The 57,671-nt window shown below is 43.5% G+C and carries 48 protein-coding genes, 1 pseudogene and 1 riboswitch (1 of these 50 running past the window's edge); of the genes and pseudogenes, 25 read left to right on the forward strand and 24 right to left on the reverse strand.

Annotated features, from left to right (window positions below):
• The first annotated feature begins 1,156 nt into the window (after positions 1 to 1,156).
• The gene (hetF, locus tag ACM0OZ_RS19065) at positions 1,157 to 3,733 is read left to right on the forward strand and encodes a cell division protein HetF (RefSeq protein WP_414584392.1); all 2,577 of its coding nucleotides are present in this window, start codon (positions 1,157 to 1,159) and stop codon (positions 3,731 to 3,733) included.
• A 109-nt stretch (positions 3,734 to 3,842) separates the two neighbouring features.
• Positions 3,843 to 5,033, forward strand: a complete 1,191-nt coding sequence (locus tag ACM0OZ_RS19070) for a protein kinase domain-containing protein (protein WP_414584393.1) — start codon at positions 3,843 to 3,845, stop codon at positions 5,031 to 5,033.
• 610 nt (positions 5,034 to 5,643) lie between these two features.
• Here the strand turns inward: ACM0OZ_RS19070 and gndA are convergent.
• Complete coding sequence (gndA, locus tag ACM0OZ_RS19075) at positions 5,644 to 7,071, reverse strand: NADP-dependent phosphogluconate dehydrogenase (protein WP_414584394.1); 1,428 nt, start codon at positions 7,069 to 7,071, stop codon at positions 5,644 to 5,646.
• Between the two features lie 349 nt (positions 7,072 to 7,420).
• Between gndA and ACM0OZ_RS19080 the strand changes: the two genes are divergently transcribed.
• A complete protein-coding gene (locus ACM0OZ_RS19080) occupies positions 7,421 to 8,239 on the forward strand; it encodes a Ycf66 family protein (RefSeq protein ID WP_414584395.1) in 819 nt (272 codons plus the stop codon).
• Between the two features lie 8 nt (positions 8,240 to 8,247).
• On the opposite strand, the gene ACM0OZ_RS19085 is transcribed toward ACM0OZ_RS19080, so the two are convergent.
• The gene (locus tag ACM0OZ_RS19085) at positions 8,248 to 8,388 is read right to left on the reverse strand and encodes a hypothetical protein (protein ID WP_414584396.1); all 141 of its coding nucleotides are present in this window, start codon (positions 8,386 to 8,388) and stop codon (positions 8,248 to 8,250) included.
• Here ACM0OZ_RS19085 and ACM0OZ_RS19090 point away from each other — a divergent pair.
• Positions 8,387 to 8,626, forward strand: a complete 240-nt coding sequence (locus ACM0OZ_RS19090; protein WP_414584397.1) for a hypothetical protein — start codon at positions 8,387 to 8,389, stop codon at positions 8,624 to 8,626. The genes ACM0OZ_RS19085 and ACM0OZ_RS19090 overlap by 2 nt on opposite strands.
• Positions 8,627 to 8,968: 342 nt before the next feature.
• Positions 8,969 to 11,959, forward strand: a complete 2,991-nt coding sequence (gene ileS, locus ACM0OZ_RS19095) for an isoleucine--tRNA ligase (protein ID WP_414584398.1) — start codon at positions 8,969 to 8,971, stop codon at positions 11,957 to 11,959.
• A 143-nt stretch (positions 11,960 to 12,102) separates the two neighbouring features.
• Here ileS and ACM0OZ_RS19100 read toward each other — a convergent pair whose 3' ends face one another.
• Complete coding sequence (locus tag ACM0OZ_RS19100; RefSeq protein ID WP_414584399.1) at positions 12,103 to 13,041, reverse strand: ParA family protein; 939 nt, start codon at positions 13,039 to 13,041, stop codon at positions 12,103 to 12,105.
• 529 nt (positions 13,042 to 13,570) lie between these two features.
• Positions 13,571 to 13,819, reverse strand: a complete 249-nt coding sequence (locus ACM0OZ_RS19105; protein WP_414584400.1) for a hypothetical protein — start codon at positions 13,817 to 13,819, stop codon at positions 13,571 to 13,573.
• Positions 13,820 to 14,004: 185 nt separating this feature from the next.
• Between ACM0OZ_RS19105 and ACM0OZ_RS19110 the strand changes: the two genes are divergently transcribed.
• The 3 genes from ACM0OZ_RS19110 (at position 14,005) to ACM0OZ_RS19120 (ending at position 16,246) form a co-directional block, all read left to right on the forward strand.
• Positions 14,005 to 14,910, forward strand: coding sequence for a helix-turn-helix domain-containing protein (locus tag ACM0OZ_RS19110; protein WP_414584401.1), 906 nt, complete (start codon positions 14,005 to 14,007; stop codon positions 14,908 to 14,910).
• Between the two features lie 392 nt (positions 14,911 to 15,302).
• Entirely contained in the window at positions 15,303 to 15,716 is a 414-nt protein-coding gene (locus tag ACM0OZ_RS19115) for a hypothetical protein (RefSeq protein ID WP_414584402.1), read from the forward strand.
• 23 nt (positions 15,717 to 15,739) lie between these two features.
• Positions 15,740 to 16,246, forward strand: a complete 507-nt coding sequence (locus tag ACM0OZ_RS19120) for a cupin domain-containing protein (RefSeq protein WP_414584403.1) — start codon at positions 15,740 to 15,742, stop codon at positions 16,244 to 16,246.
• A gap of 588 nt (positions 16,247 to 16,834) precedes the next feature.
• On the opposite strand, the gene petJ is transcribed toward ACM0OZ_RS19120, so the two are convergent.
• The gene (gene petJ / locus ACM0OZ_RS19125; protein WP_414584404.1) at positions 16,835 to 17,170 is read right to left on the reverse strand and encodes a cytochrome c6 PetJ; all 336 of its coding nucleotides are present in this window, start codon (positions 17,168 to 17,170) and stop codon (positions 16,835 to 16,837) included.
• A gap of 393 nt (positions 17,171 to 17,563) precedes the next feature.
• Positions 17,564 to 17,707, forward strand: a riboswitch (cobalamin riboswitch).
• A 22-nt stretch (positions 17,708 to 17,729) separates the two neighbouring features.
• Between petJ and ACM0OZ_RS19130 the strand changes: the two genes are divergently transcribed.
• Both ACM0OZ_RS19130 and ACM0OZ_RS19135 read left to right on the forward strand, forming a co-directional pair.
• A complete protein-coding gene (locus tag ACM0OZ_RS19130) occupies positions 17,730 to 18,131 on the forward strand; it encodes a DUF1636 family protein (RefSeq protein ID WP_414584405.1) in 402 nt (133 codons plus the stop codon).
• 287 nt (positions 18,132 to 18,418) lie between these two features.
• A complete protein-coding gene (locus ACM0OZ_RS19135; RefSeq protein ID WP_069347004.1) occupies positions 18,419 to 18,685 on the forward strand; it encodes a hypothetical protein in 267 nt (88 codons plus the stop codon).
• 95 nt (positions 18,686 to 18,780) lie between these two features.
• Here ACM0OZ_RS19135 and ACM0OZ_RS19140 read toward each other — a convergent pair whose 3' ends face one another.
• Genes ACM0OZ_RS19140 through ACM0OZ_RS19150 form a run of 3 tightly spaced genes read right to left on the reverse strand, consistent with a single transcriptional unit; the run spans position 18,781 to position 20,573 of the window.
• Complete coding sequence (locus ACM0OZ_RS19140) at positions 18,781 to 19,086, reverse strand: hypothetical protein (protein ID WP_414584406.1); 306 nt, start codon at positions 19,084 to 19,086, stop codon at positions 18,781 to 18,783.
• A gap of 39 nt (positions 19,087 to 19,125) precedes the next feature.
• Complete coding sequence (locus ACM0OZ_RS19145; protein ID WP_414584407.1) at positions 19,126 to 19,731, reverse strand: hypothetical protein; 606 nt, start codon at positions 19,729 to 19,731, stop codon at positions 19,126 to 19,128.
• Positions 19,732 to 19,790: 59 nt separating this feature from the next.
• A complete protein-coding gene (locus tag ACM0OZ_RS19150) occupies positions 19,791 to 20,573 on the reverse strand; it encodes a radical SAM protein (protein ID WP_414584408.1) in 783 nt (260 codons plus the stop codon).
• Positions 20,574 to 20,716: 143 nt separating this feature from the next.
• On the opposite strand from ACM0OZ_RS19150, the gene ACM0OZ_RS19155 reads away from it, so the two are divergent.
• Together ACM0OZ_RS19155 and ACM0OZ_RS19160 are read left to right on the forward strand one after the other, a co-directional pair.
• On the forward strand, positions 20,717 to 21,646 hold the full coding sequence (locus tag ACM0OZ_RS19155) for an RNA-guided endonuclease InsQ/TnpB family protein (RefSeq protein WP_414584409.1): 930 nt from the start codon (positions 20,717 to 20,719) through the stop codon (positions 21,644 to 21,646).
• Positions 21,541 to 21,906 (forward strand): RNA-guided endonuclease TnpB family protein, encoded by a 366-nt coding sequence (locus ACM0OZ_RS19160; RefSeq protein WP_414584410.1) that lies wholly within the window; start codon positions 21,541 to 21,543, stop codon positions 21,904 to 21,906. The genes ACM0OZ_RS19155 and ACM0OZ_RS19160 overlap by 106 nt, the downstream gene beginning before the upstream one ends.
• Before the next feature lie 19 nt (positions 21,907 to 21,925).
• On the opposite strand, the gene ACM0OZ_RS19165 is transcribed toward ACM0OZ_RS19160, so the two are convergent.
• The 5 genes and pseudogenes from ACM0OZ_RS19165 to ACM0OZ_RS19185 form a co-directional block, all read right to left on the reverse strand.
• The gene (locus ACM0OZ_RS19165) at positions 21,926 to 23,386 is read right to left on the reverse strand and encodes an NACHT domain-containing protein (protein ID WP_414584412.1); all 1,461 of its coding nucleotides are present in this window, start codon (positions 23,384 to 23,386) and stop codon (positions 21,926 to 21,928) included.
• A gap of 211 nt (positions 23,387 to 23,597) precedes the next feature.
• Positions 23,598 to 23,684: pseudogene (locus tag ACM0OZ_RS19170) on the reverse strand (nitrate transporter); the annotation flags it as partial.
• A gap of 42 nt (positions 23,685 to 23,726) precedes the next feature.
• Complete coding sequence (locus ACM0OZ_RS19175; RefSeq protein ID WP_414584413.1) at positions 23,727 to 24,464, reverse strand: prolipoprotein diacylglyceryl transferase; 738 nt, start codon at positions 24,462 to 24,464, stop codon at positions 23,727 to 23,729.
• A 60-nt stretch (positions 24,465 to 24,524) separates the two neighbouring features.
• Positions 24,525 to 25,097 (reverse strand): TIGR04376 family protein, encoded by a 573-nt coding sequence (locus tag ACM0OZ_RS19180; protein ID WP_414584414.1) that lies wholly within the window; start codon positions 25,095 to 25,097, stop codon positions 24,525 to 24,527.
• Positions 25,098 to 25,180: 83 nt separating this feature from the next.
• Positions 25,181 to 25,354, reverse strand: coding sequence for a hypothetical protein (locus ACM0OZ_RS19185; protein ID WP_414584415.1), 174 nt, complete (start codon positions 25,352 to 25,354; stop codon positions 25,181 to 25,183).
• Between the two features lie 393 nt (positions 25,355 to 25,747).
• On the opposite strand from ACM0OZ_RS19185, the gene ACM0OZ_RS19190 reads away from it, so the two are divergent.
• From ACM0OZ_RS19190 to ACM0OZ_RS19205, 4 genes are read left to right on the forward strand one after another with little or no spacing between them, the layout of a single operon-like run.
• Positions 25,748 to 26,389, forward strand: a complete 642-nt coding sequence (locus tag ACM0OZ_RS19190) for a hypothetical protein (protein WP_414584416.1) — start codon at positions 25,748 to 25,750, stop codon at positions 26,387 to 26,389.
• Positions 26,389 to 26,868 carry a hypothetical protein gene (locus ACM0OZ_RS19195; RefSeq protein WP_414584417.1) on the forward strand — a complete coding sequence of 160 codons (480 nt, stop codon included), beginning with the start codon at positions 26,389 to 26,391 and terminating at the stop codon, positions 26,866 to 26,868. The genes ACM0OZ_RS19190 and ACM0OZ_RS19195 overlap by 1 nt, the downstream gene beginning before the upstream one ends.
• Positions 26,865 to 27,338, forward strand: a complete 474-nt coding sequence (locus ACM0OZ_RS19200) for an HNH endonuclease (RefSeq protein ID WP_414584418.1) — start codon at positions 26,865 to 26,867, stop codon at positions 27,336 to 27,338. The genes ACM0OZ_RS19195 and ACM0OZ_RS19200 overlap by 4 nt, the downstream gene beginning before the upstream one ends.
• A gap of 39 nt (positions 27,339 to 27,377) precedes the next feature.
• Positions 27,378 to 27,530 (forward strand): hypothetical protein, encoded by a 153-nt coding sequence (locus tag ACM0OZ_RS19205; protein WP_414584419.1) that lies wholly within the window; start codon positions 27,378 to 27,380, stop codon positions 27,528 to 27,530.
• 3 nt (positions 27,531 to 27,533) lie between these two features.
• Here ACM0OZ_RS19205 and ACM0OZ_RS19210 read toward each other — a convergent pair whose 3' ends face one another.
• The 3 genes from ACM0OZ_RS19210 to ACM0OZ_RS19220 form a co-directional block, all read right to left on the reverse strand.
• A complete protein-coding gene (locus ACM0OZ_RS19210) occupies positions 27,534 to 27,869 on the reverse strand; it encodes a XisI protein (protein ID WP_096564207.1) in 336 nt (111 codons plus the stop codon).
• A complete protein-coding gene (locus ACM0OZ_RS19215; RefSeq protein WP_414584420.1) occupies positions 27,857 to 28,273 on the reverse strand; it encodes a XisH family protein in 417 nt (138 codons plus the stop codon). The genes ACM0OZ_RS19210 and ACM0OZ_RS19215 overlap by 13 nt, the downstream gene beginning before the upstream one ends.
• 135 nt (positions 28,274 to 28,408) lie before the next feature.
• Complete coding sequence (locus ACM0OZ_RS19220) at positions 28,409 to 28,642, reverse strand: hypothetical protein (protein WP_414584421.1); 234 nt, start codon at positions 28,640 to 28,642, stop codon at positions 28,409 to 28,411.
• A gap of 90 nt (positions 28,643 to 28,732) precedes the next feature.
• Between ACM0OZ_RS19220 and ACM0OZ_RS19225 the strand changes: the two genes are divergently transcribed.
• The gene (locus ACM0OZ_RS19225; RefSeq protein WP_414584422.1) at positions 28,733 to 28,951 is read left to right on the forward strand and encodes a hypothetical protein; all 219 of its coding nucleotides are present in this window, start codon (positions 28,733 to 28,735) and stop codon (positions 28,949 to 28,951) included.
• Between the two features lie 7 nt (positions 28,952 to 28,958).
• Here ACM0OZ_RS19225 and ACM0OZ_RS19230 read toward each other — a convergent pair whose 3' ends face one another.
• Positions 28,959 to 29,834: a D-alanyl-D-alanine carboxypeptidase family protein gene (locus ACM0OZ_RS19230; protein WP_414584424.1), complete on the reverse strand. Its 876-nt coding sequence runs from the start codon at positions 29,832 to 29,834 to the stop codon at positions 28,959 to 28,961.
• A 307-nt stretch (positions 29,835 to 30,141) separates the two neighbouring features.
• Between ACM0OZ_RS19230 and mnmG the strand changes: the two genes are divergently transcribed.
• Together mnmG and ACM0OZ_RS19240 are read left to right on the forward strand one after the other, a co-directional pair.
• Positions 30,142 to 32,064 carry a tRNA uridine-5-carboxymethylaminomethyl(34) synthesis enzyme MnmG gene (mnmG, locus tag ACM0OZ_RS19235; protein ID WP_414584425.1) on the forward strand — a complete coding sequence of 641 codons (1,923 nt, stop codon included), beginning with the start codon at positions 30,142 to 30,144 and terminating at the stop codon, positions 32,062 to 32,064.
• 576 nt (positions 32,065 to 32,640) lie between these two features.
• Positions 32,641 to 33,831, forward strand: coding sequence for a hypothetical protein (locus tag ACM0OZ_RS19240; protein ID WP_414584426.1), 1,191 nt, complete (start codon positions 32,641 to 32,643; stop codon positions 33,829 to 33,831).
• A 307-nt stretch (positions 33,832 to 34,138) separates the two neighbouring features.
• Here ACM0OZ_RS19240 and ACM0OZ_RS19245 read toward each other — a convergent pair whose 3' ends face one another.
• The 3 genes from ACM0OZ_RS19245 to ACM0OZ_RS19255 form a co-directional block, all read right to left on the reverse strand.
• Positions 34,139 to 36,289 (reverse strand): PAS domain S-box protein, encoded by a 2,151-nt coding sequence (locus tag ACM0OZ_RS19245; protein WP_414584471.1) that lies wholly within the window; start codon positions 36,287 to 36,289, stop codon positions 34,139 to 34,141.
• 476 nt (positions 36,290 to 36,765) lie between these two features.
• On the reverse strand, positions 36,766 to 39,603 hold the full coding sequence (locus tag ACM0OZ_RS19250) for a PAS domain S-box protein (protein ID WP_414584472.1): 2,838 nt from the start codon (positions 39,601 to 39,603) through the stop codon (positions 36,766 to 36,768).
• A 796-nt stretch (positions 39,604 to 40,399) separates the two neighbouring features.
• Positions 40,400 to 40,750 (reverse strand): YkgJ family cysteine cluster protein, encoded by a 351-nt coding sequence (locus ACM0OZ_RS19255; RefSeq protein WP_414584427.1) that lies wholly within the window; start codon positions 40,748 to 40,750, stop codon positions 40,400 to 40,402.
• A gap of 146 nt (positions 40,751 to 40,896) precedes the next feature.
• Between ACM0OZ_RS19255 and psb30 the strand changes: the two genes are divergently transcribed.
• Positions 40,897 to 41,028 carry a photosystem II reaction center protein Ycf12/Psb30 gene (gene psb30, locus ACM0OZ_RS19260; RefSeq protein WP_414584428.1) on the forward strand — a complete coding sequence of 44 codons (132 nt, stop codon included), beginning with the start codon at positions 40,897 to 40,899 and terminating at the stop codon, positions 41,026 to 41,028.
• A gap of 67 nt (positions 41,029 to 41,095) precedes the next feature.
• Here the strand turns inward: psb30 and ACM0OZ_RS19265 are convergent, their stop codons facing one another.
• The 4 genes from ACM0OZ_RS19265 to ACM0OZ_RS19280 form a co-directional block, all read right to left on the reverse strand.
• Positions 41,096 to 43,270 carry a single-stranded-DNA-specific exonuclease RecJ gene (locus ACM0OZ_RS19265; protein ID WP_414584429.1) on the reverse strand — a complete coding sequence of 725 codons (2,175 nt, stop codon included), beginning with the start codon at positions 43,268 to 43,270 and terminating at the stop codon, positions 41,096 to 41,098.
• Positions 43,271 to 43,528: 258 nt separating this feature from the next.
• Positions 43,529 to 45,271, reverse strand: coding sequence for an ATP-binding protein (locus ACM0OZ_RS19270; protein WP_414584430.1), 1,743 nt, complete (start codon positions 45,269 to 45,271; stop codon positions 43,529 to 43,531).
• The gene (locus ACM0OZ_RS19275) at positions 45,268 to 45,540 is read right to left on the reverse strand and encodes a hypothetical protein (RefSeq protein WP_414584431.1); all 273 of its coding nucleotides are present in this window, start codon (positions 45,538 to 45,540) and stop codon (positions 45,268 to 45,270) included. The genes ACM0OZ_RS19270 and ACM0OZ_RS19275 overlap by 4 nt, the downstream gene beginning before the upstream one ends.
• Positions 45,541 to 45,658: 118 nt before the next feature.
• Positions 45,659 to 45,844 carry a hypothetical protein gene (locus ACM0OZ_RS19280; RefSeq protein WP_414584432.1) on the reverse strand — a complete coding sequence of 62 codons (186 nt, stop codon included), beginning with the start codon at positions 45,842 to 45,844 and terminating at the stop codon, positions 45,659 to 45,661.
• Between the two features lie 60 nt (positions 45,845 to 45,904).
• Between ACM0OZ_RS19280 and ACM0OZ_RS19285 the strand changes: the two genes are divergently transcribed.
• From ACM0OZ_RS19285 to ACM0OZ_RS19305, 5 genes are all read left to right on the forward strand, one after another.
• Positions 45,905 to 47,344, forward strand: coding sequence for an RNA-guided endonuclease TnpB family protein (locus ACM0OZ_RS19285; protein WP_414584433.1), 1,440 nt, complete (start codon positions 45,905 to 45,907; stop codon positions 47,342 to 47,344).
• A gap of 260 nt (positions 47,345 to 47,604) precedes the next feature.
• Positions 47,605 to 50,076: a hypothetical protein gene (locus tag ACM0OZ_RS19290; RefSeq protein WP_414584434.1), complete on the forward strand. Its 2,472-nt coding sequence runs from the start codon at positions 47,605 to 47,607 to the stop codon at positions 50,074 to 50,076.
• 1,242 nt (positions 50,077 to 51,318) lie between these two features.
• A complete protein-coding gene (locus ACM0OZ_RS19295; protein ID WP_414584435.1) occupies positions 51,319 to 53,508 on the forward strand; it encodes an AMP-binding protein in 2,190 nt (729 codons plus the stop codon).
• Positions 53,509 to 53,523: 15 nt separating this feature from the next.
• The gene (locus tag ACM0OZ_RS19300; RefSeq protein WP_414584436.1) at positions 53,524 to 54,813 is read left to right on the forward strand and encodes a cytochrome P450; all 1,290 of its coding nucleotides are present in this window, start codon (positions 53,524 to 53,526) and stop codon (positions 54,811 to 54,813) included.
• A 45-nt stretch (positions 54,814 to 54,858) separates the two neighbouring features.
• Positions 54,859 to 57,671 carry the 5' portion of a type I polyketide synthase gene (locus ACM0OZ_RS19305; protein WP_414584437.1) on the forward strand. 2,191 nt of this gene lie beyond the right edge of the window, so 2,813 of the gene's 5,004 nt are visible here — the first part of the coding sequence; its start codon is at positions 54,859 to 54,861; the stop codon falls past the right edge of the window.

The following is a 57,671-nucleotide window of genomic DNA, read 5'->3' on the forward strand; positions in this document are numbered from 1 at the left end:
CCGGACAAAAAACGCGGGAATTGTCGTGAGATTGGTGTAAAAAATAAAAAACCCCAAGTAGCTAGTAGCTAGCCAGGGGTGTCAGTTATCAGGGTGCATCTACCAATACTATGTTCTATAAATAACTAGGCTGTTCCGGATAAAAAGCGCGGGAATTCTGGGGATGTTGGTGTAAAAAATAAAAAACCCCAAGTAGCTAGTAGCTAGCCAGGGGCGTTAGTTATCAGGGTGCATCTACCAATACTATGTTTTATAAATAACTAAGCTGTTCCGGACAAAAAACGCGAAAATTGGAGTTATAGTTGTGTCAGTAGTCAAAAAAATCCCCCAGCAGCCGAAAGTCCACTAGGGGGTCAGTTATCAGGGTGCATCTACCAATACTATGTTCCAGACATAACTACCTTCTTCCGGATAAATCCTCCATTTTGGAGGTAAAAAATATTTTGATTTTATCTAACAATAAGAAAAGCCTAAGTAGCCGAATGTTCACCAGGGGAGTCAGTTATCAAAGTGCATTTACGAATCCTATGTTTTAGAGATAACTACCCTCTTGCAAGTGATTTTGTGCATATCAGAAAGAGTTGCAATTTGTAAACTACGGAAAAAAGTTAGAGGTTGATGATCACCAGAGCATAAATTTGGGTGTAGGGGTGTAAAGAAATTGTTTTCCCTTACAGCCTTAGACCCCTACCCCTAACTCCAGATCGCTCACCAGTTAAGACAGAAAAACTCCCACAGGGTTGTTAGCCAACATGGGAGTTGAAGATCAAGGTGCATCTACCACTAAGAATGTTCTGGGCGAAACTAACAAGATCCGGATAAAGTGATGAAAGGAGATTGAATTGCTGAATTCAAAATTTTAGAAGAACTCAGCCTATGGGATGTAATTTTATGAAGGAAGATTTTTTTCTCCACAATAGCTCAAATGAGAAAGCTTTGAACCTGGACTCAGAACCAAGTCGTAGAGAATACAGCATGAATTCTGACTCGTGGGTTATGAGTTTTAAGAGGAAAAAGGTAAAACAGGTATGAGCAAAACAACGTGAATCAGAAACAATCAGTGGCAGGATGCATCTAAGGTATCAGAAGAAGCAAAACATTGACTTGAAAATGAATCGCGTTTCAAAGCAAATTTAGGAGGCAAACAGGAGCAGTTGTGACCCAGGAATTTCACATTTCCGTAACCCCAGTAGGGCAAAATGACTACTTGGTGCGGACGGAACAAGTCGCGCCTGGGGTGCCATTGGCAGAAGAACTGGTGACTTGGCCTGTAGCTGATTGGTTGACGGCTGCGGGACATTTGATGAATGACCCGTTGAAGTCGGTGCTGCAGGGAGATGCTTTAGCAAGAAACTCCGTCAACTTGGTGGCGTTGGGTCAACAATTTTATAACGCACTATTTCAAGGCACCCTCAGAGATAGTTGGATTACGGCACAAGGGATTGCCCAAAACCACCAACAGGTGTTGCGTCTGCGGTTGGGACTGAAAGACACAAGGTTAGCGCGGTTACCTTGGGAAGTGATGCATGCAGGCGATCGCCCGATCGCGACAGGACCGTATATCGCTTTTTCTCGCTATCAAAGTGGCATTGGCGGCGGTTCTCGTTTACCTTCGACAAGTATGCCAATACCAGCAGACGAAGGTGGGATAAAAGTACTGATGGCGATCGCTTCTCCTACAGATCTTGTGCGTCTGGATCTCCTTAAACAAGAAGCTATCAAACTGCAAGCCGAACTTCATCGTGATGGAGAAGGTGGCAATGATTTACCGCAGATAGAACTCACCTTGCTCGAACAACCAGGGCGGGAAGAATTGACACAAGCCCTAGAACAAGGACGATACCACGTTCTGCACTACTCTGGTCACAGTAACATCGCCTCCAACGGCGGAGAAATTTATCTTGTCAGTAACAGAACTGGTTTAAGGGAAACCCTAAGTGGCGATGACTTGGCGGGTTTGCTGGTCAATAATAACATCCAGATGGCAGTGTTTAACTCCTGCTTGGGAACATATGCAGCTACCTCCTCGGATCCCACAGGAGACACAGGCGAACGCAATTTGACAGAAACCTTGGTAAAGCGGGGGATTAGGAGCGTTTTGGCAATGTCAGAACGCATCCCCGATGAAGTGGCGCTGCTGCTGACACAATTGTTTTACCGCAACTTATCTCAGGGATATTCTGTGGATTTGTGCGTGAGTCGGATGCGCCAAGGATTGGTTGCTGGCTATGGTTCTCACCAACTTTACTGGGCATTGCCAATTTTATATCTCCAGCCAGAATTCGATGGCTATCTCAGCCCAGGAGTTTTCTTACCTGAAGATGAAGAGTTATTTAATGAGTATAATTCCTCTTTAAAAACTACAGCGACAATTTATTCAGACCCGGCACATGACGCCGAAATGGCATTACCCATTGAGGATATGTTACCCTCAGATTTGACAAGGGAACCCTCTGACTTAGACTGGCTGGGTGAAGAAACCTGGGGCGACCTTGTTGATGAAATTGAGTACGATGACCCAAGCTACGAAGAAGATTCAGCGATTGTTTCGGATTTGTTTCGGCAACTAGATAAACAAAAGACATCCGAGCAATCTTCCATGAAGGCTGAACTCGTGCAATTTGGGGAAGATGGTCTTGACGAAACAGAAGTTTCCGGTGAAATAGCTTCGCTGGAAAACGATGTGAGGATGTGGGAAGAAGTCCGCAAAGCGGCTTCTTATGGTAAGCTGGGCGGTTCTGGAAGTCGCGAACACCCCTCCAATAGTGAACTGACTCGTCAGGAAGCTGGATTCCAAGCAGGTTGGGACGACTCAAATGCCGGGTCGTTAGCTCAAAGAACCACGCCTGCATCACAAACAGCGAAGGCAAAACGAGGCAAAAGACGCAAATTATTGGGTGTTGTTGGCGCTGTGGGAGTAAGTGCGATCGCAGCTTTTGTCGGTTTCAACTGGTGGTCGCAGAATCAACAAATGTCGAAACTGCCGTCGGTAGTGTCAATTCATCAGTCTCAACCAAACTCTAACACCCCACAAATCAATTTCAAAACGGCTGACACCCAATCTGTCAGTGCGATCGCCACCGAAAAATTGAGCCAGGGTGACTTGCAAGCAGGGCTTCAGGCTGTGGAAGAACTGCTCAACCGTAATGTACTTTCTAACGCTGAATCAGCCCTGAACGCCGTTCCCCAAGCGTCAGCAGACAATCCATCTATCTACTTTTTCAAAGGGCGATTGGCGTGGCAATCTATCCAAACAGGAGACAACAAATACAGCGTCGATGACGCCCGTCGTTACTGGGAAAGCGCACTCAAGGCTCAACCAGACTCAGTTTTGTATAGCAACGCATTAGGATTTGCTTACTACGCACAAGGTAATATCAACCGGGCAAATGACTCCTGGTTCAAGGCATTGAGTTTAGCAGTTAGAGAGCAAAATAGAACTGCTGCTTCTCCCACAGCATTTTCTCCCTCAAAGCCAGTGCCTCGGGATGCTTTAACAGCTTATGCTGGGTTAGCCCTTGGCTTGTATAAAACTGCAAGTAATCAACCTAGCGGAAAACGTGAGCAATATCTCAATGAAGCAATCAAGCTACGTCAAATGGTCATAAAAGAAGATCCAATTAATTTTGAGATGAGAGAATTGGGTAAAAATTGGCTGTGGACAGAGAAGGCTTTACAAGATTGGAAAGGACTCCTCCAGCAAAAAACTCAGCGTTCATCACTTGAAAATTGACAATTGTTTCTTACAAAAATTCGCCTTCATCTTTCGGCGTGGCAAAATAAAAACATATAAGAGCGTAGCCCAGTGTATTAAGAGCTACGCTAAAGCCTTTATTTGTCACATGAGCTATTGCTTAAACCCCAATTGTCCCAAGCCTGTTAACACGAATGGTGGAAACTTTTGCCTGACGTGTGGTTCCAAGTTACTTCTCAAAGAACGCTACCGTGCTATTAAACCGATAGGGCAGGGTGGTTTTGGCAGAACTTTCTTAGCAATAGATGAGGATAAACCCTCTAAACCGCGCTGCGTGATTAAGCAATTCTACCCCCAAGCTCAAGGGACTAGCACAGTGCAGAAAGCAGTAGAGTTATTTACCCAAGAGGCAATGCGCTTGGATGAATTGGGCAGGCATCCCCAAATTCCCGAACTCTTGGCTTATTTTACTCAAGATGATCGGCAATATCTTGTACAAGAATTTATCGACGGATTGAACTTAGCTCAAGAATTGGAACAAAAAGGTGCTTTCAATGAAACTCAAATTCGCCAACTGCTGAATGATTTATTGCTAGTGCTGCAATTTTGTCATGCAAGACAAGTCATTCACCGAGATATTAAGCCGGAAAATATTATTCGTCGTATAACTCCCCAGCCTTCGGCACCCCCCCTTACCAAGGGGGGGACAGGGGGGGGTCTAGTTTTGGTTGATTTTGGTGCGGCTAAAGAAGCTACCTACACAGCGTTAAACAGAACAGGAACCAGTATTGGTAGCCCGGAATATGTAGCACCCGAACAAATTAGAGGAAGAGCTATTTTTGCCAGCGATATATACAGCTTAGGTGTTACCTGCGTTCATCTCTTAACCCAACTTTCTCCTTTTGACTTATACGACATTAACAACGACACTTGGATTTGGCGACAATATCTAAAAAATCCGGTGAGCAATCAGTTGAGTCGTATTCTGGACAAGATGCTAGAAAGCATTCCCGTTAGGCGTTACCAAACTGTAGATGAAGTTCTCCAAGACTTAAACGGGGGGCAGCAATTAGCTTCAACACCACCTGTCAGGCAACCAGTAAAACCTGTTACTTCACCACCTACCTCTAGACCTGTTTCTATCAATAAAACTACCAGTCAAATAGATATAGAATTAGAGGAAATGAAAACTCTATTTCTTCAAGGTGGTCATGCCAAAAGCAATAAGAAAACTGAGTTTCAGCCTCAGCCGCAAACACCCCAGCCTTCTTCTAGTCAAAGTGAAATAGATGCAGAATTGGAAGAATTAAAGGCTAAATATAAAAACGGTGAATTTTAGCGTGTAAACTATAAAACTTTATTGTTACTAATTTTTACTGAAATTTAAAACCACTAAGTAGGTTGGTGTAAATAATTAAAGGTATGTAGTAAGCGCTGTCTAGCCTGCGGCACGCAAGAGCGGCGAACGCGCTTAGCGCGTACTACGAACTAGTTTTAAAGCTTTACTTTTCTTTACATAGTTTGATTTTTTCTCGCCTACTTACTTATCGCTCTTTCATCACTCTCGAGAGAGTATATTCTGAAATCCTTACAGCGAAAGGCTTTACGTAAGAATCAATGTTTCCGGCTTTATGTGAGAAATTAAAGTCCAAATCCCTAACAGTGTCTGGCTTTCAGATTTTGGCTTTTATTTTTCTCTCAGCAAAGTGATGGAAGAGCGTTATATGGCAATACGGTTCAGTTAAGGATTAGACTTCTTGCATTCATTCCACAAAAAAGAATAATGAACCACAGATGGACACAGATGGACACAGATGGAATCAAAGAGATGCAATCTTGTCTATTCAAAAAAAGTGACTCTGAGGTTTTCAGAGTCACTCAAAATTCACCGTAGAACTTGAAGGTGTTGTTGGTTGTTGATGTGGCAGTGATTCTGCCGTTGAAGTTGACTAGGACTTCTCAGTAATGGGTACCCATTCTGTGTGGAAGGAACCGGGCTTATCCAAACGCTCGTAGGTGTGTGCACCGAAGTAGTCGCGTTGAGCTTGTGTGAGGTTTTGAGGCAAGCGATCGCGACGATAGCTGTCGAAATAATCCAAAGATGCACTAAATGCTGGCACTGGAATTCCCAGTTTAGCGGCTGTTGCCAACACTTCACGCCAAGCTGTTTGTCTATCAAGAATTGTTTGCTTAAATTCAGGAGCTAACAGGAGGTTTGGCAGTGATGGATTTTCGCCAAATGCATTCTTAATCTTATTCAAAAATCCAGCGCGAATGATACAGCCGCCCTTCCAAATCCGAGCCAATTCACCCAGCTGCAAATTCCAGTTATAGGTTTGGGAAGCTTTAGAAAGCAGCGCCATTCCCTGGGCATAAGAACAGATTTTCGAGCAGTAGAGGGCGTCACGCACCTTGTTAATAAACTCTTTGCTATCTCCCTCATACTTGCCAGTGGGACCTGTAAGGATTTTAGATGCTGCTACCCGTTCTTGCTTGTAAGAAGAGATGATGCGACCATTGACTGCTGCGATAATTGTTGGTATTGAAACACCCAATTCCAAAGCAGTCTGTACCGTCCAGCGTCCAGTTCCCTTTTGACCTGCGGAGTCAACAATCAAATCCACCAGAGGTAAATTTGTGTCTGGGTCAATGTAAGGGAAAATATTTGCCGTAATTTCAATCAAAAACGAATTGAGTTCGTCCGTGGTGTTCCACTGCGCAAAAACTTCATGGAGTTGATTATGGTCAAGTCCAGCGGCATTTTTCAGTAAATCGTATGCCTCGGCAATGAGCTGCATATCGCCGTACTCAATACCGTTGTGTACCATTTTGACGTAGTGACCAGAACCACCAGGACCAATGTATGTCACACAGGGACCATCATCGACTTGGGCGGCAATTTTGGTGAAAATTGGCTCCAGATACTGGTAGGAGCTTTGCGTACCTCCTGGCATGAGTGAAGGACCATTGAGTGCTCCTTCTTCACCACCACTGACGCCCATACCAATAAACCGAAACCCAGCAGGTTCTAATTCTTGGGTACGGCGATCCGTATCTTCAAACCAAGAGTTGCCACCATCGATAATAATGTCGCCTTCGTCCAGCAAGGGTTTGAGCTGATTAATCACTGCGTCTACAGGTTTACCAGCTTGCACCATGATGAGAATTCTTCTGGGACGTTCCAAGGAAGCAACAAAGTCTTCTAGAGTAAAAGCGGCTTTGACATTTCTTCCTGGGGCACGCTCCGCCATGAATTTATCAGTTTTGTCACGCGAGCGGTTGTAAACTGCGATTGGAAAGCCGTTACGCTCCACATTGAGAGCGATGTTTTCACCCATAACAGCTAAACCAATCACACCAAAGCTTTGCTGTGTCATAAAATTCTGGCTAACTCTTGCAGATTCTCTTTATCTTTAAGGGTAGTCCGAGATTTCTGCTTCTCTCCTAAAGAAGACATTAAGAGTTCATGCACAAAGCAAGGATACCCAAGCTACACACATAAAAAATTTTAATTTGTATCTGAATCAACAACTTTCTGGCAAAATTTGCAAAATTGAGATATCTAGTTAAGCGATTGGGGAGTAGATACTTGGGAGTGAGTACTTCTACTGTTCAGTGGTTAGAGGGTTGACAACTAACAGCCGCCACTGACAGCGAAAAATTCCCAACTTCTGATCCCCAATCTCAAATCCCTAGTGAAATGACACAGTAAGGAGTAACCACAAAATGCTGGCATATGTCCTGGCGTTGACTGTCGGTCTTGGAAGTGTAGCGCTTTATTTAGCAGCTTTCTTTTTCCCTGAAATCCACCGTAAGAATGATTTTATCTGGAGTGGTGTAGGACTCTTCTACGCCTTGGTCTTATGGATATTTGCCCAACGCATTACTGGAGGTCTTTTGCTGGGTCATGTGGCTAGTGTCGCTCTTTTGGGTTGGTTTGGCTGGCAAACACTGTCATTACGTCGTCAAGTGACGCCACAGGCACAACAAACCCAAATACCCAGCACTGAAACAGTAAAAACAAATATTCAGGAGCAAGTTTCTAAGTTATCGCTTCCCCAAAGGCTTGCTCAAGTGCAAAAGAGTATTGGTAGAACCTTTTCGGGTGCGAAAGACCGAGTGCAAACTGTGGGTAAAAAGACACCTGAAAAACCTAAAACAGAGGCGACTCCTCCTGCACCCACAGGTAAACCTACGGTTGAAATTATTGATGATCGCACACCCGTAACAGAACAATCAGTAGTGACCTCTGCTAGCGTGACTGATATCGAAGCAAAAACTCCGACATTAGATCAACCAGCAGAAGCAGTTCCATCTGCCCCTACAGAAGCTAAAACTGAGAATGTGCCAAAAGCCGTTCCACCCAATCCGCCATCTCCAGAATTGGTAGAAGCCGCAATTGAAGCTGCTGCGGAAGGAGAGGCTGTGGCAGAGGAATTAGCAAAAATTCCAGTTGAGGAAATTGCTCCTGATGCTGCACTTGCTCCCCCAGCAGAAGCACCACCTGGGGAAGTACCACCAAATCCCCCAGGGCAAAGTTCATAAGTAGCAAATCATGCGGGACGAGGCGATCGCTCTTTTGGGGCGATCGTCCATAACGGCGCTGCGCTCTGCGCAATGGCTTTCCAGGAAGCAGAAAGACAAAGATTCACTGTTACAATACGACCATCACCCACAAAGCAAGACAAAAACATGATTACTCAAATGATGGTCCAACCTTCATTCTGGGTAGAATCTGGAATCAAAATCAGCAAAGTTAGGAATCTCTATCTGTTCAAATTTACCGAGGAACTCCAGTCTCGGCTTGAAGAACTTTCAGAGAATAAAAAAGCTGGTTTATTGACTTCAGAACAAGAGGCTGAACTGACAGGAATATTGGAACTCGACAGAATTTTTACCTTGCTTAACGCCAGAATAATTGCCGAGTCATGACAGTTAATGATGCAACAAGAGGTCATTTATAAACTAAATATTAAGTAGGGTGTGTTACGGCTATGTAACGATTTGAGAGTTTGAGAGAGTGAGATAACGAAAGTACGGCACCGCCTAACACTGGTGCTGTACTTTCGGCTTGAACGCAACGCCAGTTCCTAGAACGGAGGGAACCCCCTGAACAAGACCCCCAACAACAAAGATAGAGTACCATAGGTTTAATATTCGACCATTTCAGCAGGCATACCTCGCGCCGCCTGCTTAAATGCTTTGCATCCACATTAAAGACTTTCTCACGGATAATAGTGAGAATACGACCTTATTATTTCTTGGCATGAAATCGTGACAGAAACTGGAAAATACAAAGATACTGTAAACCTGCCTAAAACGAACTTTGATATGCGAGCGAACGCTGTCAAGCGGGAGCCAGAAATCCAAAAGTTTTGGGAAGACAATAAGATTTATGAACGCCTGTCTCAGAATAATCCAGGCGAATTATTTATATTGCACGATGGACCACCTTATGCTAATGGTTCTCTCCACCTCGGTCATGCTTTAAATAAAATTCTTAAAGACATTATTAACCGCTATCAACTGCTGCGCGGGCGTAAAGTTCGTTACGTACCTGGTTGGGATTGCCACGGTTTGCCAATTGAACTGAAAGTTTTGCAGAATATGAAGTCGGCAGAACGGCAAAACTTGACGCCTTTGCAACTACGGCAAAAAGCGAAAGAATTTGCCCTTTCGACAGTTGATGAACAGCGCGAAAGTTTCAAACGTTACGGCATTTGGGGTGATTGGGAACATCCGTATCTGACGATGAAACCGCAATACGAAGCGGCTCAAATTGGTGTTTTCGGTCAGATGGTGTTGAAAGGATACATCTATCGTGGTTTGAAGCCAGTACACTGGAGTCCCAGTTCTAAAACGGCATTGGCAGAAGCTGAGTTGGAGTATCCTGAAGGTCACACTTCGCGTAGTATTTATGCAGCTTTCCCAATGACAAGTTTATCGGAAGCTGTGAAACCTGTACTTGGGGAATTTTTACCTGAGTTGGGTGTGGCTATTTGGACAACAACGCCTTGGACAATTCCCGGTAACTTGGCTGTTGCTCTCAATCCATCTCTGAACTACGCGGTGGTGGAAGTGGAACCCCACCCCCCAACCCCCTCCCCGCAAGCGGAGAGGGGGAGTGAAGAAAATGCTTCCGACTCCGTGCAAGCAGGAAGAGAGAGTGAGGAAGTTGCTTCCCCCTCTCTCCTTGGGGAGAGGGGGACTGAGGGGGTGAGGTTCCGCTACTTGATTGTTGCGGCTGATTTGGTGGAACGTCTATCTGAGGTTCTGGGAACTCAGCTAACGGTAAAAGCCACAATCAAAGGGAAAGATTTAGAACATTCCACCTACCGTCATCCCTTATTTGACCGCGAAAGCCCGATTGTGATTGGCGGTGATTACGTGACGACTGACTCAGGTACAGGGTTAGTACATACTGCCCCGGGTCACGGTCAAGAAGACTACATTGTTGGTCAGCGTTACGGTTTACCCATCCTTGCGCCAGTAAATGACAATGGCAACTTTACCGAAGAGGCGGGACAGTTTGCTGGGTTGAATGTCTTGGGTGATGGAAATCAGGCGATCATTGATGCGCTGACGGCGGCGGGTTCTCTGCTGAAGGAGGAACCCTACCAACACAAGTATCCTTATGACTGGCGGACGAAGAAACCGACGATTTTCCGTGCAACGGAACAGTGGTTTGCTTCGGTAGAAGGATTTCGGGATGAGGCGCTAAAGGCGATCGCCTCCGTAAAATGGATTCCCGCACAAGGTGAAAACCGCATCAGACCAATGGTTGCGGAACGTTCTGACTGGTGTATTTCTCGTCAGCGGAATTGGGGTGTGCCAATTCCTGTTTTCTATGATGAAGAAACTGGCGAACCTCTGCTAAATGAAGAAACTATTTCGCACGTGCAAGGAATATTTGCCGAAAAGGGTTCTGATGCTTGGTGGGAACTTTCAGCCCTAGAATTGTTGCCAGAAAAATACCGCAACAACGGTCGGTCTTACCGTAAGGGGACTGATACGATGGATGTGTGGTTTGATTCTGGTTCATCCTGGGCAGCTGTGGCAGAACGGCGACCAGAGTTGGGCTATCCTGTTGATTTGTATTTGGAAGGTTCAGATCAGCATCGCGGTTGGTTCCAGTCGAGTTTGCTCACCAGCGTGGCGGTTAATGACTGTGCGCCCTATAAAAAGGTGTTGACCCACGGCTTTATCCTAGACGAACAAGGACGCAAGCAAAGTAAGTCGCTGGGGAATGTGATTGACCCCAAAATCGTTATCGAGGGTGGGAAAAATCAAAAACAAGAACCTGGCTATGGTGTAGACGTGTTGCGTCTGTGGGTGTCGTCGGTAGATTACACCTCAGATGTGCCTCTCGGTAAAAATATCCTTAAGCAACTGACGGATATCAGAAACAAGATTCGCAATACGGCGCGGTTCTTGTTGGGCAACTTGCACGATTTTGACCCCGAAAAGGACGCGGTACCATTTGAGGAAATGACGCAGCTTGACCGTTATATGCTGCACCGCATGACGGAGGTGTTTAAGGAAGTTACCGAAGCGTTTGACAGTTTCCAATTCTTCCGGTTTTTCCAAACAGTGCAGAATTTCTGCGTGGTTGATTTATCCAACTTTTATCTGGATATCGCTAAGGACAGGCTGTACATCAGTGCGCCAAATACTTTCCGCCGTCGTAGCTGTCAAACGGTGCTGAAAATTGCTTTAGAGAATTTAGCACGAGCGATCGCCCCTGTGCTGTGCCATATGGCAGAAGATATCTGGCAATTTCTGCCGTACAAAACACCCTACAAATCGGTGTTTGAAGCTGGCTGGGTGCAGTTAGACCAAAAGTGGCAAAATCCAGAATTAGCGACCTTGTGGCAACAATTGCGACAACTGCGTACTGAAGTTAACAAAGTGCTGGAAGAAGCAAGAGTCAATAAAATGATTGGTTCTTCCCTGGAAGCAAAGGTATTGCTGTATGTAGCAGATGAGCAGTTACGTTCTTCAGTGAAATCACTGAATGCTACTCAGAATGGAATAGACGAACTGCGCTACCTGTTTATCACCTCTCAGGTGGACTTGTTGGATTCTCCTGAAGCGGTGCAAGGGTTGGAGTACAGCTTGCAGTCCGACACGTGGCAAATTGGAGTCGTGAACGCAGAAGGGCAGAAGTGCGATCGCTGCTGGAACTACTCAACTCATGTAGGAGAATTTGCTGAACATCCCCTGCTTTGCGAACGGTGTGTTCCCGCGTTGGCTGGGCAGTTTTAAGAGGACAAGGGGAAAAGAGGATGAGGAGGATGAGGAGGATGAGGAGGATAAGGAGGATCAGGGATAATTTCTACTTCTCCCCCATCTCCCCCATCTCCCTCACTCCCTCATCTCCCTCATCTCCCTCATCTCCCTAATCTCTTCTACGGTGTGGCCAATTCTAAATTAGTTCTTTGTTGCTTTTCACGCTCAGCAGACTCTAGCTTTTGCAACAACTCTTGAGTTAATTGAAGGAATGCTTTTGACCCTGCTGTGCCGGAATTGTTTAAAACAACAGGCATAAAACTGTCAACTGCTTTAGCAACATTCACATCAGTTGGTATTTGTGTCTGACAAATTTTTCCTTCACCAAAATCTTGATAAACACGTTGCATAACTTGTTTGTAGTATCTTCCACTAAGAAAGTTGGTGTTCGACATTGTGAAGACAATACCCAGCATTTGTATATCTATCTTTGCTTCATGCTCGTGACTTTCTTTTAACTTAGCAATGCGTCTTTCCAGTAATTGAATACCCACCACAGATAATGGTTCCGGTTTAGCAGGAAGTATGTAGAAATTACTGGTTGCCAAAGCGCTACGCGTCAAAAGATTATATCCAGGAGCGCAGTCTAAGATAATAAAATCATATTCTTCCCGAATAGGTTCTAAGATTTTACCTAGCAAGACTCTTTCAAACCGATTCCAAATCGTTTCAAATTCATTTTCACCCAGATTCACTGCTTGTTGATGAAGCATTTCTGAGACAACAAATTCATCGTACAGGTCAATATCTCCTGGTAATAAATCCAATCCGGGGAGATTGCAAACCTGGGTCTGAATGATATCCCGAATTGTCAATTTTGCCCTTGACGAGGGGTTGATAATATCATCTATCAGATATCTCAATGTCCGTCTTTGTTTGCGCAGCTTAGCAAAGTCTACAGGAGACATGAGACTGAGTGTGGCGCTAATTTGGCTATCTAAGTCAAGGACAAGCACCCGCTTGCCATAATTTTTCGTTAAACAAGTAGCCATATTAACAGTAAGGGTGGTTTTGCCAACTCCGCCCTTCATATTTGCAGTAGCAATCACATATCCCATTGGTTAATTCCTCTAATAAAGCATTCCCATTTAGGTAGCGCAAACGTCTCGTTACAGATAGAAAATTTTTGCTAAATTTAACATTATAGAGCAGTTATAAAGCGTTAGTACGTTACACAAATAATCTTGGATCGTTCGTCATAAGGGGAGTTAACAGTGTTGAGAAGGCAGTGGTTGCAAAACCTAAGCTCCAGCAGATGAGCCACTGCACCCTTGGAAGTTCCCCCTTCATTTTCCAAACTGCTGTTCAAAATTCAAGAAGAACTCTGGACTGTCTTGATGAAAAAAAGTGCGATGAAGACGCTCATCAGCCTACCTCAGCGATATTTCCTCAATTAAAGCAGTCAAAATTATAGCAGTGAGCGGTGTATTGGTGGAGGAATATAGGGCAATACAGTTGCCGATAAGACAACTTGCAAAAATGATAACCAATGGAACAGGCGTTATATGCAACGTCAAGGCACGTGTACAAGGGCGGCACATTCGTGCTATGCGCTGCCGCAAAGAGCGTTCGCTATCACAAAAAATCTTAACTGAACCCGTATTGATTTAAAGGCGCGATGGGCAAAACCCCGTATAAAGGCGATCGCACGAAGTGCCCGCTCAAAGGGCGATCGCCACTCGTTGTAAAAAAGTTGGGAGTTTTTTGAGCCGTCACCAATAGTTCTATAGCCCTTGACTCGTCTAATAGAACTGCAGCGGACGCAAAGGCAATTTCCAAACCAGTTTCTGTGAGGTTACTTTTAATCAAATCATGAATCGTTTTTACTCTATGCAATTTTCGACAAATTTAATTTAAGGGTTATTAAAAGAACTAACTTTAATTATTTAGCCGTGCAAATCTGAATATATAGCAGGTAGTGAAAGCACCCCTGGAAGAGAAAGCTAGTACTGTGACGAAATCGCGATTTCACACTAGTGTTGCTTAATTGATCTTATTTACTTAATTGTGCGGCATCAGTCATGCAAGAAAAACAGACTTTGGTAGTTGACCCAACAAAGGACAAAGAGCGAGAGCAGGTCATTCCACAAGTACCCCTTGTGTTTACTAAGCAAGCATTGTGGGATAAGATTCGCGTCGCACACTATCAGCTACCACCGAGCGAGTCCCCTGAACACACCTTTTCAACGCACATGATTAGCATTCATGTCGGAACTCCAGCTTTTGTCGAACGAGTTGTGGACAATCACGTTCAAGGCGAACACTTTGTCGATGGCGATATCATCTGCATCAATCCAGCTGGTTTGTGGCGAATTATGCGATCGCCCCAGCAAGCTCAGTTTATCCATCTGTATTTGGAACCTAATTTCCTGAGTCACATCGCCCATGAGTCAGTCAACCCAGACCGTGTTGAACTCACACCACAATTTAAGCTGCACGACCCACTCATTCAACAGATTGGGTTGGCTCTCAAGTCCAAAGCCCAATCTGGGCTAGAAGGAGACTCGCTGTATGTTGAGGCAGCAGCAATGATGCTATCAGCCCACTTGCTGCGGCGATATGCTACCAGGAAATCATTTTTTCCAAACTATGGGGACGGTCTGAGCAAACGCAAACTGCGAGAAGTTCTTGATTACATCAACGATAATCTCGACCGGGAATTGAGTATCACAGAACTAGCTGGGCTAGTACATATGAGCTACTACTACTTTATTCGCTTATTTAAACAATCTACAGGACTAACTCCTCATTCCTACATCATTCAACAGCGGCTAGAACTTGCCAAGCAATTACTACGTTCAACTGACTTATCAATTTTAGAGATTTCCTACCGCGTTGGCTTTAGATGTCAGTCACGCTTTGCAACTGTATTTCATCAGCATTTGAACATCTCTCCCAGGCAATACCGACAGCAAATGACAAGATAAATATTCACTATTTCTGGTGCATGTAGTTCATGAAAAATTAACCATAAATCATTGTTGCAGTCAACTGTTTGTTACTTATTTATATAAATATAAGAAAATACGGATATACAGCAGGATTCATGAAAGTTTCGCAGAAAACGAAAAGACACAGGTGTCGGTAAAGATTTAATATTTTCCTCAACATTGCTGAAATCATCGATTGCATTTAAAAAGCACACGCTTAACAAAGAAGTCAAAAAGCAGATGGTATAAGCATTATCTCCCTCCTGCCTTGTGTCTTAATGTACTAGAAGATTTCCGCAAAAACAGAAAAGAGTATAGCGGTTCTCGTTTGAATGAAATACAAATTTATCTGTTCCCTCTGGAGAGCAAAGATTAGAAGCGAGCTTCCGATGCTAAAACAAACCAAAGATACGGAAAGCGATTTGAGTCAAAAGGCAATTAGCCTTGCCCAATCGTTTCTCCAAGCAATTAAGCGGCGAGAGATGGAGTTAGCACAGAGTTTTTTAGCTCCCGAATTTCGCATCATTGTCCCGGGTGGTATCACCTTCCGCACATTATCTGAACACGTTGCTTGGGCAAAAAGTCATTACAGTCGAGTAACCACAGCTTACCAGTATTTCGATGCAGCTTTCACCCCGCAAGGTATTGCCGTCTACTGCGTCGGTACACTAACGGGTGAGTATCCGGATGGCACCACATTTTCAAGCATCCGATTTATCGATCGCTTAGTTGTATCTGACTCAAAACTAGTCGAACTACAAATCTGGAATGATATCGATACTTTCTTGAAAACAAAGTCCTAAGATTCACAGGGACTGACAAAAAAATGAGGGGCAAAGCAATGACAAACAAAACTTCTGCATTGATTGCCAAAGGAAAAGGTTCAAGCCTTTGGTGGGGTGACATTCTCGTTACGTTCAAAGTCACGAGCAAAGACACAGGTGGAGCGTTCAGTGTCATGGAAGACATCGTTCCGCCCTACTATTCAACGCCCTTGCACGTTCACAGCTTAGAAGACGAACGTGTCTACATTGCTGCGGGTGATTTCAAATTTCAAGTCGGGGAAGAAATTTTCCACGCCACTACAGGTGACTACGTGAATATGCCCAGAGGGCTATATCACAACTTTGAGAACACCGGCGACACGAAAGGCATTCTCTTGGTGACATTCTCACCGTCAGGTATCGAAAATATGTTCGACGAAATGGGTCGTCCGGTAACTGACCCAAACACACCACCGCCCCCATATACACCGGAAGAGATGAAAAATATTGTCGGCATTGCATCACGTTACGGCGTGACCATCAAGCCACCAACACCACGTGCATCTTGAAACTAGTGGTGCATGGTAGAAATAACTCGATGGTAAAAAAATAGCAGTAGGTAAAGCATCTGCCCTACCTACTATTTGCTGAACATTGACGTACTCCCTGGCATAAATGCACGCTTGTTTCTTAAAAGTTGTTCCACAGCTTAGCTATTGCCGTGCTGTTACACCTTTGTTCCTGTTTCTTAGACTCTTAACTAGAGCAGCCTTTTGACTTACTCCCCGCCAGACCCTCCGGGTTCGCCAGTCGCCTGCGCAGGGAAACCCTCCCGCAGCGCTGGTCTCACCGTCTCAACAGGTATTTTGGTTTTACATCTAAGAGGCGTCCCCCCTCAGATGGGTCTAAAGATTTAGTTTATTTGTCTTTTTCCCAGAAGCCAGTGTCATTATCGGTTCGCTGGGCATGGAAGCGGAAGACTTTCCTACAATGGTTTCGCGTTGTAACGCGTTATATCTACTATGACACAATCGTGCTTTGCAAAAGTTCCGGAATAAAGAAACAACAGGTTAAAACCTGTTGAGTCGGATTTCATCCCCTGCTTAAAAGCGAGGGGTTCTCACCCTCCCACTATGCTTTGATAGCCTTATTTTGCTTTACTTCCAGCTTTTATCGGCTTTTCCCAGCACATATGTAGCTACGTCTTCAATTTGCTCGGGTTTTAAACGACCTTTGAAAGCGGGCATGGCATTTTTACCATTTGTCACTTGAGCTATAATTGCTTCCTCAGAGTACATGCCATACTTTTCCAAAGCCTCCTTTGTCAGGTTCTTGTTAGCTTGAACCAAATTCTTTCCAGCCGCATGACAAGAAGCGCAATTGGCAGAGAAGACTTTCGCTCCTTTAACAGCATCTGCAGCAAAAGCTGGACGATTGAAGGCAAAGGTAAAAATTGTTATGACCAACAACAATACTAAAAAAATCTTTTTCATCGCGTGTTCCCTCTATGAATCGACGCATTCTAGAGAATTTCCTCCATAATTCTCTTGTTCACACCGCTTGTCGTCAAAAGACAGGCTGTCAAACCTCTTGACTCACGGGGGAAGGAAAGCAAAGGACAAAGGTTAAGAAGAACGCAGAACACAGAACACAGTAATCAGAATATCCAAAACGAGTGAATCCGGGGGAAATAAGTGCGGAAAAACTTTCTTGGTCTCCACGGAGCCGGGGGCTGTGTTACCAACACTCAGTACAGACGCGCTCTATGGGCGTCTCTACTCTTAATTCATGCTCGAAAAGCGCGTTTAATATTCTGACTCCTGAGTTCTGATTCCTGAGTTCTTTCTTGGTAAAAGGTTTTTCCTTCGACAATTGCTTAAATGCTATATGATCACAAGGTAAACGGTTCTGATGGGGATCAGCCATCAGAGGTAACGGGGAAAGTCTGGTGTAAGTCCGGCGCTGTCCCGCAGCTGTAATCAAGGGTTTCCTTGTCAGTCAGAATACCCGCCGACTAGTTAACTTCTGCTTTAGCACGTCTACGAGGTTTGGATGAAAGCGCAACATCATTTATTTGTCTGCACCAGTTGCTCAAGTGTGTGGAAAGATGGAAAACGTGTCGGTGAAAGTGGTGGCGAAACATTATTCAAGCGATTGCAACAACAGTATCAAGACTGGAAGTTGCATGAAGAATTTGCTATTCAACCAGTAGAATGCATGAGTGCTTGCGATCGCTCTTGTACAATTTCTTTTGCATCTGTTGGTAAATATACTTACCTTTTTGGTGATTTGTCGCCAGATTTGTCACCCTCACAAATAGCCGGGGTGTTAGAGTGTGCTAGTAAGTATTACACTCACCCTCAAGGATTGTTACCCTGGGCAGAAAGACCAGAACCGCTTAAAAAAGGAATCTTAGCAAAAATTCCTCCTTTGTCTGCCAACAAGGGAGAATAATAGTAGGCGTGATATCATCTCCGGTTGCTTACCCATAATTCCCACGCTGACTGCACCCCACCCCTTACCCCTCCCCGCAAGCGGGGAGGGGAGACTTTGACGTAAGTCAAAGGCGGGGTGGGGTTCTTGGGGAATTAAGGGTCATTAGCCGAACATGATATAAGGATGTAGGATGTGAAAGACGCACACATCACCCCCGTTTTCATCTAATTGTTGTTGTGGTAGACATGAAGTGTCCCCAACCTATCTACAATTAATAAAGTCGTTTGAATCCCAGGGGTAGAAACATGAGAGTTTGGCTAGCCTGCTTTTTGGTGCTGTTTGCCCTAGCGGAACTGTTTGATTGGGTAAAAGAATTCACCCTACCACTTCCGATATATATATTAGGTGGGGCGTTTCTGGCTGTTGCTTCCAACTACGATAAGCTTTTTGGCTCCTACTTGAGTAATGCAACGAGTGAAGCAACATTGGAACAACCCCTGCTTGATGATTCACCTTCCTTCACAATTTCGCGTTCTGTTAAAGAATCTCAAAAATCTGAAATAAAAAGTTAACCTATTTCTTGTGGGACAGAAGTCTTCACCTATTTTGTAGATGAAAGAGGGCTTTCTAGACCAACCCCACAAGAGCTATTTCTAAACTGAGCATATTATCGAAATCCTTGAAAAGAAAACAATAAAGAACAACCTCCATTCAATAAAGCGGTAATAACCGCACCAATAATCACTCCTTTCATTAAGCCATTTTGCCGCCGTCTTTTTAGCCAAAGAGTGACTGGAATGACATAGAGAAGTTGCCACAAGAAAAAGCCAAAACCCCCAATAATCAAAATTTGGGCACCGTAAATACCTCTAATAAAACTAAGTAAAACTATTGCTAGTATCGCTAAAATATGCATACCAATTAACAAGAGTATGCCTAAAAAAACACCTAAAATTTCATTTCTTTGTGACATAAATTGACACCCTAATAAGCGCAGACAAGCTGTATTCAATTAAATCAAACGATTATTAACTAAGTGATAGCCAGCGCTACCCTCGCGGTAAAACATATTGAAAGTATCAAAGGGAATAATCCTACCATCGGGGTGGACAATATGAATACAGGAACGCTTCACTGAACGAACATCAAAGTTAAAAGGGTCAAGAAACTGGACAATCATCACCCGAAAGATATTGGAATAGCTAATACCTTGAGGGACGGGAACCATTGGCAAACAACATAACAACTGCTTTAATGAAGTTGCTGCCGAACTGGGTGAATGACTCGTAGAAAATAGCTGAAAAATGTGGCGCTTTAGTTCTTCATTTTGCTCGTAAAGTACGCTGTTGGGCATAATTTTTACAAACGTATCTGGATTGATTAACCCAGTCAGCGGTATCACTTTACCGTTGAGTTTCAGCGCGTACGCCATTGCTAAGCAGTCGGGATGGCAAGGAACTGGGAGAATATCTTCTGGTTTAAAGTAAGGACTTTGTTGTAAAATTGCCCTGCGAACTTCTGTTAGAGTATATCTGTCTCGCTTGGGATTAAATCCCTCTAACCGTCCAGCAGCTTGGATGGGTTGAAACGTGACACCGCGTACGCATCGCTGTTGCAATGCATACTCAAGAATTTTGCCGATTTCGTGGTCATTTAGCCCTTTTTTTAGGGTGACGACTAAGGTTGTGGAGATATTGTGTTCATTGAGATTTGCGATTGCGCTCCGCGCAGTGCCCCTTGGGCAATCGCCTGTTCTCGAATAATGCGTAAATCTGCGCCACGCAATTCGCGTAAAGCTTCCGCCTCAAAGCTGTCAAATTGCAGGTAAACTTCAATTCCAGGCATATATTGGCTCAGGCGATCGCAAAAAGATTTCTCCTTTGCTATCCTCACGCCATTCGTATTAATCATCAAATGCTGAATTGGCTTGCTTTTGGCAATATCCATGATTTGAAAAAACTCTGGGTGAAGTGTTGGTTCACCGCCACTGAGTTGTACAACCTGCGGTTCACCCTCATTCGCCACCACCGCATCAATCATTCTTTCAATTTCTGCTAAACTGCGGTGACGGCGGGGTTGATGCGAAATTGCGGAAACTTCTTCTGCACCAGAGTCAGCGTAGCAAATGGGACAGGAAAGATTGCACCTATCTGTCACTTCTATTAAAGTTAAGCAGCTATGTTGTTCATGATCTGGGCAAAGCCCGCAATCATAAGGACAGCCATATTTTATCGGTGTATTAAACCTCAAAGGCATATCCCCTGGTTTGATAAATTCCAGAGATTGTTTATAGTATTCGATATCGTCGGCAATCAAAACCTCTTCTCGTCCGTGGGTGGGACAGTGTTTCACCAAGTAGACGCAACCGTCCTGAAAAATAATTTTTGCTTCTACTTTGACGAGGCACTGCGAGCAAACGCTATTCGTGAGCGCATAAAAAAGGTAGTTGCGAGTGGGCATAGTTAAAGAATTTTATTTTTTATCTTATATTGGGAAGCTCGTAGCTCATATCATCGAAAATTTTGGGTAGAAACCCCGTCCTTCTAGGACGGCTTTACAGAAAACGTGCCAAAATGTGAAACATGGAAAATTAAAAGCAAAGCATGGAAAAAGCCTACCGCTATCGTTTTTACCCAACTATCGAGCAAGAAACTCTCTTGCGTCGAACAATTGGTTGTGTGCGGTTGGTTTTTAACAAAGCTTTGGCAGCAAGAACCGAAGCCTGGTATGAAAGACAAGAACGTGTTGATTACGTTCAGACTTCTGCTTTGCTTACGTTGTGGAAAAAAGAAGAGAATCTCCAGTTTTTGAATGAAGTAAGTTGCGTACCATTGCAGCAAACTTTGAGACACCTGCAATCTGCCTTTGCTAACTTTTTTGTTGGTAGAGCCAAATACCCTAACTTCAAGAAAAAGCGCAATGGTGGTAGTGCAGAGTTCACGAAGTCCGCATTTAAATGGAAAAACGGACAAGTCTATCTGGCAAAGTGTTCTGAACCATTGCCAGTCAGGTGGTCGAGAAATCTTCCCGACGGTTGTGAACCCACAACTATTACGGTGAAGCTCGAACCTTCTGGGCGTTGGTTTGTTAGTTTGCGGATTGATTCGCCGGCTGATGAAAGATTGCAGCCAGTTGACAAGTCTGTGGGATTGGATGTTGGAATAAGTAGCCTTGTGACCTTGAGCACAGGTGAGAAGATTGCTAACCCCAAGGGTTTTGATAAGCACTACCACAAACTTAGGAAAGCGCAAAAAACTCTTACAAGACGTAAGAAGGACTCTCGAAACCGAGACAAAGCTAGACTTAAAGTTGCCCGAATTCAAGCCAAGATTTCTGACGGACGAATTGACCATTTGCACAAGCTGACAACTCGACTGGTACGTGAAAACCAAACGATAGTAGTTGAGGAGCAAGGCTCGTTAAAAATATGGTCAAAAACCCGAAACTTGCCCGTGCTATCAGTGATGCTAGCTGGGGTGAGTTTGTTAGACAGTTGGAATACAAAGCCAGATGGTATGGTCGGATCTTGGTAAAAATTGACCGCTGGTTTCCCAGTTCTAAACGCTGTGGAAGTTGCGGTCACATTGTTGAACGTTTGCCGTTGAGTGTACGGGAGTGGAACTGCCCCAACTGCGGGACGCACCATGACCGGGACATCAACGCAGCACAAAACATTTTGGCGGTGGGACACACCGTTACAGTCTGTGGAGCGAGTGTAAGACCTGATGGGCATAAGTCCAAAGGGCAACTGCGAAAAATCGGAAACGAAAGGAAACAGAAACCCAGGTCGTAAGTCTTGGGAATCACTGCTCTTATAGGACGGTGAGGATGTCAAAAAGCTTATAACGCTCTCTTGGTAAAAAAGCTTGATAGCGGTGAATCAGGGCAATAATCGTTAACAGCAGTGGATTTCGTGCCAGCAGTTGAATTCTGTCATTCTCCGAAAGTGCCTTTCTCAGGCTATCTTTCCGTCGTTGCGCCTCTATTGGATCTGAAACGCGGCTGTCGTACCAACGGTTGATAAACTCCTCAATTTTGGCATCGTCAAATGACTGGAGTTGATAGTGAGGAAAATCCTCCGTGCGGAAAAAGTCGCGCCTGTATCCCGCAGGACGAGAGGTAATAATCGCTCGATTTTGCTGAAATTGTTTGAGAAACATCTCAATGCGTTGCACCACATCGCCCTTGGCTGTTTCTGCTATCTCATCCAAACCATCTAGTAAAATTAACGCCCGTCCATCTTCTAGCCAATACTCAAAAAATCCAGGTGGTAGCTTTTTAACAGATAAATGATTGCGCGCGAATTGGTTTATATAGTCTAAAATACTGATGTCTCGGTGTCTTGATAAATCCCGAAGTCTAATCAGAATTGGCAGAAAGTCTGTGTCTGGTGCTAAACCCAGGGTTTGTGCTTTTTTCTGAGCTAGCATCACAGCAAAGTAACTCATCAAAGTTGTTTTACCAGAACCCGGTGCGCCTAGCAAAACGAATTTGGGAGACGTGATTTCACTTAATAGTTGTTGTGCAGAAAACTTTTTTCCAGAGCCGCTTTCCCATTGCACCCGTTGACGTTGCTCATAAATTAATTCTGCCTGGCGCTCATTTAGTTTTCCTGACCCAGTTCTTAGAGTTTCAGCTTCATCAGTTAACAATAAATTTCTTTCAAACTCTGCTTTTCTCTGGCTTGGTTGTACCTCCTCTACAACATCCGGCATGACAAAAATATTTTCTAATTGTTCAGATTTTTCATCCTCCGTCCCTCTCACATTAATCCCTAAAAAATAGACTTTATTTGAATAGCTAATAAGTTGGTTTAAGTAATTATTTTTGGTAATTTGATATTTTAAATAAGCGTCCGTTTTTTGAAAATAAATCTCAACAAACTTGTTAACCCAGAGTTCAATATCAGCTTTATTTAATTTAATCTTTTGATTTTCTGCAACCCGCTTAAACGCCTCAATTAAGTGGACTGGATCTGGCGCTTCTGCATTTTTTAGCGGTTTCTCTAATTCCTCCTGAACCCCCGAATACTTAAAGACTTCAGATAAGAAATCAGTAGTCTGCTTATCATCGCAGTGCAAAAAAAGCGCTTTGTCATTTATTTGGCTCTCAGGGCTATCATACTGCTTCATAGCCGCTGTCATCCCATCTCTGAGAGCCTTCTCCAACTCTGTTGGGTTTAACTGGCTATTAACCTTTTTAATAATTGCTTCTGCAACTTTCGCTAGAGTAGCCTTGAGTAAAGCCCCGCTAATCACCCCGGAATCGAACATACTCAGAGCATACTTGCTGAAGTGGTATGCTCTATATTATCGCTTACTTTTAGAAGTCGATGCCAGGGGTTGAATGGCTAACGAGGGGCAAACACGTTAAAGGTATGTAGTAAGCGCTTTAGCGCTAAAGCGCTTACTACAAGGTAGTTTCCAATGTTTACTTTTCTTTACATAGTTTGATTTTTTCTCGCCTACTTACTTATATAAAAAAATATACTTTTGCAAGAGTTCTAATTAAAAGCCCAATAAAAATACCCACAACAGCGGCTGGAATGTAACCAACAAATAACCGTTGCAGGCTAGTTCAAACATCTACAAGGATATTTTGTTCCATGCCTCATTATCGTATTTGGAACATTTGGGGAATGTTGCGACGATAACAAAAAAGAGCAATAAGACAAGCAACTTGAATTGCACTTAGTCCCAACAAGGGACGAAAATCCGGTTTGATAAAATCTATCAAAAAACGAAAGGCTAAATAGGAAATTAAATAAAATTTAAAGAAATCGCCCTCTTGTCGTTGATAGCGACTGCGAAGGTGTAAAAATAGCATCAAAATCATCAGAAATATAATTTCATACACTTGTGTAGGATGACGAGGAATACCATCACCAAAATCAACTCCCCAAGGTAATGTTGTAGGAATTCCGGAGGTTTGGTCACTTAATCCTGTCAGAAAGCAACCAATTCTACCAATAGCCGTTCCTATAATCAAAGGATAAACAAAGACATCACCAGTAGAGCGATTGACACCAATCATTTTTTTGGTAATTTCCACACCAATAACTCCACCCAACAGCGCCCCTACTACTGTTTTTCCTTGCAGTAAGATGAATAGTAATTGCTGTGGATTTTGCCAGAGTAAATCAATATGTTGCAGCCAAACCAGGGCTTTAGCACCCAGTAGCGCACCCACCATACCACCAACAATGACTGAGGTGCGCTGTGCTGGTGCAATAGAATCCTTGCGGACATTACGTAATACTAAACGCAACGCCACAGCATAAGCCAAAGACTCAAACAAAAAATGAGGATGAATCCGCAGCGAACCCAACCAAAAATATACGGGAAAAGTCATTGGTTATTAGTCATCGGTCATTTGTCATTAGTCATTAACAATTGGACTTTGGACAAATGACTATTTCCCCATATTTCGCTTCATTTGTTCCAACTCATCTTGAGTTTCCCACCGGCGAAACTTCTCCTCTAAATCGTCATACCCACTAGAATAACTGCTCCTAGCATCCCAGCCGCTCGTCTCGAAGCGTTGCTGCGCTTGAGCTTTAGCACGCGCTGTTTGTGCTTCAGTTGCTTTGGCTTGCACTTCCTGTCGCCGTTGTTGAATTTTCCGCAATAACTCTTTAGCTTGGGTAATGCGTTCTTTCACCCCTTGCATCTGTCCCCATTGCTGATTTCCTTCACGCAACAGTGCAGCTTCTCGCTGTGCAGCAGCAGCCGCCAAATCCTCTCTATTAGCGGTTTTTGCCTTTTCTACACGGATATGCCACCTTTGGATTTCTTGAGCAGTAGACATAACTTGCTCTTGCGATCGCTTCTCCTGCAATTGTAAATCTGCAATCAGCTTCAAAGTATCTTCCTCTTGCTCGCGCAGCTGTTCCAACAGCGCTTCTAGCTCCAAATGCGGATTATTACGCAAGAATTCTTCCAAGCGGTTTTCCAGAAACCGGTTAAAGTCGTCAAATAAGCCCACTGCTAGAACTCCAGAGGTTAGGTGCTTTTTTATTGTAGTAATTATTGTCCTGGGCGGAAAACAGATTTTATCAAGCCTCTGGCTTATCGAGTCACAGATTCTTTGTCGTCATCATAAATTATTGTCGTCGAAGCTTTTTGGGCTAAATTGACTTGATGAAGATTAACATCTTGCAGGTGGGAGGGCGATTGCCTCCGGCACTGGGCACCAATCGCTTGCAAAAGTGGTCGCTTTTTGATTTTGAGAGATTCTCCCAAAGTTCATTTGTCTTAGCATTTGGCAGCAAAAGGTATATTTCCTTAAATAATTTTTTTGAGAAAATCTGATTGCAATGACTAGGGAAAAATGATTTCGGAAAAAGGTTAAACCTTCTGTATGCAAAGACTTTGATAAAATTAAAATCATTCCGGAACGAAGCAATTTGGCACTGAAGCCTAGTAAGGTGGCTTTAAAACAGTGAACAGTGAACAGTGAACAGTGACCAGTGACGCCTGCTATGGTGGGGGATTTAAACCCGCCACCAACGCTCTCTGGTCCAATTGGTGTGGTGTTTACCCCAACGATGAAACTGATAACTGATAACTGATAACTGATAACTGATAACTGGTAACTGGTAACTGTTAAATGATTGGTGTTTTGGGGGGGTAAAAATGGCAGAAGAACCGAAATTTATCATCAAATTGGATGCGGAGAGGAAAAAAGTCCTTCGGATCTCCTTAGGATGGACGGTAGCAGATGTTGAAAGGGCGATCGCAAACAAACCATCACTCACTGTTGACGATCTTCTCAACGTCTTCTCCCAAGAAGAATGGAACGAATTGTCCCTTAGACTTGCTTCCTTTGCAGGTCCCGAGACAAACTCCCGTCAAAGGCAACAGGCATATCAAAAAGGCCTTGTGACTCAACGAAACAAGGACATCACCAGACTCAAAGAAGAAATGTCTGCTCTTGAGGAGCAGATCAGAAAAGATAGAAAGCAGATAGAGATTAATCAAAAAGAGATTGGAGAGCAACAAAAGACAATTGAGAAGCACTTTAAGGCGATCGCGGAACAAAAACAAGAGATTGAGAGGCAAGAAAAAGAAATCGAAGTACAACAGAAATTTTTAAATAAAAACGCTATTTTAATTAAAAAGCTCCAACAAAATGGAGAAATCCTCAAAGATGAGAATATGTATTTAAGAGAAATGTCTGAATCCCAGCAAACGGCGTTGAAGAAAATTAGAGATTTTATCATATCAAAGCTCAAATATATACCATCAGAAATTAAGAAATTTTTAGATATTGCTTAATGAGTAAAATATTAAAAAATAGATTTATGAAAACTGTTACGAGAAAGCAATTAAAAACACTAGGATGCTCCGATTATCTGGCTCGCAAACTCACTACTGGAGTAATGTATACAAAAATTAAAAGGGAACGTGGCTATATTTGTCAGGGCGTAGCAAAGAAAATTGATGACACCTTAAATAATACATTGCGAATTCAGTACAAAACGGTGCAGATTCTTCAGGATCTGCTTAGCAAAATAAAAGGTTCCTCCCCAGATGTTTGGGCTGAGATACTAGAGTCTGAGGAGATGGGGCAAGTTGTTGATGAAATCAGTAATTTCAATAAAAATTATTCAGGGATTTGCAAAAGATCTGATCAGGCAATACAAGCTATTTCTGAAGCCTTGGAAGAACACAGCAAAATGATGGAAGAGTATTTGGAGCATCTATCGCCAAAAGCGCGGCAAGAATTTTTGCAAAGTGTTAGAGGGGCTGTATGAAAAGCTTGAGCCAACTGAGAAACGAACTAGAGGAAATCAAGAAAAAATCTGACATAGCAATAAGTGCTATTGAGAATGCCAATCAACAATGGGAAAACGAATGCTCTCCCCGCGTTCTCTATCGCCATCTAAAAAGTTCGGGAATTTATGATCAATGGATTCAAGAACAAATAAAAGTACAAAACAATCGTTGCTTTAACAAAAAATGTCAGTGCCTTTTTAGTGATGATAATCCGTTTACTATTGATCATGTAGAGCCTTTAAGTCCCAAAAAAATTCCAGGTAATCCAGATAAACTCTGGGGATATACATCGAATACTACAAACAATTTCATACTTTTGTGTGACACTTGTAATAAACTCAAGAGCAATCGCACAGATATTGATATTTGGGCGGGTTGGAATAAAGCAGACATAAAAAGGCTACGCCAAAATTCACAAAAGTTGGGCGGGAACCACGGCGCAGGGTAGCAGGCACTCCGTGCGATGGGCAAAGCCCCGCCGTAGGCGATGGCGCAAAGCGCCCGCTTTACAGCGATCGCATCTACCCAACACACCAAACCCACAACGACTTACTTTATAGGAATATCGATGGTATTGCAGCGCGATTGCCTCCGCCAGTGCCCCTTGGGCAATCGCCAAGGAGTTGATGCCGCGTGTTGACTCTTATTCCACAGCATAAGAGGTAAATTGTCGTTTAAATGGGGAATGAAACCCAATAACAATATCTGAGGGAGGTACGCCTAACTCAACCAATTGTTCGGCAACAGAATCTTCTGTACCGTTATACTGAATCCATATCTTCCCATTTTGAATATCAAAATGCATGACGGGACCAAATACCCGCTTATCTCCTTGCCAACCAACATAAGCAAGTTGATAATGGTCGTGTTCGCTGTCAATAATGAGTTGTGGCTTGACTGTATCGGTGTTAGACCCGATTTGTGCATGTTCAGTCAAGATTTGTTTTATTAGTTGTCGATAGCGTTCTATCTTATCCATTGCCGAATCTCTTCCTTTTTGGGATCGTAAATTATTAACTTAACTTGGTAACGTTGAAGGGCACGTTGGACAAAGGCAAGTTGAAAAAAATCTTGATAAGTTTCGATAGGAACGGCTAAATAAACTATTCGGTCTGGTTCTTGTTCTTCAATGGCTTGACAGTAGTTAAGATATTGACCAAGCGCAGTATGAAATTCACTGATATCTGAGTCTGCAATAAAACTCTTAATTTCAACTGCTATTTTTTCGGTATCGCGTTCTGCGGCAATGGCATTTTCAGCCGCTAAATCAATTTGTAATTTAACTGCCTCACTAATACGAATTGTAAACGGGTCGTGAGTGATTATCCACCCATCTTTGATTAATGCATTTTTTACCTGTTGATGGAAAACATCTTTAGCCATTTTGCTATCTCTAGATTAGAGTCTCAAAATGAAAATACCGCATTTCTAAAGCAGAGTAGGAAACACCGATGTTACTGTGATACAACCGAGAAACCAGATGAGAGCATGAGTATCAATGACGTACTTCATAATTACCTATGACCAGTCGAAGCCGTCTTTGGTATCTCCATGAAATTCAGCAATTTGAAAATCTTCTTCTGTTGATTGTTTCTTTCCAGAAAACATACAAAACTGCATTATCTGCTTTTGGGCTGGAGTTTTTTTTGGTTCTAAAAAAGTTACAATAACACGGCTTTCTGATACGTCGCATGGTAATTCATAGAGTTCTATTTTACCGTGCTTATAAACTCCTTCAATGGATTGCAACATTAGTTTTCACCAAATTTGTATTTATGTAAATTATAAAAGGCTCACAAAGTAAGATACCGATGTGCTTAACAAAAATATCGATGGTACTGTGTGCAAACAAAGCAGGGAAATATACGATGGATTGATGCGATCGCCCCTAAAGAAGTGCTGCGCTTCATGCGATGGTGCGTAAGCTCAAAGCAGCGTGTCCGTAAGAACTCAGCACCCACGGAGCGCGATCCTCCCCGAGGGAGCCGAGCTAAGGGGGCGATCGCTTCTACCACTTACTTGAAACTGTCCAGCGAACACTTCTTTATTTTCACTTTATAAATCAGATCTAAAGCGGTGTTACCCAATAGTTAATCCCCTCAACCACTTTATTTTGAAAACCAAACTCAGCCAATTTGTCTGGCGCTAAACCTACATAAGTCCAATGAGGTATATCATACTCTACAGTTCGATACCAACCATTTTGATTCAGAGCTTGTTTCTGCGCTTCATTTGATACTCTTAAATCAACTGCGAGTCCCCAGAGATGTTGCGATGCGCCTGGTGGTGCAACAAGACCGAGAATTTTTGTTTCCTTACCCTGGCGCACTTGTTCCAAAGTATTATTGTTTGCGTACTTCTGCCAAAATCTCAAATTTGTAGCAAAATTGCGAGTACAATCACTAGCACCATAACCTGATTTCAAGGGTATTTGTACTTGTGATTTTGCTATATTTAAGGCATCTGCTGCTGACTTTTGTAAATAACAGTTACTCGTACCATTGACTTTACCCATTGTTAAAGTAGATTGAAACTGTTTTGTTTCTTGCTCGTTATTAAATAAAACTTGTGGTGGTAGTTTAATCTCAGGTTTTTGATTGACAAACGCAGAACCATAAGCACGCAGTAGTATGTATTCATATGTATTCGGAGCAGGAATTGTTGGTAATTTATTTGTAATTAATGCCAAAAATCGCTCTTTTTCGCTTAAATTGAGGTTGGGAGTGAGTTGGGTGCTTGGAGTGGGAGATACTGTTTGAGGAATATTTGTACAACGTTGGGTTAATTCTCCGTTCTTGCCTAAAGAATAAGTCATCAAGCAATTTTGTTGGTTTTGAATATTCGCCATTAACTTGTGGTTTGTCATTCCATGACTAGCGACTAAGGCAAAAGAAATAAAAGCAATCAAAGCGAAAAAAACAGCCTTTTTGAAAAAACGTCTCATTTTCATATTTGTGGTAAATACATCATCACGTTTTGATTGTGACAATCACACTATCAAGTGTTATGCAGCATTCCTATTGGATTTATCAAAATCCATTGGTTCAGATTCCCGACTTCTTTAAGAAGTCGGGAATCTTGTTGTTCACGAAAAGTTCAATATATTGCTCTCTATCACCCAACCCAAAAGAAAAAAGAAATTCTTATGGGCTGAATTATAGTAATTTTGCTTACCTTTTTTATCATAAATTTACGGCAATGCAACTACTGTATCGGTTAAAATACAAAATGACTATATGCTTGCTTAAAGTATGACCATGCACACTTCCGTTGAATTCCAAGACGCTTTTGATGTGATTGTCGTCGGTGCAGGTCACTCCGGTTGTGAAGCAGCCCTTGCTACCGCACGTCTTGGTTGTCGTACCCTGCTGTTGACACTTAACTTGGATAAAATTGCTTGGCAACCCTGTAACCCAGCGGTGGGTGGTCCGGCAAAATCCCAGTTGACTCATGAAGTGGATGCACTCGGTGGGGAAATTGGCAAGATGGCGGATCGCACTTATTTGCAAAAGCGCATTCTCAACTCTTCGCGCGGACCTGCAGTTTGGGCGTTGCGTGCTCAAACAGATAAGAGAGAATATGCAGCTGTGATGAAGGCTATTGTCGAGAACCAAGAAAACTTGACAATTCGCGAGTCAATGGTCACAGATTTGGTTCTGGGTGCAAACGATGAAGTCGTTGGCGTTGAGACATATTTTGGTGTGGCGTTCCAATGCAAGGCGGTCATCTTAACAACGGGTACGTTCTTGGGAGGACGGATTTGGGTTGGTAACAAGTCTATGGCGGCGGGACGTGCTGGAGAATTTGCCGCTGTGGGTTTGACAGAAACCCTGAATCGCCTGGGATTTGAAACAGGACGACTGAAAACAGGAACCCCTGCACGGGTAGACAAGCGGTCTGTAGACTATAGCAAGATGGTACCTCAGCCAGGAGATGAGGAAGTCCGCTGGTTTAGCTTTGACCCAGAAGTATGGGTAGAACGGGAACAACTCCCTTGTTACATGACACGCACGACAAGCGAAACCCATCGCTTGATTCGGGAAAATCTCCAACTATCCCCAGTTTATGGGGGGTGGGTGGACGCTAAAGGACCGCGTTATTGCCCCAGTATAGAAGATAAGATTGTACGCTTTGCCGATAAGGAAAGCCACCAAATTTTCATTGAACCGGAAGGACGCGATATCCCCGAACTTTATATCCAAGGGTTTTCTACAGGGTTGCCGGAAAATTTGCAACTTCAACTGTTACGTAGTCTTCCTGGTATGGAAAACTGCACTATGCTGCGTCCAGCGTATGCTGTAGAGTACGATTATTTACCTGCGACTCAGTGTTATCCGACACTGATGACCAAGAAGGTAGAAGGGCTATTCTGTGCCGGACAGATTAACGGGACAACTGGTTATGAAGAAGCTGCGGCTCAAGGCATTGTTGCTGGAATTAACGCGGCTCGCTTTGTTCGCGGTCAGGAAATGATTGTTTTTGCTCGTGAACAAAGTTACATCGGTACGTTGGTTGACGATCTCTGCACGAAAGACTTACGGGAACCTTACCGTGTGCTGACCAGTCGTTCTGAATATAGATTAATACTTCGGTCGGATAATTCTGACCAACGTTTGACACCATTAGGACGGGAAATCGGCTTGATTGATGACCGACGTTGGGAGTTATTTACTCGCAAACAAGAAAAAATTGCAGCAGAAAAAGAACGGCTGTATGCTACTAGAGTAAAAGAGCATGATGACATTGGGCAGGCGATCGCCCTTGCCACCCAGCAAGTCATCAAAGGCTCAATTACGCTAGCAGACTTGTTGCGCCGTCCAGGGTTGCATTACGTAGACCTCGATACGCACGGACTGGGAAACCCCAATCTTAACCAAGCTGAGAAAGAAGGCGCAGAAATTGACATCAAGTATTCTGGCTATCTGCAAAGACAGCAAAATCAGATTGACCAAATTGCCCGTCAAGCACACCGCCAGTTACCTGCGGACTTGGATTACCAAGCTATTGATACTCTTTCTAAAGAAGCACGGGAAAAACTGACCAAGGTCAAACCATTAACCATCGGTCAAGCTGCTCGCATTGGGGGGGTGAATCCAGCTGATATCAATGCCTTGCTCATTTATTTAGAATTGCGTAAAACTAAAACCTTGAGTGAATTTCCAGCCTTGGCTTGAAAACAACTCCAAAAGAGCGAGTATAGTAGTAAGTGAAATTTGAGGAGATTGGTATGATAGATGACATTAAATTCATAACTGGCATCATCAACAGTCCGCTCCGAAAAACCTATACAGAACTAGTCAAACTTAGACAAAGCTGTACAAAGTCGGAGCGTGCAGACTAAGATCTTAGAGGTCTACGATTTTTGAGTCATGACACCTACTAGTGAACGCCAGCTTGTAGCTCTGTCGAAGGTAGTTAAGTAATCAGTAAACAGGTTTATAGCTGTAGTGCTACCTTCTCAATAAGCTCTTAAATCATTGTCGAGGCAAACTTAACTGAGAAATCAGGTTGGCAGAATATGCCATATAAGCAGGTCTTGCAAAACAAGACCTGTACAAAATGTCAAAAAATGTATAGATATGTCCAGTAATTAAGTTACAGTTTCCTACCCCAAATTCAACTAAAATTTCATATCAATTATCAATCCACTCGTTTATTAAAACGAGAGATTGGAGACTTGATCCAAAGTCTTTGTTTGCAGGCAGGGGAAACGACATTTATCTTCCCAGGAGCCAGACATTAAGAACGCCATGTCACAAAAAGCCAATACGCAACTCATTCTTCCAGAACCATCAGAGGAGTTAATCGCCAGCGAACCCTGGTCGATAGAAACTTATGCTGATAACTTGATGGATGAACTCTTTGCCGAAATTGACCGAATTCTGGATGGTAATGATAACTTGCCTTCCCAAACTGTACTGCAAGAGGACATTCGTCAAGTGCAAACGGTTACAGTACCGGAAATTGTCGTTCCAGAAACACAGCTTCGTCCTATAGAGATACAGAAAGTTGCCCAAGCTAGGAACAACCCATTGAGTACACTAGTAGTCGGTACTCCAGGGGTTAGCAGACAAGCAAGCAAATCGTCCCAAAAATCGCAACGCACAAACAGCATAGTGCTTTGGGTTGCAGTCACGATAGGTTTAGCTGCTGCTAGCATTCTTTGGGTTTTCAACTCCGGACTGCTCAATCGTCTCGTTTCCAAATCACTTCAGCAAAGCTTGCTTCAGCCGCAGGCGCAGTCTCCATTGCCGACAAAAGCCCAAATTGAGGCAGATTTGGTTAATTATATGCTGGGAGCGCTAAGTGTCATTGACAGACAAGAAGCAAAAAGCAGTCTCAGGTCTGCGTCTTCAGCGAACCAAACAGCCCTTGCTTATATTACCCCTCAACGCGTAGGTGGAAATAATATCGCAAGTGCCCCTAGCCAGTCTACAAGAGTTGTTGAGCGCATCTACATCCCCGTGTATCAAGCGCCGCAGCCCATGCGCTACGCACCTCCACCTACTGCTGACACTCCCAACTCAGCTACAGTGCCTGAAAGTAGCTTGGGGAAAGCTTCTAAACCTGCGCCTGTGAAAATGGCACAGCCTACGACTACTGTGCAAGCGCTTGCTGCTGTACGTCCAGAACTTAAGGCTGTATCACCAAAACGAGCGACAGATGCAGCTGCATCGCCTAGTCTAGTATCTGAAAATCAGGAAGTCGCTTCTACAGTAACCACTCGTGATGTTACTGCTCCTTCCTATACCTTAGAAAAATTATTTGAGTTAGGAAACAAATCTGCTGCCTTGTTTAAAATAGACGGTGTCACTCGTCGTGTCGAAGTCGGTGAAGCGATCGGCGCAAGCGGTTGGACTCTGGTGAAGATTGCCAAAGGCGAAGTCACCATCCGCCGCAACGGTGAAGTCCGTTCGATTTATACAGGGCAGACGTTTTAGTCGTTGGTGTGAGGGGCTATTTGATGGTCAAAAGTATGTTGATTATCTTTGCAAGCCCCAATTTTATTTAATTACTGATGGTAAAAATTTATCCGGTGGTTTAGGCGATCGCCATTCTTAACGATACGCCTTACGGTCTTTCTTTTTCAATAGACAAGATTGCATAAATATTATTTTGTCTCGCGCAAAGGCGCGAAGACGCAAAGAAGAACACTAAGAAAAAGTTCGGGAGTGCAAAAAGCCTTTGCGCGAGATCAAATAATATACCGATTGACAAGCGCCATAACCTTAACCTCTCACCCATATCCTACACTGGCAAAGTAAACCAAAATGTTGCCCCCTCTCCTTGGGCGCTTTTCACACCAATTTCACCACCGTGTGCTGTGATAATTTGCCGACACAGATACAACCCCAATCCTAAACTCAAAGAATTGCGGACATTGCCACCCCGAAAGTAAAGGTCAAACAAATGCTCACTCTGTTGCTGACTCATGCCCACACCATTATCAGAAACAGTGCAACACATCTTATCACCTTCAACAGTAGCATCCAAGGTGATGCTTAATCCTGGGGGATTATGTTTGACAGCATTGACAATTAAGTTAGAATACACTCGCCACAGTTGTGTGGAATCGGCATTGACTGAGGGTAAATCTGCTGCAACTAAATTTGTCAAAATAACTTGATTTTCTCTCAGCATTGGTTCTAAGTCTGCGATCGCTGCTTCTACCACCGTATGCAACTGCACGGTTTGGCGTTGCAAAACAACACCTTGGACTTCGCTGACATGCGCCTCCATCAATGAGTTAATTAAGTTGAGTTGGCGATCGCTACTTTGCACCATCCGTTCTAAAATCGACCGAGGAAGCAAGATTTTTTCCTCTGGACGAGAAAGCAAATTCTTCAGAACCATCAAAGTTCCCAGTACTGGGTTGCGTAAGTCATGGGAAACTGCGTGAAAAAATACTCGTAGTGCTTCTTCTGTGCGCTTACGCTGGCTGATGTCCAAAATCACTCCCACCAAACCGCCAAGCGTTCCATCTGCCTTGGAAAATGTTGCTTTATAAAATATGACATCATGCTTACTGCCATCCTTATAAATAACAGGACCTTCATAACTTTGAATTCCCCGTTGCTTAAATAACTCTATGTCCGCTTGATGGTATTTGTCAGCCAAATCATCTGGTGCAATATCATACACGCTCTTGCCGAGAATCTGCTCTTTACTCAAACCTAAGTCTTCCTCAAAAGCCTTATTACACCCTTCGTATACGCCTTCGGCATTTTTATAATAAACAGGAGTTGGTATAGTATTAATTAAAACTCGTAGAAAAATTAACTGTTCTTGTAGCGCTTCTTCTACTTGCTTGCGCTTGGTAATATCTTCAATCAGCCCTTCGTAGTAAAGAAGTTTTCCGTTTTCATCGCGGACTGCGTATGCTTTTTCAGAAATCCAAACAATGCTGCCGTCTTTGCGATAGATTTGGGATTCAAATTCATCTACACTGCCATACTCTTCAATCAAGCGCATAAACTCTGCGCGACGATTGGGATCAACATACAGTTGATGTTCAATATCAGTGAATGCCGTGACTTCTTCTGGAGAAGAGTATCCATAAATACGTGCTAAGGCGGGATTTGCTGTAATGTAACGTCCATCGGGCGTGCTTTGGAAAATACCTTCAACTGCGTTTTCAAAAATACTGCGGTATTTCGCTTCCGTAGCTCCTAGCTTCTGGTATGCTGTTTCCAGTTCTCTGCGGGCGAAAAATTCAGAGTGTTGCAGGCGATCGTACAGATATACGCCTAGGTTACAGATGAAACAAAACCAAAACACGGCTAAGATCATCGTCACATTGTATATTGGCTTATCGCTATCCGGCGGTGGTAGCTTTAGTCCCAGTGCTGGATTCACGCCGAAATAGTAAACCAGCACACCCAGTTGAGATATAAGGTGCAAAGTCCAGCGAACTGGTATGAGTGTGGCTTGAGAGAGGAACACCAAGAACCAAGCGGTAATATCAGGTAGGGCGAAATTGTTAAGTGTTGCCCAAATTTGCTCAACTAGAGTTATTGACCAAGATAAGCCAAGGAAGACAAACCCCGGATGACGACGACCGAATTGAGTTCTATGAAGCGCTAAGCAGCTAAGTAGACTTAGCATTATAGCAGCATCTAGAACAAGTACAAGGCGTTTCAGCTCCTGAGGAATTTGTGCCAACTCCTTCAGGTGGAATAAAGCGTCGTAAATGTCTCGAAAGGTAAAGCTTAAGACCAAGATTAACGCGATCCACAATGCCAAATTCAATCTTTGCCACAAAAAGCGATTGCGCGGAGCGCAGTGGGCTAAAGCCCAATCGCGCCAAGCTTCGTAATCAGAAATGGCATCACCATGAGAACTGGTGACAGAAAAAGCTTGTTTCAAACAGTTTTGTACTGTTCTAAATACGGTCGCCATTAGCCTCTGACCAAATTTTCCCACAGCAAGGAAGGCTTTTACCTTCTTCGTCTTTGCCATCGCACCCTCGTATTTAAGTTTTGGCGTTGCTGAATCAAGATATGAATTTCAAAATTATCATTGATGTAGAGACGTTGCATGCAACGTCTCTACAGGGATTTGCTGGAAATTGAACATCGTACTACAATCATATTTCATGATTAAATTCAGCAACGCCTAACTTTTCCTTATCACCCCATAAAATTAAATATTAGTCATTGTAGAGACGCTTTCATTCAGCGCGTCTGTACATCTTTGTCATTAGTCATTAGTCATGAATAAGGGTTTGCGGCGTTTTTACAAATCTTTATACATCTCGATTTATTTCTCCCTGTCTACTGAAGTTGCGTTCATACATCTTACCCTGTCCCCCTTATCTCCCTTATCTCCCTTGTCGCTTCAACAATTGATATTGAACGCAACTCGGTATTAACATCTTAGGGTGGAGTTGCCAGAGGTAATGTGAAGTGGAAGGTTAACCCACGCTTACGGTTGGAACTGACACCAATTTCACCACCTTGTGCCCTAATAATTTGCCGACAAAGATACATTTTTAAGCCAATCCTTGTTGAACAACGGGCTTGCGGTTCGCGCACATACAAATCGAAGAGGCGATCGCACTCCAACTTGCTCATACCTACACCGTCATTTTGAATGCTACAGCGAATCATTCCTGTTTCCACTGTGGCTTTCAAGGTAAACTTGACTCCAGGTGGATTGTGTTGCCAGCTATGAGCCAACAAATTGACAAAAACTTTCTGCAGATGCGCCGGATCGGCAATCACTAAGGGTAAGTCGTCTGGAACCAAATTTGTCACACTTGAGTGATGTTGTGTCAGCATTGGCTCTAAATCTCTAATAATTGTACCAACCAATGAGCTAAATGAAACGACCTCACGATGCAGGACAATTCCCTGTGCTTCAGTTGAATGAAGTTCCAGCAGTGATTCAATCATCTCCAGTTGGCGATCGTTCCCTTGAATCATTCGCTCGATGATTGAGCAAGGCACAGGAATTAACGATTGGCGATTGGCGATTGCTGAAGAGGAAGAAGTGCTTGCTAGTTGATTTGTTTGTATGTTAGATTCTTGCCCAGTCCCTAGTCCCCAGTCTCTAGTCCCTAGTCCCCGATTGAGCAAATTATTTAGCACCATCAAGTTACCCATCACAGAAGTCCGCAGTTCGTGGGAAACGGTGTGCAAAACGACATCTTTTACCCTGTTGAGTTCTTGGAGTTCCTGCATTTTCTGCTGTAGCTGTGCAGTACGCTCTTCTACTTGACGTTCTAAGTTAGTGTTAAGTTGCCCCAATTCTTGATAAAGTTGTCCTTGCTGAATGGCGATCGCCACCTGTTGCGACATTTGCTGGAGTAAATCAATTTCTATAGCAGTCCAATGGCGCGGTTCGCTGCATTGGTTGGCAACTAACGCACCAAACAACTCCTCGCCTTGCATAATTGGTACAGCCAAGGTTGCTCTGGTTTGAAATTGTTTATAGACCGCTTTTAATTTAGGAGATGCTGCTATTTGTGTGGTATCCTCAACTATACGTACCTGATTGCTTTTCAGGACTGTTTTGATTTCTTGCAAAAAAGTTTTATCTTCATTTCTCCAATTGAGGACTGATGGATACTTAGGATTGACTGATTCAGCAAGAACTCCGGATGGGTTATGAGCCTGCTTTGATGCTATGAAAACTCGATCCGTTTCCAAAAATTGCCGGACTTCGTTGACAGTAGTTTGCAGAATTTCGTCTAGGTTGAGTGAGGAACGAATTCGTGATAGCGTTTGAGCCAAGAGGCGATCGCGTTTTGAGGAGAGACGCAATAATTCTTCCGCTTGCTTGCGTTCTGTGATATCATTAGTCACACAAAGCATACAAGGCTCGCCGCCCAAGGTAATCACCTCAGCTGAAAACAGCACCACCCTGACCTCACCAGTCTTTGTGTAAAGTTCCGTTTCTAAATTGCGAATAAATCCCTGCTCTTGCAGCATTTGTTCTACTCTGGCGCAATCAGATGGGTTAACCCACGAATTCAACTCGTTGCGGGTACGACCAATCACTTCTTCCCGAGAAAAGCCGGTGATTTGCACAAAAGTATCGTTGACTTCGACATAGCGGGCATCCTTAAGAGTCAGGATGGTAATTGGGTTAGGACTGGAACGAAAGGCTTTAGAAAACTTTTCCTCGGACTCGCGTAGGGCAACTTCTGCTTTTTTGCGTTCGGTGATATCATGATTCACGGATAATAAGCAGGGAATCCCATCCAAATCAATGACTTCCGCTGAAAACAGCCCAGTACGTATCTCACCGGACTTGCGGCGGAATTCAAATTCCATGTTGCGAATCACCCCATGTTTTTGCAATTCTTGCAACACAGTGGTGCGATCGCTCTGGTTCACCCAAATATTTAAATCAAAAGCAGTACGACCAATCGCTTCGTGTGGTTCATAACCCGCCTGTTTCACAAAACTGTCGTTAACTTCTATGTAGCGTCCTTCTGCCAGCGTGCTAATGGATATAGGATTGGGACTGGAACGAAAAACCTTGGTAAACTTTTGAGCCAAATTTCTCAAGGCGACTTCCGTTTGTTTGCGTTCTGTGATATCGCGCACAATTGCCAAAACTTCGTCTTGCCCACTGACAACCAACCGCGCCTCATAATCTCGCATTCCCAAAGGCGTTGGCAGTTGATATTCGCAAGTTTGCAAAGTTTTTGAATCTAAAGTTTTCGCAATTGCCTTTTGGCTTTTTAAGGCTACATCTACAGGTAATAAATCCTGCAAATTTTTTCCAACGATTTCATTTCTGGGAATCGTAACATTTGCTCCCTCACCTTTAAAGTCGAGATATTCACCATCACGACTAATGCGAAACATCAAATCGGGGATAGCATCTAAAATTGCCTTGTAGTGTGCCTCACTTTCTTGCAACTTCTCCTGTGCTAACTTCCGATCTGTAATGTCTGTGAACAACCCATCCCAGATCATGTCTCCTGATGGTTGTTGTTCTGGGCGAGAAGTCCCTTGAATCCACTTGAGTTTACCACTGTTTGTGATCATGCGACCTTCCCAGTGCCAAGGTTCTCCCGTAGTACAAGAGATGGCAATAGATTCTTCAAAAGCTTGAACATCCTGCGGATGAATGAGTTTGTTCAACGCTTGAAAGTCTATTTGCAGCACTTCTGGTTCCAATTCAAACAGTTCCCTACAGCCAGAACTCGCGTAGATAACACACACTGATCCATCATGGCGCTTCAAGAACTGGAAAATCATCCCCGGTAAATTGGCAGCAATTCTTTCCAGCAACGGCAATGTTCCTTGTTGACTATCGGGTGTATACAGCAGTTTCACAGTTTCATTCACACTCTAAGCTTTTTATTCACAAGTCATTCATGTATCAGGAAAGACTATTGTCAGCTTTTTGGTAGTTTTCCTGTATTTGCATATTCACCGAACAAATTTTTATAAAACGAGTTCTTTTTTCAGGTTATATTCTCAAGCTCAATTTCGCATTCACCCAATTGGATGAACCACTTGCACGAGTGGAATTTCAGAGACATTAAGCGAATTGAGTTTTTGCAGCCGATAATGTAATTTAACGTGAGTTCGATGTATCTTGATTTGACCCCTCTCCAAACCTCTCACGCCAGATGCTTCAACGGGGGGAACCCCCCTTCGGGTTCACCAGTCGCCTGGCTGTCGGGAAACCCTCCTGCAGCGCTGGTTCACCGCAACGCACTGGCTCCCCTACAAGGGGAGAGGCTTAAAACTCTGATTTTTACATAGCTCCTCCTTCTCCTTGCAGGAGAGGGAGGTTGGGTGGGAGAGGTCTATCGAACTCACGTTAATTTAAATGTTATATATAGGACTCCTCCGCAGATTTGTGAGAATTGAAAGCCACAGATCCCCGACTTCTCAAAGAAGTCGGGGATCTTGTTTCTCACGAATGATTTAGCGTTTAGTTAATAATGCCCAAGCAAGGTGATCCGCCGCATCCAATTCTCTCATCCGATTTATCACCAGAGATCCTTGACAACATCAACCTTGCTCTAAACAACCGATATTCTTGTCAAATACCTACTGCTTGGTCGAAGCGTAACATTTCCAGACTTCTATCACCATACACCCCCTCTATCTGCTGATAACAGCACTCTATGGCAAAATCGTTCAACTCTTCCGGGTAAATACCGTACATCTCCTCAAACACCTCTGGTTCCACACGGCAAAATCGCGGACGGTTTGGGTAAATCCGACATTCTCGCGAATCTTTGTCGAAATTCACACACCATCCTCCTTCACCTACCATACTCAGATACAATTCCAGTTCCTCTGGTGATAAATACTCGTATATGTCTGGACGATCTGCTGGATCAAGATGACAGCAGGCTCCACATTGCTTAACACATTGCCAAGTTGCCATGACTAAAACCTGTTCTAAACGGTACTATTTTTTTAATTTTTATAGTGTTTTCTATAATTTTGTTAAGTAAATTAAAGAGAGTGGGCGATCGCCGGATATGATCAATTGCGGGATTTGCAGTTATATCATTTCCTTTGGGAGGACAAATGGAAGCTTTAACCAATACTTTAGGCAACATTCATTGGGAAGTTATTTTCCAGCTCGTTTCTGTCGCACTCATCATGTTAGCCGGTCCAGCGGTCATTTTTGTGCTGGCATTTCGCAACGGCGACCTATAAGAGGGCTGAAGTACGTAGGGGCGCACGCCATTGCGCCCGTGCGTATTGAATAGAAATGATTCGCAACTCAGTACTCGTTGTTGAGAACTGATAAAGCTTGAAGCGCAGTTTGAATGATCATGTTGTATTCGGGTTGAGAAACATCAACCTCTATAGCCTCTTGACGATTGGTTCCTAACAAGGCGATAGTACGTCCTAGCTCAACAGCTAAGATTTTGCCTTCGGGATATCCAATTCTTAATTCTGGTACAGAGCCATTTTTATAGATACCACAGTTGTAGTGCCGTTGATTGTACTGAATGGTGGTTCTTAACGGCGTTGCTGGTGAAGCAAAAAAAATGTGAGACTGAGTTGGGAGCCTAACGCCAACTAACTCCAACTCTATAGTCGTGTTGCCATTAAAGTGATTTTCTCGTAATTTGTAAGCAATATCAAGTCGCGGTGGTAGAGGAAAATAGTCACGCCAGCGCCAAGCGATCGCCTTAATTTTGGACGGGGAATCATCAATAGTTTGTGATACGGTTAACTTGAGATGACCTTTGCCCACAATTTGTTGCTCAAGGATTTGAACATTGGGTGTCCAAAAGACTGGATCTGGGTTTTCGATACCACAAGGCTGCAAAACATTAAGCTGTTGATAAAGCTGGTAATGAATTTGATTGAGGTTGGCTTGAGTGTCAATTTTCAAAAGTGGTTTGAGGTGCTGGAGTTCAAGACAAAAGTTCGCAAACTCACTCAGACGCGATCGCAAGCCCTGCAAATTCTCTGATGGTAAAGAAAATCCCCCAGCAGCTTTGTGTCCGCCGAATTTGCCAAGCAAGTCCTGACAATATTCCAAAGCATCAAATACATGAAACTCTGGAATTCCACGCGCTGAACCGCGAATGTGTTCTTCATCCTCAAAGGTACCAATAAACACCGGCACACCGTAACGTTCCACCAAACGAGAAGCAACAATACCAATCACACCGTGGTGCCAGTTATGTTGCACAATGACTAGTACACGGTCTTGTGGTAGACAAGCAAGGTATTCTGTTTCTACGATTTCTATTGCCTCTTGCTCAATTTGCTCGCACATTTCCCGACGCTGGCGGTTAATGGCTTCGCACTGCATAGCCCTTTCCAGCGCTATTCCCATATCGTCAGTCGTCAGCAATTCTATAACAATTTGTGGGTCAGCAATCCGACCAATTGCATTAATTCGCGGACCCAATCGAAAGCCAATATCCTCCGGCTTGAGAGATTTTGAATTTTGAATTTTAGATTTTGTAGACGCCCCCTGGGCGGCTTCCCGTAGGGTATTTTGAATTGATTCGTCCACGCCAGACACCTGCGGAGGGAAACCCTCCCGCAGTGCTGGCTCCCCTTGTCCTTGACTCGCCTGCACCCCAGACACCTGAATCAGCGCCTGTACTCCAGCAAGCTTAGATTTGGGTAACTGCTGCAAACCACTTTTTACCCAATGGCGGTTAACGCCAGTCAAGGGGGCTAAATCCGCGATGGTTCCCAACGTAAACAGTTCCAGCATCGAAGCTAATATGTCATCATTAGCCTGTCCTAGTTTTTGGGCGAGGGATACAGCCAAAATATAGGCGACGCCAACACCAGCAATACCGCGATAAGGTGAAGATTCTCGTATAAGTTTCGGATTGAGAATGGCGTTAGCTGGGGGTAATTGTTGAGGAATGTCGTGGTGGTCGGTGATAATAACTTTTAAACCAAGTTCTCTGGCTCTGGCAATTGGTTCAAACGCTGAAATACCATTATCCACAGTCAGAATCAATCCTACGCCTTCGCTATGGAATTCTTCAATAATGCGTTTATTGATACCGTAGCCTTCATGCATCCGACTGGGAATAGCATAATCGACTTGAGCGCCCAACCAACGCAGACTACGCAAAAGTAAAGCAGTGCTTGTCATTCCATCAGCATCGTAGTCACCGCAGATGGCGATTTTTTGTTGAGAGGCGATCGCCCACTCCAACAACTCCAAACTCATTGCCAAATCAGGAAAGTCGTCCAAAGGCGAAGGTAAGATCAAATCTCCTGAATTTAAAAAAGCTTGCGCTTGTTCTTTTGTTTCAATATCCCGGTTTATCAACAGTTGGTTGATTAAGGGCGGTAAATTCGTGGTTTGGGCTAACTTTTGCGCCAATTCTGTTTTTTGAGGGGAAATTTGCCACCTTTGATCAGGTAGTCGTCGATGAAGACGGGAAAATTCAGGCGTGGATTGGTCTAACACAGTGTGAAACTAATGATTGTGTTGCAAAAACTTTTTTATGACAGCGCTGATTCTTATGATTAAACCACAAATCCTAAAGTGTTCCTTGCCTGTGTAGCCCAACTCAGGGGATTGGGGATTAGGGATTGGGGATTAGGGATTGGGGCTTTACCCAAAATCCCCGCAGAATTGTTCCAATCTCTGGAATAGGGCGGACTGTTGCAATCCCCGTCCTTAATTCCTTCCAGTAAAGAGTCCCTAATCCCTAATCCCTAGTCCCTAATCCCTAGTCCCTAGTCTCCGTGAATTCTCTTTGCCACTAAGTTGGGCAACAACTGCAACTAATTGAGCTGGCTCAACAGGTTTAGGGACATGCTTTTGAAAACCAGCCGCAAGTGCTTGTTGCTGATCATGCTCCTTTACATAAGCCGTCAGGGCGATCGCCGCAATCATTCCTCCTTGTTCTGGCGTCATTGCTCGAATCTGACGTATCAGCGTGTAGCCATCCACTTTTGGCATTCCAATATCGATCACAAGTATATCTGGCTTCTGGTTTGCCAGTACTTCTAGCGCCTCAGTTGCCGATGCCACTGCGGTGACATCAGCCTTATACTGTTCGAGTGCGAAGGCGACAAATTCCCACGTACCAGCGTCATCCTCTACCACCAGGACTTTTATGTCAGTCAAATCCAGGGATGGCTTGGGCAGTTCGCTGTTTAAGTTTGTTTGTTGGGAACTCGTCATTAAAGGTAGTCTGATAGTAAAGGTTGCGCCACCTCCAACGCCAGGACTTTCTGCCACGAGCGTTCCGCCATGAGCTTCCACAAGTTGCCGGGAGATAGCCAGTCCCAAGCCCAAGCCCCCAAATTCGCGCGTGATGGAACCATCTTCCTGCCGGAAACGGTCAAACACAAACGGTAGGAAGTCAGGATGAATACCCTGTCCCGTGTCGCTAACTACAATCTCAGCATAGCGATCCACTCGTTCTAATTCCACCCTAATACAACCGCCCTCTGGTGTGAATTTTATCGCATTTGAAAGCAAGTTCCAGAAGACTTGTTGCAGTCTGTTTGCATCGCCGATGACTTGTCCCACAGTCACGTCAAGCATCGTCTTAATATGAATTGACTTCGCTTCAGCCGCTAGACGAACCGTTTCCAAAGCAGCAGCAATCGGCGCGACTAGTGTGACTGAAGTCAAATTGAGTGCTAATTTGCCTTGTATGATCCGCGAGAGGTCAAGCAGGTCATCGACCAGTTGCGCCTGACGTTTGGCATGCTGCTCAATCTTGACGAGTGCTTCTTGAAGCTTCGCTTCCGATAGCTTGTTTGTTTGCAGCAGCTTTGACCAGCCTAAAATTGGGGTGAGCGGGGTTCTCAATTCGTGTGAGAGCATTGCCAAGAACTCATCTTTGATTCGGTTTGCCGCTTCTGCTTCAGCACGAGTCGCTTGCTCCCGTTCAAGCAGGCGATCGCGTTCTTGCTCCATGAGTTTGCGAGCGGTAATGTCTCGTTGAATGGCAACAAAATGCGTGATCATCTGGTTGACATTACGAATTGGGGTAATATGCCATTCAATATAAAATTCCGTGCCATCCTTGTGATAGTTAATTGCCTCGCCGTGGAAAGGTATTCCCTCAGATAGATGTTGACGTAAATCGTCTAGCAGCCCACGATCAGTTTTGGGACCTTGCAGTATACGTGGAGTTTTGCCTAGCACTTCCTCACTCGTGTAACCAGTCATCTGGCTAAAGGCTGGATTGACAAAGACAATCTTAGGGTGCGGTGGATCGAGTTTTGCTGTAGTAATGATAATTGAATCTTTGGATTGCTGTACCGCAGACAGCAAAGGCCGGATAGTTTCCTCAGTTACCTGCAATTCCCTCAAAGCATGGCTCAATCTCTCAAGGTCTTGAGTCAATTGACTTTGTTGCTTTAAAGGTAATTGGCTGGCATTCTGTTGCAGTTCAGCCATGCGTTTCTGCAAGTCTTGAATCTGCTTAACAAACTCGTCTCCGTTCACGTCGTATCTTCCGCAGCGATCACTTCAGCTTCCATTGTCGATGGTTGAGTCGAGCATTTGCATTTATACTTGGAGAGATTTTTGGAACGCAGTTCACCTCGGAAGCGGTCTATTGTTGCGATATGAGCGGTTGTACTTTGGCGCTCATAACAATGAAAGCAGAAAGCAGAAAGCCCACTCCACGGCTTTTCACAAAAATGAGCGAAGCGCGTTATTTGGATAGCCGTGGGGCGATCGCCAATGTTATGGACATTTGAGATATTGGTCAATGCCCACTTAAAAGAAAACCGCTGTTACCATTTCACCCAAAAGTACACCGAAAATAACGCGGGAGCGAGGTCACGCCCCGCATTTTTAAATCGGGGCCCAAATGCGACGCGCCCTCATTTATTCAGCGTCACAATTTCTTGCCCAAACTTCAATTAATTCACTAACACTAACATTGTTTTTTTTAGCTGCACTAACTAACGATGCCCACGCGGTATCTGTTAACAGGATGCCGTGTCTTTTTTTGACTTCATCGTACAGTATCGGTACATTTCTAATTCTTTTTTTACCTTTGCCTGTTGACATATTTAGAAGTGATGACTAAACTAGATATAGACTAACAAACAAAGGAGGTGATTGCAAGTTATGCCACGAAGTACTAAACCATCATTTGTCTTAGAACTACCTTTAAAGGTAGATAGCAAGCAAGATTCGGAATTGCAAGCACGTTTTAATGCAGCCATGAGGTTGTACAACAATGTGCTTGGAGAAGCAAAAACAAGGATGGGATTAGTACGCAAATCCGAGCCATATCAACTAGCTAGAAAGATTTCGCGAGATAGGAAAAAAGAGCGCAGTGACGCTTTTAGCAAAGCACGTGAAGCATACCGATTCACGGATTACGATTTACAATCCTACGCTAATAGAGCCGCAAAGGACTCAAGGTGGATAGCCGAAAAAGTTGATTCTAACACTCAACAGAAGATAGCGACACGTGCATTTAAGGCTGTTGAGCGTGTTTTATTTGGCAAAGCTAAAGATGTGCGTTTTAAGGTCGAAAGTCGGTTTCGTTCTGTTGAAGGCAAGACCAATAAGCAAGGTATTAGATGGAAAGATGACCGGGTTGTCTGGGCGGGACTAGAATTAAGCGCAATTATTGATTTTAACAATGAAGTTATCAAGCATGGTTTGTCTTGCCCAGTCAAATATTGTCGCATCATTCGGCGTGAACTCAATGGGAAACGTCGATGGTATGCACAGATTGTTTTGGAAGGTATTTCCTACCAGAAACCACAGAACTATGTTTCTGATGGATTAGTTGGGCTTGACTTGAACGTTTCTAACATTGCGTTTGTTGCTGATAGTCATGCTGATTTATTACCCTTTGCGGATAAAGTTCTGACCTTTTCAAAGGAAATAACCAGGTTACAACGACAGATGCAACGCTCCCAACGTGGCTTAAATCCTGATAACTTTGAATCGGACTTTGAAGCACGTAAAGGACGTAAGACTGTTATCAAAAAAGGTAAGCCCAAAAAAGGTAAACGTCAGTGGAAAAAGTCTGGTAATTATCGTAAAACCGCACAGAAGAAACGTGAGTTAGAGCGTCGTAAAACAGCATATACCAAGTCTCAAAATCGTCGTGTTGTTAACGAAATCTTGAGGCATGGCAAGAACATCAAAACAGAAAACGTTAGCGTGAAGGGATGGCAAAAGCGATATGGTAAAGCCATAGCTGTTAAGTCCCCTGGATTTGTTCAATCAGAACTGAAACGTAAAGCTGAAAACGCTGGCGGTTCGTTCATCAAGTTCTCTACTCAAAAGACAGCACTGTCTCAAACTCATTTAGACGGCAGTCGCATCAAAAAGTCATTGTCTGAACGAGTTCACCGTGATGTAACGGGCATCCCAGAGCATCATCGAGATTTGTTTAGTGCATTTTTGAGTAGGTACGTAAATCAGGATAAGTTGTCATTGCAGGATGCTGTAAACGAGTATCCAGGAGTGGAACCGCTCTTGTTGGAGGCGTGGCAACGTCATTTAACCCGCAATTCCCGTAAGCGCGTCCCAAAGCAGGCAGTCTGATTCTCCCTCGGAGCGGGTCTCCAACGAAGGCAGAAACTCTAACCAGATAGCTGTAAAGAGCAACAAGTTAGAAATGCCTCTGCCTGAATCCGCGTCTCTTTAGAGCGCGGAGTGGCTCAATTTCAGTCTATATTTAGAGTGCAATTGCAACTAATCTTCTACAAATAGAAAAATAAAACACTCCAGTCCACGCAGAAGCTTACTGCAATACAACAAAAAGGCAAGCAAAAACTTATTATTTTACTGAATATTTAATCTCTATGAAAAAACAAAAAACACTTGCTTTAAAAGTCTGCTTGAGGTACTTAGGGCAAAGTTTACTTGTAGGATTTTTGTGCTTATTATTGAGCCTAAAAAGTTATAGCTATGCACAATTACCTCCAAGGTACACTGGCTTAGCTCCCAATTCTCCCTTCGGTTTAGCATTTGGTTATAGTGATCCAAAGATTGTCGGTCCAGTATCTCAAGAGCTTGGAATCAAATGGGTTCGTGGTATACAAGTAGAATTTGACCGCTGGAATGGTGATCCTAAAATCTTGAGAAACAGAATAAATACCTTAAAAAGTTATGGGGTATCTACATTACAAACTCCTTTTTATCCATCTCCTTGGAAAGAGGACAAATTAGGTCCTCCAAAAAACATGGATGCTTATATACAAAAATTTTATGACTGGGTAGCCGCTACTCATGATTTGATGCCTAATTATGAGCATTGGAATGAACCGTGGGTTGATGAATGGGCATGGAACGGTGGAACAGCGGAAGAATACAGAGACATGATTAAACGAATTTGGAAAAAGGTAAAAGCTGATTTTCCAAATGTTAATTTAATTGGTGGAGGTTCTGTAGCATATAGCAGAGATATTATGTATGGTCAGGGGAATGATATAGGGTATGTGGATGGCTCTATAAACCATGCATATGCTTTTCCTGGTCCGAGTGCCTTCCATAGTACATTGATGCAATTAAAATTAGATCAAAAGTTTTCTAAGACACAAGGTAAGGCAGGAGCGTGGCAAACAGAGTTTGGAACATATACTGAGATGTTCTCCTCAGATAAAGACATCTGGGTAGCTCGTACGATACCCTCCAGTTACCTCCTACATATGTTAGCTGGTCATTATGCTCAAAGACCCGTAAGAGCTTTTTGGTTTAACTGGAGTGGACATGGAATGCACGATATTAAAGACAATAATCCTGCGAAGGATGCATATAAAACTATGACTCGGGTTTTGGAAGGAACCAAAATAGTAGATGATGTATTTCCTAATTCAAAATCAATGTGGGGAATCGTTTTTGAAAACGATTATTCAGCAGATAAGCGTGCGAGAGCAGCGGTATTTGTTAATGGTCCATTTTATGGTAAGATAGGTAATCCTTGGAATCCCAATGGAGGTAGTCAGGCGAAAGGAAATCTTCCTTCTGATGAGTATTCTGGGACTATGTCTATGAATGGCGTAGATGTACAAGCCTACGATTACAGAGGAAATAAAATCAACAATTTGAATAACATTCCTTTGAATCCAGTAGAAGTTGTATATATAGTAGCTGATATGCCAGCTTCCAAGTTAAAGCAGATATTGCAGAATGCGAATTTTCAATTAAAAACGGAAGTCAAAATCACACCATTATCTTTATCAGGGCCTGTTATCAAAGGTAGAACAATTGATATAAAAGTTGAAAATGTTGTCAACAAACCTCGTAGCGGAAAACTAACAATAACTCCTCCCAATGGATGGAATTTAGCGACAAACAGTATAGGATTTGAAAATTTACAACCAGGCGAACAAAAAAATATTAGTTTCCCAATCAATTCCTTCTCTACAAATAGCGATAATACTTACAACATTACCTACTCCTTATCAATAAATGGAAAATCATCACCGCAAACAGGTTCCTGGAAAATACAATCAGCGTATGCTCCAAAGAAGACCATAAATGTAGATGGTAATTTGAATGACTGGTCTGATGTCATTGCAACAACTATGGGCGATGGAGCATATAAGTTCAAAGTAGCATGGGATGCGAATAACTTGTATTTTGCTGGGGAAGTTGCAGACGATAATCATGCGCCATTTCCTCCATTTAATCCTAGTTTTGAATGGTTCAGAAAAAATCGAGTTGATGGTGCTAAAGGTGATGATAATAGAGATGGATTATTTCTTAATATCGATTGCACGAAAAATAATCCTGATGACTTGCTAAAAGGTCACTTGCTTTATGAAAAGGCTTTGGCTGCAGATGTAGATTATGAATTTTTTGCTACGTATAGTACGGGAAATAACAGTGAGTTGTGGAGATATCGTGCTCCTGGTACAAATCATCAGGGATATTATCCAACCAATGCAACTCTGAATCCGCCTCTGATGAAAATGAATGCGACTCCATCAGGTGGAGCAGAAGGAAAGATACAATTTAGTCGTTCTGGTAATCAGACGATTTATGAGGGAGCGATTTCTTTGAGTGCAATCCCCGAATTAAAGTCACAATTAAACTCCTTAAAATCAGGAGATTATTATTTCCCTAACCTTGCATGGCGTATCAATGGAGGAAATAAAGGTAAAAAATTCTGGACTATTGAATCAGGACAATTGGAAGAAGGGGGTTATGGCTTTGTACCACAATGGTTATCAGGAGGCTTAGAAAACGGAGGACGAGTGATTAGTCGTTGGGCTTTTGTGAATGGAGATGGAAAAACATTACCAGATGTAGCCATTGGGTTGCAAAAATAGAAGGGCAACTTGTACAGAATATTTGTCAAAACTCACATTATGCATCTTGAACGACTACCCGTAAGATTCAGTACATAGCTTTTGCTAACTGTTAGAGCCTATTTATAAAGTAAATATTAAGTAGGGTGTCCTGCGGCTATGCAAGGATTTCGGAGTTTGAGAGATTGAGGATTAGCCGCAGGGCACCATCTTTCTCGGTGTGTTAAGCGTTGCCATAACGCACCCTATAATTTAAGGTTTACTTTATAAATCATCTCTTAATGCAGGATTATTTTATAGTTTTCTAGCTTAAGTAGGAAAAGTAGGAAAAGTAGGAAAAAGTAGGAAGTTGTGTATCAATCGTTGACTGCTTTATTACAATATTGTAACTTGATGCATATTAGTTACAGCCTAGATAAACACTGAATTAATAAAGCTTAATTATTGGCCGAATTCTTCTGACACTTTAACTTTTCAAACGATCAGCTTTGCGTCACTACCTATGTAGAGATTGCTAATCAAGTTTGTTAAGGTTCATAACCGATACTACGATAAATTCAGAGATCAGAAGCCCTAAATTCTGATTCCCGGATTTAACGAAAGAATAGGCATCTACCTAGAGATTTCTAGAGAAATCGCGTTTATTTATTCAAGAATTCGACGTGTTATTCATGAAACTTCCAAAATTCCCTGTATTGCTTGCGATGGTGACTTGTTCATCGATTCCCTTTGTGTTTGCAGTTTCATCCGCTCAGGCTGCCGATTTCGCATTCAGCGCGAATTTTAGCAATTCCACGTCCCTATCGATTTTCGACTCAACTAATACACTTCTTCAGAGTGGTAGTGGGGTTACTTAGATCTTGCACCTAGGGGATAAACCAGGAGTATGGGAATAAAGCGTACAAAAAAATCACATCAGTTCGAGAAAAATCTACGTGAATAAATGTAAAATAAATTACTATTAAAATGAGAAAATAGCGTAAGCGATAGAGAGAATCACGACTTCTGCTTGTTCAGGCGATCGCTAATTTTAAAAATCGCTCTCATTTGCTTTTGTAACCAGAAACTAGTCTAAACTCCAGGCTTTTGCCAAACCGCTGAAAGCTACAGAAATTTTTTGTGACTAACAACGCCGAAAAACTCTTTATTTGTATGCACTAGGACTAACTGATCTACACAAATTCAAGAGTGTCGAGAAAAACCCGCTCGAGCTTGTACAAATATTCTCACTTTACTGATGCTTATAACGAGGCAGGAGAGTTGATGGACAATAATTTATTTTCATTATTTTCAGTACCCACTTTCAGTGAAGCGACTTTGGTTGACCTGTTACGCAAAAGAGCACTACAGCAACCTTGGCTTGTGGCATATACCTTTTTGGTAGATGGAGAAACACAAGAAGTTAGCTTAACTTATCAAGCATTAGACCAAAAAGCGCGATACGCTCTGCGTCAAGCCTCCGGCTTATCGCTTGCTGCTTTCTTACAGAGCATGAAAGCTACTGGAGAAAGAGCGCTGCTTTTATACCCGCCAGGACTGGAATTTATTGCGGCTTTTTTCGGGTGTCTGTATGCAGGTGTTACTGCTGTTCCTGTATATCCACCACGCCGCAATCAGCGCATGACAAGGTTGCAAGCTATTGCACAAGACGCGCAGGCAACTTTGGCACTCACCACCACATCCGTGATTACCAACTTGGCGCAAAGCTGGAAACAAGAACCAGAATTAGCAGCTTTGCAATGTATAGCAACTGATGATATTAGTAACGACCTTGCAAGTAATTGGTTGAAACCAGAGATAACCAGCAACTCACTGGCATTTCTCCAGTACACTTCTGGTTCGACAGGGAAACCCAAAGGAGTGATGGTCAGTCATGGCAATTTGTTGCACAATTCTGCTTTAATTCACAAGTGTTTTGGGCATACGCCTGACAGTCATGGTGTCATCTGGCTTCCTCAATACCACGATATGGGATTGATTGGTGGAGTGCTACAGCCCCTATATGGGGCTTTTCCGGTGACACTGATGTCACCAGAGACTTTCCTACAAAAGCCTTTTCGCTGGTTAAAAGCTATTTCTCAATATAAAGCGACTACCAGCGGTGGACCCAATTTTGCTTACGACCTGTGTGTTGACAAAATTACGGACGAACAGCGATCTCAACTGGATTTGAGTAGTTGGGAGGTCGCTTTTAGTGGTTCGGAACCTGTGCTTGCCCAAACTATTGAGCGGTTTTCAGCCACTTTTGAAGATTGCGGCTTTAAAAGAAGTGCTTTTTACCCCTGCTACGGAATGGCTGAAACAACTTTAATTGTGTCTGGGGGTTTGAAAACAGATCCACCAGTTATTCGCTTCGTTAAGGATAAAGCTTTAAAGCAAAACTTGGTAGAGACTGCTACAGCAGACCAAGAGGATACCAGGGCAATTGTTGGTGTGGGTAGAAGCCCCTTAGACCAAAAAATTGTCATTGCTCACCCTGAGTCATTAACTAAGTGTCGAGATGGACAAATAGGAGAAATCTGGGTCTCGGGACTGAGTGTGGCTGGTGGCTACTGGAAAAAACCTCAGGAAACTCAACAGACTTTTAATGCACAACTGCAAGACACAACAGAAGGACCGTTTCTGTGCACGGGAGATTTAGGATTTTTACTTGATGGCGAGTTATTCGTCACGGGTCGTATCAAAGACATGATTATCATCCGGGGGCAAAATCATTATCCCCAGGATATTGAATTGACAATCCAAAAGAGTCATTCAGCATTGCGACCGAATTGCGGGGCTGCATTTTCTGTGGAGGTAGAAGGTGTTGAACGGTTAGTCATTGTTCAAGAGGTAGAACGGAGTTACTTACAAAAGCTAGATCTAGATGAGGTCGTTAGGGCTATTCGTCAAGCGGTGTCCGAGCAGCACCAGCTACAAGTTTATGCTGTTGTGCTACTGAAGACAGCCAGTATCCCGAAAACATCCAGTGGTAAGATTCAGCGCCTAGCTTGTCGGGATGGTTTTTTGAATGGAAGTTTGGATGTTGTCGGAGATTGGACAGCAAGCCTTCAACAAATAGACTTACTACAACTCCAACAAGAAGCAGAAGCCCAATGTGACTCAATGCATTCAAAAGATGAGTCGCAGACCGATGGAAAATCGTTCAAACCAGCTTTTACAGAAGAAGCGATTGCCCAAGGGGCACTGGCGGAGCCAATCGCAACCTGGGTTGTTTCTCATCTCGCCTTATATCTAAAAGTATCTCCCGATGAGATAGACATTCAACAGCCTTTTGCCACATATGGCTTAGATTCAGCAGTAGCAATTAGCTTGACGGGCGAATTAGCTGAATGGCTAGATTGTCAACTTGAACCCACTATTTTTTGGGAGTACCCCAATATCAAAGTGCTAGCTCAATATCTAGAAGCAGAATGCCACCAGCAGCGTGAAGATTCTTTTATCGGTGTTTGAGGAGAAATCTAAAAAATGGAGTCTATTACCAATCTCAACCACCGAGCTATTAGTTCTTTTGAGACTGAAAAATCAGGAGCAGCAAAAGCGTTCAAATTTAATCCTCTCGACCCAGAGTTTCAAGCTGACCCCTATCCCACTTACCACCACCTCCGCTGTTTTGAACCTGTACACCGAACCTTTATGGGTGTGTGGCTACTTACTCGTTACACTGATGCCAAGGCAGTTTTGCGCGATTCTCGCTTTTGCATTTGTGCAACACCAAAAAAGATAAAACAGAGAAGCCATTACCTGGAGCAGGGGGATTTTAATGGACTTGTACAAGCCACTGGCAAATGGTTAATCTATTTAAATCCGCCCGACCATACCAGGCTACGAGGTCTGGTTAGCAAAGCCTTTTCTTCTGCAAGCGTTAAACGCTTGCGTCCCCAAATCCAGGAAGTAGCGGACGAACTGATTAGCAAAGTTTGGGACAAGGGTTCTATGGACATTATGTCCGATTTTGCCTGCCCATTACCTGTCAAGGTCATTGCCGCAATGCTGGGTCTGCCGATTGAGGATTGCTCCAAGCTGCATCGTTGGACTGATGAACTGTCTTCTGTTTTAGATCCACTCAGGTCTCTGGAAGACTATGAGCGGATGAATAAAGTTGCCTTGGAGTTCACGGATTACTTCAAAAGCCTGATTGCAGAACGACAAAAAAAACCTCAACAGGATCTGCTGAGTACCCTGATTGCAGCTAAAGAACAGGATAAGAAGCTCAGTGAAGAAGAAATTGTATCCGTGTGTATGCTGTTGTTTGTTGCTGGTGAAGAAACCACAATAAATCTTATAGGCAACGGTATGCTTGCCCTGTTGCGTCACCCGGACCAGATGCAAAAGCTGAAACAGCAACCAACGCTCATTCAAGGAGCTGTGGAGGAACTGCTGCGCTACGATAGCCCAATCCAACTCACCACACGAGTAGCAACTGAAAACGTTGATATAAATGGTGTGACCATTCGAGCAGGTGAGAAAGTTTTTGTTTCCTTGGGAGCTGCAAACCGCGATCCTGCCCGATTTACTGATCCCGATCACCTCGATATTACACGACAAGATAACACTCACTTGTCTTTTGCCGACGGTATCCACTATTGTTTGGGTGCAGCACTCGCAAGGCTCGAAGCTGAAATTGCCATCAACACACTTGTGCAACAACTGCCTGCCCTGAAGCTATCTACAGACAAGCTGAAGTGGCGAAATAATGTCACTTTACGCGGTCTGAAAGCTCTCCCCATTGCCTTTACGCCAGAAACTGCTGAATAAAACCAAGCCATCAATTGCAACATTGAGAGATCAAAGTCAAAACCCATGAACAGCATGATAAATAGAGAACCGATTGCAATTATTGGCATAGGATGCCGTTTCCCTGGTGCTGAGAATCCAGAAGGCTTCTGGCAATTGTTGCATGGTGGTGTGGATGCCATCACAGAAGTGCCTTCTTCGCGATGGAATTTAGAAACTTTTTACGAGCAGGACACAGAAAAGCCCGAAAAAATGAGTATCCGTTGGGGTGGGTTCCTCAAGCAGGTAGATTTATTCGATCCCCAATTTTTTGCTATAGCTCCACGAGAAGCTGTGAGCATAGATCCGCAACAGCGGCTTTTATTAGAAGTGGCTTGGGAAGCTCTAGAAGATTCCGGACAAATTCCGGAGCATTTGGCAGGTAAACCAACAGGCGTCTTTATTGGCGTTTCTAGCTTCGACTACTACGAGCTTTTAATAGGGAATCCCAGCAACATTGATGCTTATGCAGCCACAGGTAATACTAATTGCATTGCTGCTAACCGTATCTCCTACATATTTGGTTTTACTGGGCCAAGCATAGCAATTGATACTGCCTGCTCATCTTCTCTAGTTGCAGTTCATCTAGCTTGCCAAAGCTTATGGAGTGGAGAGTGCAGCTTGGCGTTAGCGGGAGGCGTGCATGTGATGTTATCACCCTGGGTTACGGTTGGCTTTGCCAAAGGGGGTTTCTTAGCTCCCGATGGTCGTTGCAAAACCTTTGACGCTCGAGCGAATGGCTATGTTCGCAGCGAAGGGGCTGGGATGGTTGTATTGAAGACATTATCACAAGCTCTGGCAGATGGCGATCGCATTTATGCAGTTATCCAGGGGAGTGCAGTTAACCAAGACGGGCGTAGCAATGGACTGACAGCTCCCAATCCCAAAGCACAAGAGGCAGTGCTGCGAGAAGCCTACTTTAAGGCGGGTGTCTCCCCTGGACAAATTCAGTATATTGAAGCACATGGTACTGGCACAAAGTTGGGCGATCCAATAGAGATGAAGGCTTTAGGAAAGGTGCTAGCAGAAGGACGCCTTCAAGGAAGCTATTGTAAGGTGGGTTCGGTCAAGACCAATATAGGACATCTAGAAGCAGCAGCGGGAATTGCTGGGTTGATTAAAGTGGCGTTATCTCTTAAACATCGACAAATTCCACCAAGCCTGCATTTCCAAAAGCCAAATCCTTATATTCCCTTTGATAAACTGCCGCTACGAGTTCAACAAACTTTGTCGCCTTGGCCGCAAGGAACTGGTTTGGCACTAGCTGGGGTAAGCTCCTTTGGTTTTGGCGGCACAAATGCTCATGTGGTTTTGGCAGAAGCACCACTCTTAAGTCAAAATTCAAAAGCTAAAAGTCAAAAGAAAAAAGCAATTGAACGTCAATTGCATCTTCTGACCTTGTCAGCTAAAAGTGAGAAAGCACTCTTAGAGATGGCGCAAAGTTATCAGGAGTTTCTTTTGAAACATCCTGAGGTGTCGCTAGCAGATGTTTGCTTTACTGCTAACACGGGGCGATCCCATTTTGACTACCGCCTCGCTATTATCGCTGAATCTAAGGTGCAGTTGCAAAAAGAACTATCTGCTTTTACGGCTTCAGGTGAGACTAACACAGTTGTCAGTGGTCAGGTAAAAAGCAAGAAGCGTTCAAAAGTCGCATTTTTATTCACTGGGCAAGGTTCGCAATATATAGGCATGGGACGCCAACTCTACGAAACTGCGCCCATCTTTCGCCAAACCCTAGACCGTTGTGATGAAATTTTACGTTCCTATCTGGACAAGTCACTGCTAAGCGTTCTTTACCCCCAAGCGGGAGAGACTTCGCCATTAGACCAAACAGCTTACACCCAACCTGCTTTATTTGCCATTGAATATGCACTCTCTGAGTTATGGAAATCTTGGGGTATTGTACCCACTGCCGTGATGGGTCATAGTTTAGGAGAATACGTTGCTGCTTGTGTAGCAGGAGTATTGAGTTTAGAAGATGGACTCAAGCTGATTGCAGCAAGAAGCCAACTGATGCAGAGTTTACCTGCTGGTGGTGAGATGGTAGCAGTGTATGCCTCGGAGGAGACCATACGTGCTATCACGGAGCTATATACTGATAAAGTAGCGATTGCCGCCTTAAATGGACCAGAAAACACAGTGATATCTGGTGAAGCGCAGACAGTCGGAAGCATCTGTGCCTCCTTAGAAGCAGCAGGAATCACAACGAAAAAGCTACAAACATCGCATGCCTTCCACTCACCACTGATGGAGCCAATACTGGCTCAATTTCGTGAGGTTGCTGCTACAGTCAACTACGCCACTCCCCAAATTGAGATCATCTCCAACCTCACAGGAGAACAACTGACATCGCAAGAGATTTCGCCTGATTACTGGTGTCAACATTTACGCCGTCCTGTACAATTTGCCAAAAGTATCAAGACACTGAATGCAAAAGGTTATGAGGTATTTGTAGAGATCGGAGCCAAACCGACATTGTTGGGGATGGGGCGCAACTGCTTAAGCGAACAAGTGGGAGTCTGGCTACCCAGTTTGCGTCCAGGAGTGTCAGATTGGCAGCAGATGCTACAGAGTTTAGCGGGATTATACGTACGTGGAGTCGAGGTAGATTGGGTAGGTTTTAACCGAGACAATAACCGTAAGCGAGTGGCATTGCCAACTTACCCATTCCAACGCCAACGTTATTGGGTGGAAAATACAAAGGTTACAATTGATAAAATAGTTAAATTATCCACAAATAGAGATCAATTTCGGCAAACACATCCCCTCCTTGGTCGGCGACTCAATTCTCCATTAAAGTTAAAAGAAATTCAGTTTTCATCTCAAATTAGCCAGAA

The organism is Scytonema sp. PCC 10023 (assembly GCF_963920835.1).
Lineage (GTDB): Bacteria > Cyanobacteriota > Cyanobacteriia > Cyanobacteriales > Nostocaceae > Kalymmatonema.

Bases quoted from the DNA above. Each gene is read 5' to 3' on its own strand.
- ACM0OZ_RS19290 (WP_414584434.1), top strand. From the start codon at position 47,605: ATGAAAAAACAAAAAACACTTGCTTTAAAAGTCTGCTTGAGGTACTTA.
- ACM0OZ_RS19200 (WP_414584418.1), top strand. From the start codon at position 26,865: ATGAAAAGCTTGAGCCAACTGAGAAACGAACTAGAGGAAATCAAGAAA.
- ACM0OZ_RS19205 (WP_414584419.1), top strand. From the start codon at position 27,378: ATGGCGCAAAGCGCCCGCTTTACAGCGATCGCATCTACCCAACACACC.
- ACM0OZ_RS19175 (WP_414584413.1), bottom strand. From the start codon at position 24,464: ATGACTTTTCCCGTATATTTTTGGTTGGGTTCGCTGCGGATTCATCCT.
- ACM0OZ_RS19245 (WP_414584471.1), bottom strand. From the start codon at position 36,289: ATGGCGACCGTATTTAGAACAGTACAAAACTGTTTGAAACAAGCTTTT.
- ACM0OZ_RS19230 (WP_414584424.1), bottom strand. From the start codon at position 29,834: ATGAGACGTTTTTTCAAAAAGGCTGTTTTTTTCGCTTTGATTGCTTTT.
- ACM0OZ_RS19215 (WP_414584420.1), bottom strand. From the start codon at position 28,273: ATGGCTAAAGATGTTTTCCATCAACAGGTAAAAAATGCATTAATCAAA.
- ACM0OZ_RS19285 (WP_414584433.1), top strand. From the start codon at position 45,905: ATGCCACGAAGTACTAAACCATCATTTGTCTTAGAACTACCTTTAAAG.
- ACM0OZ_RS19140 (WP_414584406.1), bottom strand. From the start codon at position 19,086: ATGTCACAAAGAAATGAAATTTTAGGTGTTTTTTTAGGCATACTCTTG.
- ACM0OZ_RS19220 (WP_414584421.1), bottom strand. From the start codon at position 28,642: ATGTTGCAATCCATTGAAGGAGTTTATAAGCACGGTAAAATAGAACTC.
- psb30 (WP_414584428.1), top strand. From the start codon at position 40,897: ATGGAAGCTTTAACCAATACTTTAGGCAACATTCATTGGGAAGTTATT.
- ACM0OZ_RS19295 (WP_414584435.1), top strand. From the start codon at position 51,319: ATGGACAATAATTTATTTTCATTATTTTCAGTACCCACTTTCAGTGAA.
- ACM0OZ_RS19130 (WP_414584405.1), top strand. From the start codon at position 17,730: ATGAAAGCGCAACATCATTTATTTGTCTGCACCAGTTGCTCAAGTGTG.
- ACM0OZ_RS19100 (WP_414584399.1), bottom strand. From the start codon at position 13,041: ATGGGATATGTGATTGCTACTGCAAATATGAAGGGCGGAGTTGGCAAA.
- ACM0OZ_RS19150 (WP_414584408.1), bottom strand. From the start codon at position 20,573: ATGCCCACTCGCAACTACCTTTTTTATGCGCTCACGAATAGCGTTTGC.
- petJ (WP_414584404.1), bottom strand. From the start codon at position 17,170: ATGAAAAAGATTTTTTTAGTATTGTTGTTGGTCATAACAATTTTTACC.
- ACM0OZ_RS19280 (WP_414584432.1), bottom strand. From the start codon at position 45,844: ATGTCAACAGGCAAAGGTAAAAAAAGAATTAGAAATGTACCGATACTG.
- ACM0OZ_RS19165 (WP_414584412.1), bottom strand. From the start codon at position 23,386: ATGTTCGATTCCGGGGTGATTAGCGGGGCTTTACTCAAGGCTACTCTA.
- ACM0OZ_RS19155 (WP_414584409.1), top strand. From the start codon at position 20,717: ATGGAAAAAGCCTACCGCTATCGTTTTTACCCAACTATCGAGCAAGAA.
- ACM0OZ_RS19300 (WP_414584436.1), top strand. From the start codon at position 53,524: ATGGAGTCTATTACCAATCTCAACCACCGAGCTATTAGTTCTTTTGAG.
- ACM0OZ_RS19190 (WP_414584416.1), top strand. From the start codon at position 25,748: ATGGCAGAAGAACCGAAATTTATCATCAAATTGGATGCGGAGAGGAAA.
- mnmG (WP_414584425.1), top strand. From the start codon at position 30,142: ATGACCATGCACACTTCCGTTGAATTCCAAGACGCTTTTGATGTGATT.
- ACM0OZ_RS19160 (WP_414584410.1), top strand. From the start codon at position 21,541: ATGGTCAAAAACCCGAAACTTGCCCGTGCTATCAGTGATGCTAGCTGG.
- ACM0OZ_RS19090 (WP_414584397.1), top strand. From the start codon at position 8,387: ATGATTACTCAAATGATGGTCCAACCTTCATTCTGGGTAGAATCTGGA.
- gndA (WP_414584394.1), bottom strand. From the start codon at position 7,071: ATGACACAGCAAAGCTTTGGTGTGATTGGTTTAGCTGTTATGGGTGAA.
- ACM0OZ_RS19080 (WP_414584395.1), top strand. From the start codon at position 7,421: ATGCTGGCATATGTCCTGGCGTTGACTGTCGGTCTTGGAAGTGTAGCG.
- ACM0OZ_RS19250 (WP_414584472.1), bottom strand. From the start codon at position 39,603: ATGATTTTCCAGTTCTTGAAGCGCCATGATGGATCAGTGTGTGTTATC.
- ACM0OZ_RS19195 (WP_414584417.1), top strand. From the start codon at position 26,389: ATGAGTAAAATATTAAAAAATAGATTTATGAAAACTGTTACGAGAAAG.
- ACM0OZ_RS19110 (WP_414584401.1), top strand. From the start codon at position 14,005: ATGCAAGAAAAACAGACTTTGGTAGTTGACCCAACAAAGGACAAAGAG.
- ACM0OZ_RS19210 (WP_096564207.1), bottom strand. From the start codon at position 27,869: ATGGATAAGATAGAACGCTATCGACAACTAATAAAACAAATCTTGACT.
- ACM0OZ_RS19255 (WP_414584427.1), bottom strand. From the start codon at position 40,750: ATGGCAACTTGGCAATGTGTTAAGCAATGTGGAGCCTGCTGTCATCTT.
- ACM0OZ_RS19070 (WP_414584393.1), top strand. From the start codon at position 3,843: ATGAGCTATTGCTTAAACCCCAATTGTCCCAAGCCTGTTAACACGAAT.
- ACM0OZ_RS19085 (WP_414584396.1), bottom strand. From the start codon at position 8,388: ATGTTTTTGTCTTGCTTTGTGGGTGATGGTCGTATTGTAACAGTGAAT.
- ACM0OZ_RS19240 (WP_414584426.1), top strand. From the start codon at position 32,641: ATGTCACAAAAAGCCAATACGCAACTCATTCTTCCAGAACCATCAGAG.
- ACM0OZ_RS19115 (WP_414584402.1), top strand. From the start codon at position 15,303: ATGCTAAAACAAACCAAAGATACGGAAAGCGATTTGAGTCAAAAGGCA.
- ACM0OZ_RS19120 (WP_414584403.1), top strand. From the start codon at position 15,740: ATGAGGGGCAAAGCAATGACAAACAAAACTTCTGCATTGATTGCCAAA.
- ACM0OZ_RS19135 (WP_069347004.1), top strand. From the start codon at position 18,419: ATGAGAGTTTGGCTAGCCTGCTTTTTGGTGCTGTTTGCCCTAGCGGAA.